A 57671-nucleotide genomic window follows, 5' to 3' on the forward strand; every position below is an offset into this window, starting at 1 on the left:
GGCAGATTAATATAAAATGCCCAGCGCCAAGACATTTGATCTACAAAGAAACCACCAATAATTGGTCCGATCGCTGGTGCTACAGCAATTGGAAGTACAATAAATCGAGAAATTTTTGGTCTTTCCTCTGGTGAAAATGTTCGGAATAACATCGCCATCCCGACTGGTGTTAAAAGTCCGCCACCAGCACCTTGAATGATACGAAAAATGTTTAATGAAGTAATATCATTAGCAATTCCACATAGTGCAGATGCAATTGTAAAAACGAAAAGGGCAGTTAAAAATACTTTTTTCGTACCAAAGCGATCTCCTAACCAACCAGAAATCGGAAGGAAAATAGCTAAGCTAACTAAATACCCAACATTTACAGTCCCCATTGCAGATGGGGGCACTTGCAGTTCTTTGCTTATCGTTTGCAGTGCTACATTTACAATCGTTGCATCCATCGCAGCCATAAACATCGCTGTTATATAAACGATGCTTACAACTACTTTTGGATTTATTTTTACTTTCATTATTGTTTTCCTACTAATATTTTTTCGCTAATTTGATTTTTTTTCGGCTCTAAATCATTCCAGTTAACTTCAACGTATTCTAAGCAAACTTGTCTGCTAGCTTCTTCATGTACGACATTCCATCCAATTGGTACATCGAGAAAGGCAGGCCAGAGAGAATACTGGCCCTCCTCATTCATTAATACTTTATATGTGTAATTATCATTTTCAAATGGATTCGTCATACTTTACTTACCCCTTTCTTATTCTGCAAATATTTCGCTAGCACTTGTCCAATTTCTGTAAGTGGACCTGGCTGACATAAATCTTTATGTCTACAATCAATGTCATGCTGCACGATTTCCCCGTCTAAATAATTTAGCCACGTATTTGGAGAAATAGGATCAAACCAGTCTGGTATAACAGTAGATCTAAAGAATAAAATATCCCCGTTATAAACTTTTGGCACGTATTTCCCTAACAACCCTACTGAATTTACATATGTTTCTTTCAAGTTCAAAATAGTCTCTTCCTCAAGACTTGCTAATGCACTTCCATCTTTGCGAAGTATTGCAACCGCACTTTCCATAGTAAGTGGTTTACCATCCATGTTATCTGGATCATATCCACCTAAAGCAAGTAATGCGATTAACGCTTCTTCTTCAGTAGGTGCTTCCGTATTCGGTAAGAAGTGACCAGGATACGAATCCAGCATAACGAGTAATTCTACTTCTTCCCCTTCATTTTGAAGTTGTGCCGCCATAGCATGAACAACATTTCCTCCAAGCGACCATCCGAGTAAACGATATGGTCCGTGAGGCTGTATTTCACGAACGTGTTTTAAATAATCCGCCGCCATCTCCTCTAAGCTTTTTGGAAGTTCTTCATTTTCAGCGATACCACGTGCTTGTACACCATAGATTGGATAATCTGTTCCTAAAGATTTCATAAGTCCTGCATAGCACCAACTTAATCCACCTGCTGGATGTACACAAAATAGTGGTAATTGATCTCCGCTTGCTCGTAATGGAAGCAACACATCAAGTGCACTTTGACCATTCCCCATTTCAAGTCTTTCAGCAAGCCCTGCAACAGTAGGTGCTGCAAATAAAGTTCCGATATTTAGTTCAACTCCAAGTGCCTCTTTAATGCGACTCATCAGCTGCACTGCAAGAAGTGAATGACCACCAAGATCAAAGAATCCATCATCAATTCCAATTTGAGACACACTTAAAACTTCTGTAAACAAGTCACATAACATTTCTTCTTGCGGTGTTCTCGGTCCGCGGCTAGAAGATGATGCAATAAATTCTGGAGCTGGCAATGCCTTTCTATCTAATTTACCGTTTGGAGTTAAAGGTAACTCATTTACTACTACAAAAGCGTATGGAACCATATAATCTGGCAAACTACCTCCAGCATACTGACGCATTTCATTCGTATCGATCGTTTCATTATTTGATGCGACGATATAAGAAACTAATCGTTTATCCCCTGGTTGATCTTCCCGTACAATAACAGCTACTTGTTCAACTTTAGGATGTTTCATTATTACCGCTTCTATTTCCCCTAATTCAATTCGGAATCCACGAATTTTAATTTGATGATCTGCACGTCCTATATAATCTAACGTCCCATCTTGACGCCAGCGCGCTAGGTCTCCTGTACGATACATTCTTGTACCTGGCTTACCAAATGGATCTGCGATAAAACGTTCAGCAGTTAATCCTGCTCTTCCTAAATATCCACGAGCGAGCCCTGCACCTGCAACATATATTTCTCCAACTACTCCAGGTGGCATCGGTTGTAAATAGTTATCTAATACGTATACTTTAAGATCCGGTATACTGCACCCGATTAAACTATTTGCTCGTAAAGATACGATACTTTCATCTAATTCAATATAACTAACATGTACCGTCGTCTCCGTTATTCCGTACATATTAATAAGCTTCGGTGCGTTATAAGGATGACGACTATACCAATCTTCTAATCGACTTAGTTCAAGTGCTTCTCCGCCAAAAACAACATATCGTAAAGATAATTTTTGACCAACCTCTTCATTTTCACGATCTGCTTGCATCAATTGATAGAACGCTGATGGAGTTTGGTTTAAAACAGTAACCTTTTCCTTAACAAGAAGCTGTAAAAATTCTTTCGGCGAGCGACTTACAGTATGTGGTACTACAACTAAACGCCCTCCATATAATAAAGGTCCCCAAATTTCCCAAACCGAGAAATCAAAAGCGTATGAATGGAACATCGTCCACACATCGTCTGCGTCAAATTGGAACCAATGATCAGTTGCTCCTAAAAGTCTTACTACATTTTGATGAGGTATCATAACCCCTTTCGGTCTACCTGTTGAGCCTGACGTATAAATAACGTAAGCAATATGTGAAGGAGATAACGGCTTCATGCGCTCCATTTCATCTATATTGTCTTCACTATATTTCTCAATTTCTTCTATTACGTTCACATCATCAACTAAAATCTTTAGTGCTTCATCACATTCAAGTTCCACATCTGAATTTGTTAAAACACATGATGGTTTCGCATCGTGTAGCATAAATGAGATACGATCTGACGGATAATCCGGATCTAACGGAAGGTATCCCGCACCAGCTTTAAGAACAGCAAGTAAGCTTACAACCATATTTAAAGATCTCGGCATCGCTAAAGCAACAAGTTGATCAGGACCGATTCCTTTCGCTATTAACAAACGAGCTATTTTATTCGCTTTTCTATTTAACTCTTCATAAGTTAGCTTTTCATCTTCAAAGACGACAGCAATAGAATTTTGATTTACATGAGCCTGCTTTTCAAATAATTGTGGCAATGTCATTTCAGGTACAATTTGAAAACCACCATTCCACTTTTCTAAAACTGTATTTCGCTCTGCTAAAGTTAATATTTCTAATCTACCAATTGATTGATCCGGATGTTTCTCTGCATCATCTAATAATAGAATGAATCGTTCTATTAGTTTTTGAACCGTTTCACGTTTATATAAATCGGTACTAAACTCTAACAATCCGTGCAAGCCGTTTGGAGTACCATCAACTCTGTTACTCTCGCTAATTTCAAATGTTAAATCAAATTTTGCAGAACCAACACTTTGAATTTCAAGGCTCGCTTCTAAATCCGGTACATTAAACGTTGCTTCTGGCGTATTTTGGAAAGCTAACATAACTTGAAACAGCGGATGACTATTTCGAGTTCGTACTGGGTTTAACACTTCAACAAGTCGTTCAAATGGAACATCTTGATTTTCATAAGCTTCAAGGTTTACCTGTTTCACTCTATTTAATAATTCTTTAAAACTTGGATCGCCTGATGTATTTGTGCGTAACACTAATGTATTTACAAATAAACCAACTATATCCGTGAGTACATCGTCGTTTCTTCCAGCAATCGGACTACCTAATGGTATATCAGTTCCAGCACCTAATCTTGTAAATAAGGCACTTAGTCCTGCTTGCAACACCATAAACAAACTAACTCCATTTTTACGAGCGAGCTCCACTAACCTACTATGCATACCTTCATCTAAATGAAAATGAATTGTTTCCCCGCGATAACTAGTTTCAATTGGGCGCTGGTAATCTGTAGGTAACTCCATTTGATCTGGTAAACCTTTTAACTCTTCTTTCCAAAAATCTAATTGTGTTGAAATAATACTGTCTGGTTTTGTTTCATCACCTAATAGCTGTTGTTGCCATAGTGAATAATCTGCGTATTGAACTGGAAGGGTTTCTAGTTGAACACTATCACCTTGACATCGTGCTTTATAAGCCGCTGTAAAGTCTCTCGTTAACGCTTGTAATGACCATCCATCTCCTACAATATGATGCAAAAGAATTAGTAAAACATGTTCGTTTTCACTCACTTTAAAAAGTTGCAAACGAATTGCTGGTTCGATATCAAGATTAAAGCTATATCTTACAGCTTCAGACAGTGTACTTTCTAATTCATCCTTACATGTATTTGTTATAATCATTTTTAAATTCAATTTATCCATTTCTAGAATTCTTTGATATGAACTGCCAAGTGAATTCGGGAAAATCGTTCTAAGTGTTTCATGTTTCTCAACTACATCATAAAAGGCACCTTGCAGTGCTTCCTCATTCAATTTTCCAGACATACGAATGACTAACGGAATATTATAAGTAGGACTTGGACCTTCTAAACAATTTAAGAACCATAACCTGCGCTGTGCAAATGAAAGTGGAACTTCATTTGGCCTACTTACTTTCTTAATAGCTGGTCTTGCGCTTTTTGCACGATCCAACTGGTTCGCTAATTCAGCAACAGTTGGTGATTCAAATAGCTTTCCGATTCCTAATTCTACACTTAACGTTTCACGAATTCTTGCCATTAAACGAGATGCAAGAAGCGAATGGCCACCCATTTCAAAGAAATTATCATCTATACTAATTCGCGAAACACCAAGTACTTCTGCAAATAAATCACATAATATTTCTTCTTTCGGATTTCTAGCAACTCTCTCATTGTTCATTCCATTAAAATCAGGAGCAGGTAATTTTTTTCTATCAACCTTACCATTTGGCGTTAATGGTAATTCTTCTAGCACAACAAATGCTGATGGTACCATATAATTCGCTAAACTTTCTGAAACATAAGAGCGAATTTCTGAAAGATGAATCATTTCCTTCTCTTCGGCAACGATATACGCAATGATTCGTTTATCATTTGGACGATCTTCTCGTACCATTACCACTGCTTGTTGTATATTTTCATGTTGTTGTAAAACCGTTTCAATTTCAGCTAATTCAATTCGGAAACCACGAATTTTAATTTGATGATCTGCACGACTAATGTACTCTAGCACACCATCGTTACGCCATTTCACAAAATCACCTGTGCGATACATACGTGCTCCTGGTTCTCCATAAGGATTTGCAACAAACCGTTCAGCTGTTAACTCCGGTTTTCCTAAATATCCGTTCGCAAGCCCTTCCCCCGCAATATATAATTCACCAATAACTCCAGGTGGAACTGGTTGTAACCCTGCATCTAACACATACACTTCAGTATTCCAAATTGGCTTTCCAATAGGAGGTATACCACTTTCACTTTCATCAATGTTCATGTAAGTAGACCAAATTGTCGTTTCAGTTGGTCCATATAAGTTTGTTATAGAGCAACCTAATTCTTTTAATTTATTTGCTAAATGTGCTGGAAGTGCTTCACCACCAACGAGCACGTTTAACCCTCGTAACCTCTCTGGATATTCAGTTACTAACGCTTGCCAGAGCGTCGGTGTAGCTTGCATAATTGTCGCTCTTCCTTCTTGTAACAATGTCGTTAACGCAGAAGGCTCTTGGATTACCTCTTTTTGTGCAATTGTTAAACTTGCACCACTAATAAGAGGTAAATAAATTTCTAGAGCAGAAATATCAAACGCAAACGTTGTAACTGCTAATAAATGATCGTTTTCATTTAATGAAAACGTATGTTGCATAGCCAATAAGAAGTTACTTAAACCTTTCATAGAAACAATTACACCTTTTGGATTTCCTGTTGATCCTGAAGTGTAAATTGTATACGCTGGGTTTAAAAGTGATTCATTATTTTTAAATGATATATTCATATAAGAATATGTTTTTAACGCTATTTTCGTTTCTTCGCTATCTAATACGATTTTTTTAATATCATTTTCTATAACTAAATTAGATGAAACAGATGAATGTGTTATGATACAAACCGGATTTGCATCATTTACTATATAAGTAATTCGCTCGGCTGGGTATTCTGGATCTATCGGTAAATACGCTGCACCCGTCTTTAGAACTGCTAGCATACTAACTACCATTTCTATTGATCTTGGAAATACTAAGGCTACAAACTGATTTACTTCTATTCCTTCTTCTAATAAATAGTGTGCTAGTTCATTCGCTCGTTCATTTAGCTCTTTATACGTAAGTTTTATCCCGTTACAAGTAACTGCTATTTTATTTGGATTTTTTTGTACTTGTTTTTCAAATAATATAGGTAGATTAATTAGCTCTTCAGCTTTCTTCGTTTCATTCCATTCCAATAAAACTTTATGATTTTCTTCAGGAAGAGTAATGTTTATTTTTCCAATCGGCTCGTCTTTGTGATAATTATTTATCACTAATTCTAATAGATTCATAAATCTTTCTTTATGCAATGCTAGTTCCGTATCGCTATATACTTCCGGATTCGCATCAAAATGAATCATTAACTTATTTTCATCGAAGCGCTTATATACATTAATCGATAAGTCATCGACAGGTCCTGCTGATAAATTATGTGTAATACCACGATTTCCAGCAAAGTTAAGCCCGTAATCAAAAGGCATAACATTCACTAACGGACCAAACAACCTTTGATTTTCACCTAGTAGCTTTAAGTCTCTTCTTAATTCCTCATGACGGTATTTATGATGACGACGTACGTCTCGAATTTCTTTAGAAACTTGCTGTATTAATTCCGCAAGAGTTATATTTGGAGTTACAGTGAGACGAAGTGGAACTAAATTCATTACCATGCTTGGTGTATGAATAGATACAGAACCAAGACGCCCCATCATCGGTAAACCTAAAACAATATCATTTGCACCTGTTAATTTATGCATGTAAATACTCGTTACGGCTACAACAAATTCGGGCCAACTCGTTAACGAAATATTAATATCTTCTAGTAAAGTTTTCGTACTAGCATTTGATAAATAAGCAGTTTCCCGTAAAAATCCATTTGATGTTCTCGGCGCTCGTTCTGCTAAACTTATAACTTCCGGTTCATCTGCAAACTTTTCTAGCCAAAAAGTACGATCTTCCTGAAATTGTTTAGATTCACGATACCCATTATCTTCTTGTACAATTTTTGCAAGAGAGCCAAATGGCTTTTCATTCTTGTTTGTTTCTTCTATAAGTGATGTATACTCCTTCGCTACCTTTTGGCTAAGAAGTGAAAATCCATAGCCATCCATCACAATGTGATGGATGCGCTGATACCAAAAGAAACGATTATTTTCAATTTGAATAAGTGCTTCAGTAAATAATTTATCCTCTGTTAAATCCACAGGCATAGATAAATCATTTTTCATCCATACTTTAGCAGCTTCTTCAGGATTTCCCTCTTTACGAACGTCAATAAAATGCATATGAAACTTTGACGATTCCTCAATAACTTGCCATGGGCCAATTTCATCCTCTTCGAAACGAACATGAAGTGCTTCTGCTTCTGTTATAACTTTACATACAGCTAACTCGAAAATTTCTTGATTAATATTTCCGTTTATTTCTATATATTCCCCAGTATTATAAATCGGATTAAGCGGATCTAATTGTTGCGCAAACCACATACCAGACTGCGCAGATGATAACGAATGACGAATCTTTTGACTATTAGGCATTCTTTACTACCCCTTTATTATGTAGTCTATTTGTTACAGCACTTGTGCTGCTTGTGAAGATAGTAAGCGGTACCAATCATCAACAGTTGGACGTTCTGCTAAATCTGCAAACGTGATTTCTTTCCCTTCGCGGCGCCACTTCTCTACTAAACTCATAATTCTGACCGAATCGAGTCCTCTATTTAATAAATCTTCATCAACTTCAATACTCTCTACAGACTCACGAAGTAGTTGTGCAACTAGTTCATGGACTTCCTGTAAAGTGATTCCTTCACTCTCATCACCCTTTAAACTTTGTAAATCTTTTAATAGTAAGTTTGTTGATGTCGTTACTGCACATCTATTAGATGCATACTGCAATGCTTGTTTATGATGCTCTAGTGAAAAATCAGCAACTGCATCTGCTACAAAAAATGGCTCTATACCATCCATAAATGCTTCACAAGCTGTTAAAAGGCAGCCAATATGTGCATAAATACCGCAAATAATAAGTTGATCTCTTCCCTGCTCATTTAAAATTTCTAATAGATTCGTCTTTTTAAATGCACTATATCTCCATTTGGTTAGGAATATATCATCCTCATCTGGAGTAAGCTCATCGACAATTTTCTTTTTATCTGGTCCAGCAGGAATACCGTCACCCCAAAAATCTTGTAATAACCCTCGTTGTTCTAACGTTTGTCCACCAGGTTGTGCTGTATAAACAACTGGTATACCAAGTTCCTTACATCTTTCTCTTATCACCTTAATATTTGAAATGAGTTCTACTTTTGGCGATTCTTTATCGCTATATGCATCAAGAAAATATTCTTGCATGTCATGAATTAAAAGAACTGCACGTTTCGGATTTGGCGTCCAATTCACTTTATTTTTTGGTAGTTCTGATTCAATTGGCATTTTGTATACTGAAATAGATGGGATAGCCATCTAATCACTTCCTTCCGATTTTTATTATTGTTTTACTGTAATAAGTTTTTCAGCAATGACTTTACGTAATTCTTTTTTGCTTACTTTTCCAACACCTGTTTGTGGGAATGATTCAATAAATTCAATTCGATCTGGAATCTTATAAGCTGCTATACCACGTTCTCTTAAGAACATTTTTAATTCGTTTGCAGTTAGGACTTGTCCACGAGCGATAACAAAAGCGCAAGTGCGTTCTCCTAAATAATCGTCAGGCATAGATACAATTGCTACATCATGTACTGCATCATGTGCTAATAGATGATTTTCAACTTCTTCCGCAGCAACCTTCTCACCACCACGGTTAATTTGATCTTTATCTCTTCCTTCTACAATGATGTAACCTTGTTCATTTACTTTCACAAGATCACCTGTGCGATAAAACCCATCCTTTGTAAATGATCTTGCATTATGCTCTTTCGCTTTATAATAGCCACGAATTGTATATGGCCCTCTTGTTAATAAACTTCCTACTTCACCGGGTTTTACATCGTTATCATTTTCATCAACAACCCTTACTTCATCGAATGTAGACATCGGTCTACCTTGCGTATGAATAATGATTTCTTCAGGATCATTTAATCTTGTGTAATTTACTAACCCTTCTGCCATACCGAACACTTGCTGTAACGTACATCCAAATGTAGGGCGAATACGCTTCGCAACTTCGGCACTAAATTTCGCACCTCCTACTTGAATAACTTGCAGGCTCGATAAATCGTCGTTACGGGAAGATGCTGCATCAAGCCAAATCATTGCTAATGGTGGAACGAGAGCGGTAATCGTCACTTTTTCTTTTTCTATAAGAGCAAATGACTCATCTGGACTACCTCCAGTTGCCAATACTACTTTTCCACCCGCATAGAAAGTTCCAAATGTTCCTGGAGAACTCATCGGGTAATTGTGTGCTACTGGAAGAACTGCCATATAGACGCTTTCTGCATTTAAATTACAAATGTCAGCGCTAACACGTAAACTATAAATATAGTCATCATGTGTTCTAGGAATTAATTTAGAAAGTCCTGTCGTCCCTCCTGATAATTGGAGAAACGCAACATCACTTGGCTGAACTTCTGGTAATGGAACGGAATCTATATACAGACCACTTATGTTCACAAACTCTTCTTCTTCTCCCACTACAATTACATGTTGTAAAGTTGGCACTTTCACTTTTACTTCTCTTGCTAGTTTTCGATAATCAAAGCCGAGAGCCTTATCTGAAATAACGTAAGCACTCGCCTCACCAAACTCGCAAAAATAACTAATTTCACTACTGCGATGAGAAGGTAGTGCAAAAACAGGAAGTGCTCCAATGCGAAATAGCGCAAAGCATATTTCGAAAAACTCTATAATATTAGGTAACTGGATTACAACTCGGTCCTCTTTCTTTATTCCTAAATTCAGTAAACCTGAAGCTAAGCGATCTACCTTTTTATCAAGTTCACTATACGTTATATGCGTATTACTACTTACAACCGCAATTTGATCCCCATATTTTTCAGCGCGTTCTTTTAACATCGAACCAAATGTTTCTCCAAGCCAACACCCTTCTTCTCGATAGCGATTGGCAAATTCTTTTGGCCATTCCGTATAACCTATTAACATTCTTTCTTCCCCCTATTTTTCATTCAGCGAATTATCTCTTAACCCTAAAGCCTTCAACATTGTTTGGAACTTAGCTGATGTTTCTGCTAACTCATCTTCTGGGTTTGACTCAGCAACAACTCCAGCGCCTGCATATAAGCGAAGTGTATTTTCTTGCACTTCAGCACATCGAATTGTAACAATCCATTCACCATCTCCATTTAAATCGCTCCACCCTAACATTCCTGTAAAGAATTCACGGTCAAATGGCTCAATTTTTTGAATAGCTTCTCTTGCTTCTTCCATTGGAGTTCCGCAAACTGCTGGCGTTGGATGAAGGGCAATTGCTAATTCTAAAGAAGAAGTATTGGGATCTTTAAGTTCACCTTTCACTTCTGTAGACAAATGCCACATTGCTTCACTATGTATAACTGATGGCTTTTCTGGAACGTGTAATGTATGACAATACGGACGAAGTACTGTGGCAACCGCTTCAACTACTACCGCATGTTCATGTAAATCTTTTGGAGAAGAAAGTAATTCCTCTGCTCTTCTTTTATCTTCAACTGGATCGTCACTTCGTGGTCTTGAACCAGCTAATGGATTAGAAACGACTTGCATACCACTACGTGAAACAAGCAATTCAGGGCTTGCTCCAATTAATGTCTTACTTTTTTCTTTTTCATCTTTCGGTAAATTAACTGCAAATGTGTAGCCGTGCTTATTATGTTCTGCTAACTCACGAAGAAGCTTTTGTTTATCAATTACCTCGGAAGACTTAACATCCAACGACCTAGATAGAACGATTTTCTTTAAATCTCCGTCCTGAATTTTTGCTATTCCTTGCTTCACACCATCCATATAAACTTCAGGAGCTGGAACCGGTGTCATTTCAAATATCATTTTCTCATTTCGTTTTATCTCATCTGTTGTCTCTAACTGTAAACGCTCAGTAATTCTACTATGTTCTGGTACGATAAGTTGAACTTCTTTTCTACGATCAAATGGCAAAGCACCAACAACGATAGGATTCGGATTTCCGGCTTGTTTTGCATTACTTAATACCGCTTGTACAAGTTCTGGAAAACTTTCAATTTCACGATGTTTTACTGTAGTAAACTCTCCTTCTGTCAATATTGTTCGAGTTGGTGAAGAGAAAAAGAACGAAGATTCAGTCTTATAATCTTCTAATAATTTTTCTGACAGTTCCTTTACGGCTGTAAGTTCATTCATAGTACTAAAACCTCCTGAATTTTTTATTAAACTCCTAATGTAGCTCCGCCATCGACACATAAATTGTGCATTGTAATATGACTCGCTTTATCTGAAGCTAAAAACAATACTGCTTCAGCAATTTCTGAAGGTTGTGCAATTTTTTGTAACGGTATACCGAGTCTATATGTATTTTGAGAACCAGCAACTATATTTTCAGCTCCATTCTCATCAGCCCATAGTAATCTTTGCATTTCAGTTTCAGTAGAACCTGGAGAAACTAAGTTACAACGAATATTGTATGCTGCGAGCTCTAATCCTAAACACTTCATGAACATCGTCGTTGCAGCTTTTGATGCAGCATACGCAGCCATCTCCATTCTAGGAGTATTTGCCGCATTTGAACCAACTGTAACAATTGCCCCTGACTTTCTTAATATCATATGTTTACTTACTGCTCGAGACATATAGAAAACGCCTGTAGTATTTACAGAGAATGTTTTATTCCACTCTTCGTCACTTAAAGAGTGAATCGCTCCCATACGTAAAACCCCTGCAACATTTATTAATATATCTATTGGTGCTATGTCATTTTCAATTCGTTTTACTACATCTTCAACAGCAGTGCTATCACTCACATCTAAATGAAATGTCTTAATACGTGTTTCATATGATGCATAATGATTTAATATCATATTTAGACCTTCTTCATTTTGATCAACCGCAATAACTGTAGCTCCTCTTTCTAAAAACATTTCTGCTACAACACTACCTATACCTTGCGCTGCACCTGTTACTAAAACGGTTTTCCCATCAAATTCCCCTAGGCTCATTTCCTCTATCCTTCCATATAAAAATTAATCAAGTTTAACAATATGATTGATAACGATTTTCATTATCACTAATGTTGTTAAAAATAATACACTTACTAAACTAATTGGTCAAGTGTACTTTTCATCAAAACGAAATCAATTGATAATGATTTTCATTTCCTCTATCTACATTTAAATGATAATGTTTCTCAATGTACTTGTCAATCTTTTTTTATTTTTCAGATAAAACATTTTTACGTTTCTATGCCAGACTGCATCTATAAGCATTAAAACGTACTTTAAATAAAAATTTAATCCATAATTCCTTATCATCTTTTTTGTAATTGAAAAAGAGAACCTGTAGATTTCTTCACCTACAATACTTTATCAAAAATTCAAGTTTTTCTTTTCTCAATATTTTTCTGAAAATATTTTATTTTACATCTTGCATTTCTCAATAAATATCCTATATATAATCTAAGATTTTCATATATTATGCGTGACTCAATAATATTCCAATATAATCCAATCGGGTGTTTTAATGACTCTTTTATCAGTAAATTCCCGTAAATCATAAAGACTGGTTAGAGAAAAACTATTAAAATTAGTTCATAAAGAAAAAAGCACCCTATTTAATAGGGTACTTTTTAGTTACAGTAGTGTACTAGAATATTTAAACACTTATGCTACGCTGCTATATTCTTCTTCTTTTTCTTTTTTCTGCTTAGGCACTTGGATTAAAAGTGCGATAATAAATGACACGACACATAATACGCCGATCACCATGAAAGTTGGTTTGAACCCACCTAGAACTGCACCGATAAAGGAACCTGCAAGCGCTCCAAATCCAAAGCCTTGATACACAATTCCGTAGTTTTTACTATGATTTTTCATACCGAAGAAATCACCAACAATAGCTGGGAAAATAGTGATATTTCCACCAAAGCAAAACGCTACACTTGCTACACAGACGAAGTAGATACCATAATTTAAATCTACGAAACTTAGAACCAAGACTGAAGTCGCCATAGCAACAAAAGTACCAGTAACGATTTTTAAGCGGCCGATTTTATCTGATAAAGGTCCTAGAATAATACGACCTAATGTATTGAAAATTGCAACCATAGCGACAGCATTAGCTGCTGTTGCTGCACTAAGCCCTACAAGTTGAACACCGATGTCTTTTACCATACCAATTAAGTATAAGCCACTCATACATGATGTAAATAACATAATAAATAACAAGTATACTTCTTTTGTGCCTAGCATTTCTTTTGTTGTATATTCCTGAGTTTTTGTTGCATGAACTGTACCTTGTTCAGAAGCTTGATGGATCAAACAAGCACCAATTACTATCATAGCTGTAACAATTAAACCCCAGTATATAAACGCTTGCGATACACCAACTGAATCAATCAACATTGCGTTTATGTATTTAAATATTAGGCTACCTGTACCATATGCAGAGACAGATATACCGGCGATTAAACCTTTACGCTCTGGAAACCACTTTATTAAATTGGATAGCGAAGTGATATATGCTGTACCATCTGCGTAACCTACTACAACTCCTGCTAGTACATAAAGCATTAATAATGAGGAAGCTTGTGAACTAAGTATTAATCCAATTCCTAATGCTAGTCCAGCTATCATAATAAGTTTACGAAGTCCCCATTTTTCTTGCAATTTACTCGCAAACAAAGTTGAAAACGCTAAAGAAAGGCTAGTAATTGAGAAAGTTATAGCAACAGCGTTAAGACTCCAACCGTATTTACTCACTAAGGGCTGATTGAATAAACTCCATGTATATATCGTTCCAAGCCCCATTTGTACTATGACTGTGCCAAGGACAACAAGCCATGGATTAACCGATGATTTCTTCATACCATCTCTCCTCCTCTTTCTATTTCAATGCTATTCGCTAAATATGCTTTTTTCATTTTCATTTTCGCCACCTCATTTGATTTAACAACTTCATTGTATAGGGTATTACCCGTCATGTAAGCACTTACAAGACGGAGCGTCAAATATATGGAATCAGTTACAGAAAACGAAGGGTGAAATGCAAAAAACTACTTGTTAAATACGTAGTAGTTTTTATAATGTTTTACATCAATACGACTTATGTGTGTTTTCATATCCTCTTTTATACAAAGTTATGCGCCCTGTTACACCATGGCTGGACTTCAAAATTTTGATTATCCTATACAAACAAAAAAACACCATATTCTTTTTAACTCTCCAGCTTTATAACATGTTGCGTCTGTATTTCTTGATACAAATCATTTAATAGTCTTGTAATCTGGCTTCTCATTACAATGCTTGTAATCAAAAATTCCATCATTTATACATTTCTACTTCCGCATATCTTGTTTTCCTAACAAAACATACAGAATTACAACGTTTTTTTACAATTTTCTACATAAAAATAGAAAATATATAATTCATTTACATAATGTTGCACTTTAATTTTTATTAAACAACAAATATTTTATTGATAAATAAAAACTAAACATTCACTAATATATCTATACGTGGTTTAATATATATAATAAACAAACATTTCTGACTTTTATGAGGAGGTACTATGAAAGCAAACGTAGGGGATACTATACTATTTCAACGAAATAACTTAAAGATCACAGCATCTGTACTAAAACTATACACTGAATCGGTCTTAGTTGAAGTTACAGATGTAAGCGGTGGTACTTTTGAATTTGACCGAACAATTGTAAATCATAAAAACTATAAAATTTTAAATGCAAATAAATAAAACAATACAAAATAGCCCCCGCTTAACAGCGGAGGCTATTTTGTATAATAACACTTCATTAATTTACATATCCTAAAACATTAACAATCTTACTTGCTTTTAAATTATTAATGTAATAATAAATTTCTAATCCTCTTCTCTCTGCTTTTAGCACTTTACCTTTCATTTTTGATAAATGCTGTGAAACAGTCGATTGCGGAATGTTTAATATTTCTGTTAATTGCGTTACATTACAAGTTTTACGGACACTTAATTCATTTACAATTTGTAAACGTATTGGATGCGCCATAATTTTTAAAATATCTACATCTTCTTCAGTAACTAAAGTTTTTTTTATCTCGCTCGTATATGTTGTCATAAGACATTCCCCTTTTATATTGATTCCTTTTTCTTTAGATCCATTTCTAAAGAAAACCACAATACCCAATATGCAACTCAGACCCTTATATAGAAATAATAGGATTTTATTTCATTAAAAACAGAAATGTTATTTATTTTATTTATTTGGTACATATACATAATACAATTTCAATATGTGCTGCATGTGAAGTTAGCATAAATTTATGGTGAAGATTCTTCATTCATTTATACATAAACTGATAGGACTTCTTCGTAGTTCATTTATTATTTCGATTGGCTTATTGTCTTTTATATAGATGCGAGGTATCCTTCTACTTAACATACAAGTAATCTCATAATTAATTGTACTTAATATATCTGCAACGCAATCTACACTTATTGATTCCTCGCCTTGATTACCATAAAAGACCACTTCATCCCCAACATGTATTGGCATGATTTTTGTTACGTCCAACATTAACTGGTCCATACAAATACGTCCTATAATAGGAACTTTCATACCCTTTATTAATACAAACCCTTTATTCGAGAGTTGTCTACTGACACCATCCGCATATCCAACCGGTATCGTCGCAATCCATTCTTCTCCTGTCGCTGTATATGTTGCTCCATAGCCAACCCCATTTCCTTTTTTTACTTTTTTGATATGCGCAACTTTTGATTTAAATGTCAGGATAGGCTGTAACGAAATAGCTTCTTGATTGACATCTGCAGATGGATAGAGACCGTATAACGCGATTCCAAGGCGGACCATATTTCCTTTTGTTTCTCTCATATCAATTGTAGCAGCACTATTATTGGCATGAATCCATGGAATAACAATTTGTAACTCTTCTGCTTTGCTTACGGCTTTTTGAAATACCTCTTGTTGCATGAGAGTATACATTTTATCCCTTTCATCTGCACAAGCGAAGTGCGTGTACATTCCTTCAACCTGAATATATTTTGTACACTTTAATGTTTGTAAAAACAATGTGACTTCATTAAGTTGTAAACCGAGTCGGCTCATTCCAGTGTCAATTTTAATATGGATGTACGCATTCTTTTCCATTTGTGAAGCAACCGCTTCTATAGCATGCAAATCCTCAATTGTATATACTGTCATGCTTAAATCATACGTAATTGCATCTACTATCGCTTCATACGGTGTGTATCCAAAGATTAATATTGGTACAGTTATACCAGCTTCTCTAAGTTCAATTCCTTCATCTACAAACGCAAGTGACTTGTGCCTGCCTCTATTACCGCCTTCGCAATCGGAACTGCCCCGTGTCCATAGGCATTCGCTTTTACAACTGTCATAATCGCTGTACCAAATGGAATAGCTTGTTTGTACTGTTGGAAATTACGTTGCAGTGCATTTAAATCAACTTCAATAATAGTATGTCTACCGTAGTTAACGTTCATAATTTATTTACCTCCTATATTAAGCTATCAAAAATGCTCTTCCTGAAGAGCCAAGTTCATGAATCCGTAAAAGTCATTAGTATTCAAACGAAAATCCGTCGGTTATTATTTTTTTAGTATTCCTTCAGTTATTTTTACCTCGTAGCCTTCCGTGAGCTAAAATCGTTAAAAATCACATTCACTCTCACCCTCATATTTTTACATATCTTCACCTATCCAAAAAGGTACACACATTATGTATTTTTACAGTCTAGTGGTATGGTGGAGAGGTATAGATATACCTCTTTGTAATACAATTGCTTTTCGAAGTAATACTATATGAGTAATAAATATATCTACTGTATAAAAATATTCCTAAGATGACGTCATGTCCTACAACTATATAATTTAACAATTCATTTTTAAGGTAATTTTAATGTATATTAACCATTTGAATATAGTAATATATAGTTTGTTAATTGATAATTAGGAGGCTGTTTTAAAGTGAATTACAAAAAGGGTATTTTAGTTGGTCTTATATGTGTATTTGTATTTTCATTAAGTGGTTGTAATTTTATCGATGGGTTTAAAAGCGGATTTGCTTCTAAAACGGAAAAGGTAGAAAACCAGGAGGAAAAATAAATCCGTACAAAAAAGACGACATTTTATATGTCGTCTTTTTTGTTTCAACTTTAAAGTGAACTCTCATTATTACTTTATTGCACCAAAGCCCGTCAGTCATTCCTTAGTTCAAAACCAGTAAAATCTTACAATGTTTTCCATAATGATAAAGCATAAATCCAGTTTGGATCCCCATTTCCTTGGTAATTTTGGACAGCTTCATACACTTTCCCTTCGTGTACGACTCTATCTCCCTTTTTATATGCCTTTTTTGAATTCCACGCTTCGTATGAAGCGCTTTCAGTTTTTGTGGTAACTGTGAATACATCGCTTTGTATTGATTCATTACCAGCTACATCAACAGCTTTCACCGCATATTTATATGTAGTATTAGCAAGCAAATTTTTGTCCATATGAGAAGTAGTGTTGGATGTTCCAATTTTTTTCATTACGCCTGATATTTCTCTGTAAATATCGTAATGGTCTACACCGTCATTATCGTCAGACGGACTCCACATCAGATCAACACTTGATGCTGTCGTTCCCATGCTGTGTAATCCTTTTGGCTGTGTAGGTGCTTCTGTATCAAGAGTCGCTACTGATGTTTTCACTTTAACTGCCGTACTTTCTTTCGATACATTTCCAGCTGCGTCAATCGCTTTTACAGTATAAGAGTATTCAGTACTTGGTTGTAATTGTTTATCAATAAAATGAGTGCCTGGTACTGTGTCAATAATCTCTCCATTGCGTAGGACCTGATAACCTTTTACCCCTACATTATCCGTAGAAGCGTTCCATGCTAGTTCTACACTATTTGCTGTAACTTTTGTTGCCTCAAGCCCATTTGGATTACTTGGTGCTTCTGTGTCTGGTTTTTCATTATTGACTAGATTTACATCAATTACATTATAGAATGCATTTGCTGTATCAGCTACATCCCATACCGCTAAAATAACATGGTATCCACTACGATTAGTAGGCACGTTAATTTTGTGATTTAAATTGTTTGAAGCTGCAGAACCATCATGTTGTACAGTTCCAATTGGCTCAAAGTCAACTCTTGTTAGCGGTTTATTTGGATTCCAATTCTTTTTCGTAATGTAGTAATGCCATTGGCTAGTTAAGTGAGGAGCTGTATATTTCCATGTAAACGTATTCTCTCCACCAGTTATCGTATTTTTAAACCAACGATCTGTTGTTTGTTGATCTAGAATACCACCAAATTTACCACCTGCAGAAGCTATTTGTCCATCAACTGGGCCACCTTGTGGAAATCCTTTTGGAGCTTCTAAACTTTGTGGTTCATACATAACACTTCCGCAGTTCATGTTCAGTGCGCCGTAAGTTGGGCTACATAAAGCAGAACGACTTCCAGGTTTTTCAACAAAACCGTGTGCATATGCATTTTGAGGAATGAGAGTCGTGCCTATGATTCCAGCCGTTAATGCAACGGCTCCCAGGCTTTTCTTGTTCATCTTCATATTTAGTAGGTGTTTTAAAATTCGATTATTCATGTTCGTATCCCCTTCTTGTTATACTTCGTAGTATGATGAGGGCTTTGATGCAAAAGAATAACAATAAAGACACTTGTTTTGGGGAGTGCGTAAGAAACGCACACTTAATAATGAACGAATGTTTCATTCATTATTATTAAATATTTAACTTTACGGATATATCATGACATATAAACTACTGAAACTTGTGCAGAAGTTGTGCAGAAACGTTGAACTTAATCCTAACACTAGCTAAATATTAAATTCACTTAGATGCTTATACATACAACTTCTTCATTTTTAACACATGGTAGGCGTTTGTATATACTATTACAAAACATATTTTTATTAAGGGGGATTTTATATGCCTACGCCGTCACAAGAACAAGTTGAAGAAGCTCGTGAAACGTATGTCAGTCGTATTATTTTAGTTGGTGGATCAGCTTTATTTTTAACAGGTGGTGTTATATCGGCAATTTCAGCCTTTAAAAGTTATAACCGTTTGGCAAATACGCCACCTTCTTCAAATGATTCATAATTGCATCGTTCATTCCTTTATATAATACAAATGCCGCCTCTACTATAGAGACGGCTTTATATAAAAACATTATTAAATTCATTTGAACTTTATTGAAAAAACGTTATACCGATTTGATACAATGTTCAAAATAATGATAGATACTTTCAATTTGACAAGCTTATTTCACCACAAACCGCGTCTGACTACACCCATCCTTCTGCTTCGTTACCTCTAATACAGCTGGCATTGCGTTTTTCAGTTCTTGAACGTGTGAAATTACACCGATAAAGCGACCTGATTTTTGCAAGTCGATTAGGGCGTCAACTGCTTTCGTTAATGACTCTTCATCTAATGAGCCGAATCCTTCATCAATAAACATCGTTTCGATGGAAATACCACCCTCATACGCTTGAATTACATCTGCCATTCCAAGTGCTAAGCAAAGTGATGCGTTAAATTTTTCACCGCCAGATAATGTTTTTACATCTCGGGTTTGACCTGTATATGCATCGTATACATCTAAGCCTAATCCACTTTGTCGATTCCTCTTTTCAACTCGTTCGCTTCGTTTTAAATAAAATTGTCCATTTGATAATTTACGTAGTCGTTCGTTCGCAATTTGAACAATTTGTTCTAAATACTCAATTAAGATGTAGCGTTCAAAGGATATACGACTATCGTTATCCCCTTTCATTACTTCATATAAATCAACAAGCTCTTGGAATGCTTTTTCTTCCTCATGAATTTGTTCATCAATTCGTTTAATATTTTCATGTAAATCCGTAATATATGATACGGCATTTTGAGCACGTTGTCGTTTTTCTTTAATAATATCAAGGTGAATTTCCAATTCTTTCACTTGCTCATCTAATGAAGAAATGTCCATATACTCTTTATCTTTTAATTCTGCCTTTAATTCTTCAATTTGTTTTGTAAGTACTTCTAGAGATGAGTAATAACTTTGGATTTCTTGTTGTAGCTTATCCATCTCAGCATCATTTAATTTGGATTCTGTATATGTTAATTGATCTGTAAATCCGCTTTGTTCTAGCTCTTTCATAAAGCGTGTGAAAGTCTCTTCTTTCTTCTCTTTTGCACTATTAAATTGATTAGAAGCATTATCATGTTCTGCTTGAATACGTATATTTTCATTTTGCCAATGTTGATACGCCTCTTGTACTTTCTCCCATTCATCTTCCATTAACCTAAGTTGTTGCAGAGCTTGGTCAAACTGTACTTTCCAAGCTTGTACCGTTTGCAAGCTTTCCGGAATATTTTGCTTATCATGTTCATATGACGTACGAAGCTGCATACACTCCATTTCAGTACGGTGCTGCACAGTTTCTACTTCACGCTTTTGTTTCTGGAGTTCTTCTACTTTTTCTTCTACGCTTTTTATATTCACAGCAATTTGCTTACGCGTTTCTTCACTTGCTTTTAACGCATTAACTTCTGCTGCTAATTGCTTTCCTTTTTGAACGAGCGCACTATATGTTTCTACTAATTCTTCTGAGCGATAGCCTCGCTTTAGCACTTCTTCTATCACTTGTTCATATTGAACTCGATAGAAATTCCACTTTTCTTCTAATTGAACATGTGATTTTTCCGCAACGTTTTTCTTTTCTCTTAGCCCATTTAACTCTTTTTCATCAATGGCATTACTTTGCTCTGTAGCTTTTTTCGGGTGATCCATACTACCACATACTGGACAAGATTCACCATCATGTAAATGAAGAGCTAATATACCAGCTTGCTCACTTAACCAGCGGCGTTCCATATCTTCATACGCACTAACTGCCAGTTGCATCTTATGAAATGCAATTTCTTTTTCTTGCTCGTATTTTTGTTTTTCTTGCCATACATCATATGCCTGCTTTAATACTTTTGCATCTTCTCGCATATTCGTTAGTTCTTCTACTTTAGCTACATATTGTTCAAGCGCTACTTCTAATTGCTGTAATTCGCCAGACATTCTTTGTTTTTCATTTGTATGCGCTTCTAGTTGTTCATCTAACTTTTGCATACCTTCTTTTAATTTCCCTATTTGAATTTCAGCATTTTGCAAATTCAACTTTTTCTCAGCTAATGATGCAATAATTGGTTGTAACTCTTCTAGTCTTTGAACTTGTTTTTTAGCATTTTCTCGCTCAGATGCCTTATTCTTTAATGCTTCAAATTTCTCCTGAGCAAGTGCAAAACTGTTCATTATATGTTCTTTTTTTGCGATTATCTGTTTTAACAAACTTTCAGACTGCTGTTCATATTGCATCGCTTCCTCATACCATTGCTCAAATGGTAATAATCGCTTCGCTTGTTCCGCATGTTTAAAAGATTTTTCTTTCATTTCGATTACGGCACGATTTTCTTGTAAAGTACTGTACTTCTCATTCTTTTGTTCTAAATCTTTGAATTTCTCATTTACAGCTTTTGCTGCATGAAAACGTGCCTCTGCTTCTTTTAATTGTTTCGTTTTGTCATTTTGTTCTAAGTGTAATTGCTCAACCTCTGCATTGTACCAAATTGTTTCTTGTTCTAATGCCTCTACTACTTGATGTGTATTTACATGCTCTTGCTCCACTAATGTCTCTAATAATGCTCCATCACGTATTGGTAATTTAAATACATTACGGAAATATAGCTCACGTTCTTTTTGTTTTTCTTGTAAGACGTCTTTCCATTGTTTACGCTTTTGATCTAATAACTCACGCATTAATTTATAACGATCTGTTTTAAAAATGCGGCGTAGTATTTCTTCTTTATTTTCCGTTTCAGATGTTAATAATTTTCGGAACTCTCCTTGCGGTAACATGACAATTTGGCTAAATTGATGTTTACTTAATCCAATTAAATCTTCAACTTTTTTATTTACATCTGTTACATGAAAACGATCGACACATGGAACTTTTTCCTCATCAATTACTTCATATAATTCGACTGCATGTCCTGTAATTGTTTTATTTCCTTGTTTTTTATGGCCCAGTTGTCGTTTAATTTCATAAATTTTCCCTTTTAATTGAAAAGTTAATTCCACACTTGTATAAACATCATCATCAGCAAATTGGCTACGAAGCATGTTTGTATCACTACGCTCTTCTCCACTAGCCTCTCCATATAATACATAACAAATCGCATCAAAAATCGTTGTCTTTCCAGCTCCTGTATTTCCAGAAATAGCGAAAATACGATGTTCACCAAGATCTTTAAAATCGATTACTTCTCTCTGTTTATATGGACCAAATGCGGTCATTATAAGCTGAATCGGTTTCATCCTCGCTCACCTTCCCGTTCTTGCACTGTTTGCAAAACATCTAAAAATAGACGTTCTTTCTCTTCTGATAAATCTAGCCCTTTCATTTCTTTATAAAATGCTTTTAAAAGAGATAAATCATCCGTTTTATGCCTTGAAACAGTTACTTCATTTTCATCTGTGAACTCTCGTCTTTGAATAGATCTTTCAACATGCATTGCATTTGGGTATACAGAACGTATTTTTTCCATTGGCTGCAAGACAGGATTTTCATCTAATAATTTCACAAATACATAATCTTCATTTACTGGATGAAGTAATAAATCGTCTATTTTCGCTTCTACTGTACGCATTTTACGACGCGGTGTAAATAAACGTTTTTCAATTGTTGTTTCACCTTTTTCATCCAGTTCCACAATATAATATCCTTTTTTATGCTTTTCTTCAGAAATAGAATATGCAAGTGGCGAACCTGAATAACGAATTGTCTCATTACGTACAAAATGTGCTTGATGTAAATGGCCAAGCGCCGTGTAATGGAACTTATCAAAATAATGGCTATTTACATATTCAGCACCACCAATTGAAAGTGGGCGTTCCGCATCACTCGTATTTTCCTCTGCCTCTCCTGAAGAAGTTACAAATGCATGTCCTACAAATATGTGTCTCGCTTCTTTATCCATCGTTTCAGAGAGTTCGTTCATAAAAATACGCATCGCATCATCATGAGAACGAACATCTTCATTTTTCAATATATGTCTAACAATACTTGGGTCTGCATACGGAACGAGATGGAATTGAACCTCTCCGTATTCATCATTTAAAACAACAGGATTGTATGGAAACTGGAATTGTCCAACAATATGTAATCCTTGTTTTTTCATTAAATTACTACCAAAATGTATGCGGTCCGGACTATCATGGTTTCCTGCAACTGCGATTACTGGTGTTTGTAAATCAATAACTATCTTTTGTAATACATCATTTAATAAGTCTACTGCTTCTGTAGGTGGAATTGCTCGGTCATATAAATCTCCTGCAATAATTACAGCATCCGGTTTTTCCTCTTCAACAGCTTGTACAAACTGATCTAACACAATTTTTTGATCTTCAGTCATATATACACCATGAACAAGCTTACCTAAATGCCAATCCGCTGTATGAAAAAACTTCATATTACCCTTCTCCTTTTAGTTTACTGATTGTAGTGAAACAAGCTGATATTTTAGTGTAGTTTTTCCGTTCTCCCATTCTAACTTTTGGACAATTGCACTACCGATTCTTTCTTCGTTTGATTTATATAAAGGTAATACTTCTTGAATAGTAAATAGATGATAACCATCTAAGATTAATTGAAATAAATTATCTTCTATATGTAATCTTACTTCTTTTTCATTTGAAATAATTTTTGTGTGCATCTCAAATTTCATGCTAGATACAACCCCTTTTTTCTAATCTCTACATTTTAATAGTATAGTGGTCATGCAAGATTGACAAGTAAATACACCGCGATGTACATACTTTTTTAATTATAAATATTTTATGTTTTTTTATATAAAATACGGTATGTGAAATTATCAATCTACAAAAATAAAAATGCCATTCAGGCATCCTTATTTTTGTAAGTACTCTTTCATAACGTAGTACAATACAGTTATTAACACAATCGCTACAAAAAACGCGAATACGACCACAACATACCCATCTTTATTTAGTAAAAAACATATGGAAATAGATATTATAAAAATCGGAAACACGAGACGTACCTTATCCTTCACTTCTTCTGTCGTATCTGTATGATGAAAATACTGTGTAATTCCTACCATAAGAGATGACAAAATAATAACCGACAATAGTAAAGGTCCTGGCATTCCGATCTCTCCTTTCTCTATTTCTAATTATATACAAACCCCACGCTCTTTAAAAGTTAGATAATTCAGCCTTTTAATCTTTTCTACATCCACTCTTTAATGTATTGTTACGCCACGTATACTAACTCAATTTAAGTTATACATATAATAGCGCCTTCAACACGACGTTTTCAAATAATAGCACTTACAGTAATGTTGTAATATTCCTCTTCATTCTCTGGAATCCTGCAAATATAACTCGTCAAAATATGCGATAAATAATAACATTAAGTACCTAATTTAGACAAAAATTATAGAGGACATTTCAGCATGTATCAAGAAATAAGAATAAGAAGATAAGTAAGGGAGGATTTATAATGACTGAACACGTTTTATTTTCTGTTAGCGAAAACGGCGTTGCATCAATTACTTTAAACCGTCCAAAAGCACTCAATTCTTTATCCTATGACATGTTACAGCCAATTGGGCAAAAACTTAAAGAATGGGAGCAAGATGAGCGTATTGAACTCATCGTTTTAAAAGGAGCTGGGACGAAAGGTTTTTGTGCAGGTGGTGATATTAAAACGCTATACGAAGCACGTTCTAACGAAGTTGCATTACAACATGCAGAGCAGTTTTTTGAAGAAGAATATGAAATTGATACATTTATTTATCAATACAAAAAACCAATTATCGCTTGTTTAGATGGAATCGTAATGGGCGGTGGTGTCGGTCTGACAAATGGAGCTACGTATCGAATTGTAACAGAGCGTACGAAGTGGGCAATGCCTGAAATGAACATCGGTTTCTTCCCTGATGTCGGTGCTGCTTATTTCTTAAATAAAGCGCCTGGATATACTGGCCGATATGTTGCTTTAACAGCATCCATTTTAAAAGCTCCTGATGTATTATACATTAACGCTGCTGATTACTTTATGACATCAGATTCATTACCCAATTTCCTTACCGCACTTGAAAATGTAAATTGGCAAAAAGAAGATGTACATACTCATTTAAAAGAAGTTATTCGTACATTTGCAACTGCTCCAAACTTAGATGGCAATCTTTCTTCTTCAGTAGAAGAAATTAATTCGCATTTTGCATTCGATACAATTGAGGGAATCATTCAATCGTTAGAGAAAGATCAAAGTCCATTTGCCCAAACAACGAAAGAAAAGCTAGTATCCAAATCCCCTGTTTCATTAAAGGTAACATTAAAACAGTTTATTGATGGCCAAGAAAAGTCAGTTGAAGAATGTTTCGCGACAGATCTTATACTCGCTAAAAACTTCATGCGACATGAAGATTTCTTTGAAGGAGTACGCTCCGTTGTAGTTGATAAAGACCAAAATCCAAATTATAAATATAAACAATTAAGTGATGTTTCAGAAGAAGATGTAAATCGATTCTTTAACTTACTTAACGCTTAAACAAAGAGGCCATATATTGTAGCACACTCTCAGCTACTCTATATGGCCTCTTCTTTTTAGTTAAATAATTTTAAATATAATTTAATTTTATTTAACTAAAATGTATGTTAAACTAACGTTAATCGAATTTTCTAAAAACAACAAAGGAAGGCGGATAACATTATGGAAAATTTTTTTCTGTTTATTATTATGTCTATATGTCTTATTATTCTACCCGGTCCTGATACAGCAATGGCTACGAAAAACACATTGATTGCCGGCAAAATCGGCGGCATAAAAACTGTTTTTGGTACCTGTGTTGCGCTTTTAATTCACACTTTAGCTGCTGTAATTGGTCTTTCAGCACTTATTGTAAAGTCTGCTCTTTTATTTTCTATTTTTAAATATGTTGGTGCTGTATATTTAGTCTATATTGGTATTAAAGCCCTTTTAGCAGTAAAAAACACAGAAGACTTAAATACAAATGACGTTCCAATAAATAATGACAATAAACATACTTCTTGCTTTCGCCAAGGTTTTCTTACAAATTTACTAAACCCTAAGATTGCAGTCTTCTTTTTAACTTTTTTACCACAGTTTTTAAATCCAAATCATAATACATTTATACAACTTCTCGTTATGGGACTTACTTATCTCGTTTTAACAGTCATTTGGTTTGCTTTTTATATATTTTTAATTGATAAAATTAGCGCTTTTATGAAAAAGCCGAAGACACAGCGTTATATTCAAGGGATTACAGGAATCGTCTTAATTGGATTTGGTATTAAATTGGCCTTTGAAAGAAATAGTTAACACAATACAAACGAAAATACACTACTCCATTATGAGTAGTGTATTTTCGTTTGTATTATTTTTATAATGAGTGGGAATGCACCCCACTCATTATCATTTCACTTTATTAAAACCAGCGCTCAGTTACAACTTTTTTACGTGTATAAAATTGAACGCCATCCGTACCATTTGTACCAAGATCTCCAAAGAATGAAGCTTTGTTTCCTGCAAATGCGAAGAATGCCATTGGTGCTGGAACATTAACGTTTACACCAATCATACCAGCATCAATATTGTCTCGGAATGTTTGTGCATGTTTTCCATTTGATGTATAAATAACAGCACCATTCGCAAATTTCGATTGATTTGTCAGCTTAATACCTTCTTCTAAATCTTTTACTCTTACAATACTTAATACCGGAGCGAAAATTTCATCTTGCCAAATTTTCATCTCTTGATTTACACCATCAAAGATTGTTGCACCAACAAAGTAACCTTCTCCAACTTCTTCATTGATTTTACGGCCATCTACTAGTAAAGTCGCTCCATCTGCTACACCACTATTAATATAGCCTAAAACACGTTCTTTATGAGATTCACGGATTAATGGTCCAACATAATTATCTTCGTTGAAACCGTCACCTACTTTTAACTTCTTCGTTTCTGCTACTAATACATCAATGAATTCATCAGCAATTTCATCAACTACTGCTACTACTGAACATGCCATGCAGCGCTCTCCACTACTTGCGAACGCAGACCCAATTACACCTTGTACCGTTTTCTCAAGGTTGCAATCTGGCATAACAACCGCATGGTTTTTCGCACCTGCTAACGCTTGTACGCGTTTACCATTTTTTGTACCAGTTTCATATACGTAGCGTGCCACTGGCTCAGAGCCAACAAACGAAACTGCTTGAATATCTTTATTTTCTAAAATACTATTTACAACATCTTTTCCGCCTTGTACTAAATTTAATACCCCTTTTGGAAAACCAGCTTCATAGAATAACTCTACAAGTCGCTCAGCTAAAAGTGGAGTTCTTTCAGATGTTTTTAATACGAATGTATTACCGCAAGCAATTGCAAGTGGGAACATCCATAATGGAATCATCATCGGGAAGTTAAACGGCGTAATACCAGCAACAACTCCGATTGGGTAGCGCCAAATCGACCCATCAATTCCGTTAGCAATATTCGGAAGGGCTTGTCCCATCATTAAATTTGGTGCTGATGTTGCAAGTTCTACCGCTTCAATACCACGCTGTACTTCACCAGTTGCATCCGTTAGCGTTTTACCGTTTTCTAGCGTAATGATTTTTGCAAGCTCATCTTTATTTTCTTGTAACAGTTGTAGATATTTATATAGTTGTCTTGAACGATTTGGAACTGGCACTTTAGACCATGTTTTATATGCCGCTTTTGCCGCTTCTACAGCTTTTTCAACATCTTCTTTTGGAGAAAGTGGAACGTAAGCGATGATTTTTCCAGTTGCCGGATTCGGAACCGCTTCTACTTCAGTACCAGTAGATTCTACCCATTCGCCATTAATATGATTTTTCACTCGTTTAATTTCAGTTGTAATCATTATATTCTCTCCTTTTTTATCATGGTTTTTATAAGTGCACTATTTTTGATTAGAAATTAATTGTTCGCTAACTTTCTTATATAAAGCAGCCATATCGTTTTCACCATATCCTGCCTCACTCGCTTCTTCATATACGTTTAATAGCATCTCACTTACTGGTAAGTGAAGTTCACTTTCTTTAGCTAACTCTACCGCAAATCCTAAATCTTTCTTTAATAAATTTACAGTAAAGCCCGGCTCATAATTTTCTGATGCAATGAAACTTTTATAATTACGCTCATAAATTCTACTTTGACCGTAACTTACATTTAAAATATCAAACATTTTATCTAAATCCATATTGTTCTTTTTCGCTAATGTTAAAGCTTCACTCACACCAGCTGTATAAAAACCAATTAATAGATTGTTAATTAATTTAACAGTTGTACCGCTATCAATCTGCTCACTAACATGGAAAACATTCGCTCCAAGTACTTCCATGACAGATTCAGTTTTCTCATATACTTCTTTCGATCCACCAACCATAAACGTTAATGTACGGTTTTCTGCACCAATTACCCCACCGCTAACAGGTGCTGCTAAAAAGTCTACTTTCTTTTCCTTCGCCGATTCCTCTAATTGTTTGTTTAATTGTGGAGATACTGTACTTGTATCAATTAAAGCTACATTCGAGTGGCTATTTTCAAATAATCCTTCTTCCCCAAAATATACCGCTTCCACAGCACGAGGTGAAGGCAAACTTGTAAAAATCACATCGCATGTCTCTGCTAATTTTGAGATTGATAGGCCGATAATTCCTCCTTCTTTTTCAAAGGAAGCTTCCGCCTCTTTATTCAAATCCACTCCATATACTGTGTAGCCCGATTTAACTAAATTTTTAGACATTGGAAGACCCATGTTACCTAAACCGATAAAACCAATCTTTTTCATATCGCTTTCCTCCTATTTACACAATATATTTCCCGCGATTTATAATAACTTTCGCAATGTCTCTCTTTTTCGTAAATAAGTTCGAGTATAAAGGCACTAATAATTGACGGATTTCAGCTAATATTTCTTGTCTATTTTGTTCTTCTGTGACAGCTGCTGAAAGAATGGAAATCGCTGCTTCTTCTACTTTACGATATCCTTCTTCACAAATAACATCTGTTATCATTTGCTTCGTACGCTCTTTTTCCTCACCATTTTTACTAACTGCTTTCCTCGTACGTAAAAATGCTGATTCCATGACGTACACGTCCGTCAACATATTTGATAATACACGTGAATATTCTTGCTCCTGATCAATTTTTAAGTCCGGAGTTTTAGAGAGCGTTTTCAAAGATTGTTTCAACAATTTTTTCGATAATAAAATGTAACGGTGGTTTCTTTCTACATTTGATATATCACTTTCTACTACATGATCTTCAATTTGCTCAAATTGTTTCATTAACATTTTAGCAACTGTTAATCTATTAATTTCGTTCGTTCCTTCAAAAATACGGCTAATTCTAGCATCACGATATAAACGTTCTACTTCGTATTCTTGCATATAACCGTATCCACCATGAATTTGTACAGCCTCATCTACAATATTGCTAAGTGTTTCAGAAGCATTTACTTTATTCAGTGCACATTCAATTGCAAATTGGGACATTTTTTTCATAAGATCTTCATCACTCTCATGAATTGCTTCATCAATTACACCCGCTGTACGGTAAGCTGCACTTTCTGCTCCATATGTAGAAATAATCATATTGGCAATTTTCTCTTGAATCATCGTAAAATCTACTAATTCTGTTTGGAACTGCTTTCGTTCCTTTCCATATTGAACCGACAAACCGATTGCTTGTTTTGCTGTTCCAATATTTCCAAAAGCAAGTTTTAGTCTAGCGAAGTTAAGAATATTAAGAGCTACGTGATGCCCTTTCCCAACTTCCCCTAAAATATTTTCAGCAGGGATAACAACATCTTCTAAAATAAGCGTCGCCGTTGAAGAACCTTTAATCCCCATCTTCTTTTCTTCTAATCCTATTGATACACCTTCACATGTTCTTTCGACAATAAACGCTGTCATTCCTTTATTTGTCTTCGCAAAAACAACGTATACATCTGCCATATGAGCATTTGTAATCCACTGCTTCTCACCATTCAACTTCCAAGCTGTACCATCTTCATTTAATATTGCGCTCGTTTTTGCACTTAATGCATCAGAACCGGCATTTGGCTCAGTTAAAGCATAAGCACCAATCCATTCTCCTGATGCGATTTTCGGCAAATACTTTTCTTTTTGTTCTTTCGTTCCGTAATATATGTAAGGCAATGTACCGACACCGGCGTGTATATTAAAAGAAACGCTAAATGCACCAGCGTATCCCATTTTTTCTGCTACAAGACCTGAGACAGCCTTTCCTAACTCGAACCCGCCATACTCTTCTGGTACCTCAATGCCTAATAATCCAAGTTCCCCAGCTTTCTCAAATAATTGACGAGAAGCTTTATAGTTATGTTGTTCAATGTTCTCAATTTGCGGAACAATTTCTTGCTTAACGAATTGTTCTGTCGTTTTTGCAATTAAATCTTCATCCCCTGAAAAATCTTCAGGTGTAAAGAAAGTATTGTTCACATCTTTATTGAGTGAAAAAAATTCATCCCATGGTAACTTTGTTTTCTCCATCTGAATCCCCCTATCATTTCGGCCTTCATTGCTTTTTGTATATGCTCGTCTACGATGAGTGGAATATCTTACTATTGAAAACAGAAGGCGATGATTTTTCACATCAAGCAGTTCGTTTTGCCAAAGATGTATTCTCATCGCCTAAGTCCTTCAACCTATTGATCTTCAGATAGTACTGTTTTTGCAATTCCAGTATCTAAGTCTTCAAAGTCATGATATGAAATTGTTTCATATAGCTCGCTTCTCGTTTGCATATTAGAAAGTGCATCTTTTTGAGAACCTGTCTCTTTAATTAGCGTAAACACATTCTCATATGCTTTTGCAGCAACACGAAGTGAAGTTACAGGATAAATTACCATTTGGAAGCCCATATTCGCAAATTCCTCTGCACTATAATATGGTGTTTTCCCGAACTCAGTCATATTTGCTAGTAAAGGTGCATTCACTTTGCTAGTAAATAAACGGAATTCTTCCTCCGATTGAAGCGCTTCTGGGAAAATTGCGTCTGCACCTGCTTTAACATATGCGTTCGCTCTTTCAATCGCTGCATCTAATCCTTCCACGCCGCGAGCATCTGTGCGTGCTACAATGTATAAGCTTGGCGCAACTTCTTTAATCGCTTTAATTTTTTGAACTAATTCTTCTGTAGTAACAAGTTTCTTACCATTTAAATGTCCACATTTCTTTGGTAATTGCTGATCTTCAATTTGAACAGCCGCTACTTTCGCTTCTACCATTTCTACAGCTGTTCTCGCTACGTTTAGTACTCCGCCAAATCCTGTATCAATGTCAACAAGGACTGGTAAATCTGTAGCTCTTACTAGATCTCTTGCTCTCTCTGCTACTTCAGTAGACGTCACGATTCCTAAATCTGGTAGCCCTTTACTTGCAGTATAAGCAGCTCCCGATAAATAAAGAGCTGAAAAACCTGTATTTTTCGCAACAAGAGCCGCCATTGCATCATGAGCACCTGGAATTTGCAAAATTTCATTTGCTTCTACTAAAGATCGGAAGCCATTTGCAAGCTCCTCTTGTGTTGACTGTTTATTCACAACCCAAGCCATTCTAAATTCCCCCTATTATTAAATTAAGAATAGATCTACAAATTCGTTTACATTCATATTTTCTAGTTTTTCTTCATTTAAACAAACTTCATGAATTTGTTCTTGTTGCTTACTAGAATAATGACCTGCCATATTTGCAGTGAATTTTCGAACAACTTTTGGAATCGCTTCGTCTCTACGGAAACGGTGTCCAAGTGGGTATTCACATTCCACATTTTCTGTTACAGTACCATCTTTAAAATGAACTTGAACAGCGTTGGCGATTGAGCGCTTGTTCGGGTCAAGGTAATCTAAACTGTACTGTTTGTTTTCAACAACAACCATCTTATTACGTAATTCATCTACACGTGGATCATTCGCTACTACATCCTCATAATCATCCGCAACGATATCGCCTTTTAATAAACCGATTGCCGTAATGTATTGTAGGCAGTGATCGCGATCAGCTGGGTTATTTAATGGACCTTCTTTATCGATAATACGAATTGCTGACTCATGAGTTGTAATTGTAATACGATCAATTTCATCTAATCTTTCTTTAAGTTCCGGATGTAATTTCACTGCACATTCTGCAGCTGTTTGTGCATGGAATTCTGCTGGGAATGACACTTTGAATAATACATTTTCCATTACATAAGATTCTAGCGGTCTTGCTAATTTTAATTCTTGCTTGTTAAATAACACATCTTGGAATCCCCATCCTGGTGCAGATAATGCCGTTGGGTAACCCATTTCACCTTTTAATGCAGTCATTGCAAGATGAACACCGCGGCTCGTCGCATCTCCTGCTGCCCATGATTTACGTGAACCAGTATTTGGAGCATGACGATATGTACGAAGACTAGAATTATCAATCCACGCATGTGATAATGCATTAAAGATTTCTTCACGCGTTCCGCCAAGCATTTTCGCAACTACTGCAGTTGTTGCTACTTTTACGTATAATACATGGTCAAGACCAACACGGTTTAAGCTGTTTTCTAAAGCAAGTACACCTTGAATTTCATGTGCTTTAATCATCATTTCTAGTACTTCACGTACTTTTAATGGTTCTTTTCCTTCTGAAATACGAACACGGCTAATATAATCTGCTACTGCTAAAATTCCGCCTAAGTTATCAGATGGATGTCCCCATTCTGCTGCAAGCCAAGTATCGTTATAGTCTAACCAACGGATCATACATCCGATATTAAATGCGCCTTTTACTGGATCAAGTACATATGACGTACCTGGTACGCGTGTACCATTTGGCACGATTGTTCCTGGTACAACTGGTCCTAATAATTTTGTACACTCTGGATATTGTAGCGCTAAAATTCCGCATCCAAGTGTATCAAGTAATACGTAGCGAGCAGTGCTGAATGCTTCTGCACTTGTAACCTCTTTATTTAATACATAATCCGTAATTTCTTCTAATAATGCATCTTTTTGTTTAATTTCATTTGTTTTAATCATGCTATTCTTCCCTTTCTGTCGAAAATTCGTTATTATTAATGATGGGTGTCGGTCAAACACCCATCTGGCGGGCGGCGCTAACAACTCCCCAGTTGTTTTTATTTACTAAATGCATGTCGCTCGCCAATATAATTTACACGTGGACGGAACAAACGATTGTTCGCATGTTGCTCAATTACGTGTGCACATAACCCTACTGTTCTAGAACTAAAGAAGATTGGTGTGTACAGTTGAATTGGAATACCAAGCATCCAATATACTGGAGCAGCATAGTAATCAAGATTCGGATAAATACCTTTTTCCTTCTCCATAATCTTCTCTCCAGCTTCACACATTTCATATAGTGTATAATCGCCTTTTACATCACAAAGCTGTTTTAAAGCTTCCTTCATCATAAGTGCTCTTGGATCTATCTTCTTCATATATACGCGATGTCCAAAGCCCATAATTTTTTCTTTGTTATAAAGTTTCTTCTGTAATAGTTCTTCAAATTTCTCAACATTTCCAGCTTCTAAAAGCATGTACATAACCGCTTCATTTGCACCACCATGTAAACTTCCTTTTAAAGATGCAACTGCACCTGTTAGAGCGCCGTATAAATCCGATTGTGTTGATGCAATTACGCGAGCTGTAAATGTAGAGTTTGGCATTTCATGTTCACTATATAAAACAAGGGAACGATCAAAGATCTTTTCCTCAAGTTCAGTTGGTTTTTTACCAGTTAACATATAGAAGAAATTCGCACTATATGACAATTCCTGAAGGGGCTGAATTGGCTCCTCGTTATTTAAAATATGATAGCTATTCGCTACGATATTTGGCACTTTACTTAAAAGCTTGTACCCTCGACTTTTATTCACTTCTAACGAGCGGTTTTCGATATCACTATCGTAACCAGCTAATGCAGACACACCTGTACGTAACCCATCCATAGGATGCGTTTCTTTAGGCAATGCCTTTAGCACATTAAATACACCTTCTGGCACTGCGTATTCTTCTTTTAATTTCTTTTCAATTGTTGCTTTTTCATCCTCATTCGGTAGCTGTTCTTCTAATAAAAGATGCACAATGTCTACATACTCTTTTGTTTTTGAGAGTTCGATTAAATCATACCCTTGAATTACAATTTCACCTTTTACTGTGTCAAGAAACGAAATTTTCGTCTCCGCTGCTACTACACCATCTAATCCCGGGGAAAATTTTTCTTCAGCTTTCATCATTATTTCCTCCAATCCTAATAGATCTTCGTGCACATAACTGTAAGCCTTTACAATACTGTGAAACTACATTTCTATTTCAATGTATCAGAGTTTTTAGAAGATTTCAATTTATTTTATAATGATAAGTCTCCTATACTTTTACCGATGTAATAATACAATTTTTCAAAAATAACTTTCATCTTTTATAAAGAAAGGACAGACATCCTTTTCCAATTTTCTAAAACGAAATATAACAATTGTCCATATAATCCCACTAAATAAACCTTTAATCTCTTTTTCTTTAACAAATATAAAAAAACAAGCTGCATTCATGCACAGCTCGTTTTTTATATTATTTATTTCATATTCCCATAAATATAATTCTTATATAAAATTTATTTATTTTTAATAAAATTATTATTTTACATAATTAAATTGAATTTTTTTCGTTCCTTTACGATAGCTGACAACTAAATCATAGTTTTGAAAGTACCAAAGGTTATCAAAATCTATAAAAATAAAATACCGTCTTTCTCAACTGACACTATTTCCCGAAATGGTTTCTCAGAAACAATTCCTAAAGAATATCCTGGATGAATTGCGCTATTTCCTCCGTACCTTACAATAAAGTGAAACTTTAATCAGTGTGGGGGGGCATCCCCCACTGATTATTAGCCCACACCAATTGGGCGTTTACGGGCAGCAGGGCTCCCGCCGAATTTTGAGATGGGAGTCTTACTGCCCACAAATAGCGGGATAAATCAAATCGATTCATCATACTTTATACGCAATTCTTCCTTAAACCATCGTAGAGCATCATGTTCAATTGAAATTTTCACCTTCGCTCTTCCTGTTTACGCAAAATCCTTTTTGCCTAATCGTTGTTTTACAAAAACGACGAAAAGAATTAAAGCTATTAATCCAGAAATTGCACTACCAACAAATAAAATACGGTAACCAAACATTTGTGAAACAACTCCAAGTAAAATCGCACCTAATCCAATCCCTAAATCAAATGCGGTAAAGAATGAAGCGTTAGCAACTCCTCTTTTACTAGGATCAACAATTGTCAGCATCGCTGCTTGTAAAGCGGGCTGTGCTGAACCGAATCCAACACCATATAATGCCGCCGCAATCATTACACCTATCAAACCATTTGAAATCGTTAGTACAACTATCGCTAAAATAGTAATACATAATGTTGGCAGTATGATAAAAACTTCTCCATACTTATCTAATAGTTTTCCTGAAATAGGTCGTACAATTGTTAAAGCAATTGCATATACAAGAAAGAATGTCCCAGGATTCACATCAATTGATGACGCGAATAACGGTAAAAATGTTGTTATTCCTCCATATGCAAATGATAAAAAGAAAACAACAACCGTTATTGATAAAACGGATTTTTCAAACAGCTGAATTTTCCCTTTTTCTTTTTGCGGCGTGAATGGCATTTTCGTTATTAACGATAATACGACTGCCATAAAAGATAAAAGAGTTGCTAACAAGAATAGACCATGAAATGAATAATTTTGTACAACCCATAATCCAATCATCGGGCCAATTGCCATCGCGATTGTCATCGCCATGCCATACCAGCCCATCCCTTCACCACGACGTGAATCTGGAATAATATCAGTTATCGCTGTTCCAACTGCTGTTGTAGAAACAGCCCACGTCACTCCGTGAATAACGCGTAAAACAGCTAAAAGGACAATAGTCGATGCTAAATTATACGAATACATCGTTATCCCAAAAAATATGAGTCCGAAAATAATAAAAGATCTTCTACCATATTGATCTAACATACCTCCAATAATCGGTCGTATTACAACTGCCGCTATTGTAAACATTCCCATCATCAGTCCAACTTGCGATTCATTTCCACCAATCTCTTTAATAAAGAGCGGAAGCGTTGGAACAAGTAAATAAAACCCCGTAAATAAAAATAACATCGCGATAGTCATTTGTATAAATGATTTCGTCCATAATCGTTCCATTAAAATCCCTCCATAAACACGTAAAATATTACAATCAACACATCAATTGTATATTTTTCATGTTCCCTTGCCCTCCGCTAATAGACGTATCTTTTCATAATAAATGGTCTACCATCAATTTAAGTTGGTCTTACGACTTTATGCCTATGTTTTAAGCAAAAAACCTATATATGTACCTTTATATGTTTTAGAAGAATATACTATTTTATTATTAAACTTAGGAGTGATCGTTTTCATGTGGGTATCACCAAGAATAACCGCCGTTGTCCCATCAGCTCCCTCAATACATGTTCCTGCCGTTCATACAGCTAGTTCTGATGTTGGTATCGAACTTCCTGCCGCTTGGCAACATTATCAATCGACTGACCAAGTCACCCCTTCATTTTGGCATCATGGTACACACCCTAGTAGTAGTACTACTTTTTATAGCCCTAGTTATCCAATACCACCAACTCAAATTTTTTATCATTTCCCATCAATTTACTTTCAAAATTTCTATGGTACTTTTAACATTTAAAAATAATATTAACCTTTATAATATAAAAAGCACCAAAGGAACCGTTTTATCGGTACCTTTGGTGCTTTTATATACATTACTTATTGTCCATTATTGGCAGGGACTTCTCCTGTGTTCCCGCCAGTAGTTGGTGGCGTTGTTGCTGGTGGCGTTGGAGTTGTATTCCCTTGGCCTCCTCCACCGTTAGTCGGTGGGGTAGTATTTCCTTGATCCCCACCGTTGTTCGGTGGCGTTGTATTCCCTTGGCCTCCACCATTGTTCGGTGGTGTTGTATTTCCTTGGCCTCCACCATTGTTCGGTGGTGTTGTATTTCCTTGGCCTCCACCATTGTTCGGTGGTGTTGTATTTCCTTGGCCATTTCCATTATTTTGTTCATTTTGCTTATTTAATTCATCTTGTTTCTTTTGCTCTTCTTGCTTCTTAAGCTCTTCTTGTTTCTTAAGTTCATCTTGTTTCTTTTGCTCTTCTTGTTTCTTAAGTTCTTCCTGTTTCTTTAATTCCTCTTGATTTTTCTCTTCTTCAGTTTTTTGCTGTTGATCTTGTTTTGGTTGTTCCGTTGTATCCGGTACGCTCGTATTTGGAGATGAATCACGTTTTTCACCTTTTATACGTAACTCACTACCTTCTTGAATAACACTACTTGGCATTTTAAAGCGTGATTTATCTGTAGCCATCTCGCTCATCATTTCTTTAAAGATCAACTGTGCAATTTTCGTATTTTTACTACTAATATACTCGTCTTTACCATCTTTCATATATCCAGTCCATACTGCCATCGTATATTGCGGTGTATATCCTGCAAACCAACTATCACGAGTTGCACTTTCTGGAATTCCATATTGTGCTAGTTGTTTTGAAGAATAGTTAGTTGTACCTGTTTTACCAGCTACATCTAAAGAGGCCACATTTGCCGATGTACCAGTACCTGATGTAACTACAGAACGAAGCATATCAGTAATCATATATGCTGTAGAATCCGCCATAACTGATTTTGGTTTTTGTCCAAAACTTTGTGACTTGCCGTCTGGATAAACTACTTTCTTAACAAAATGCGGCTTCGTATACTTACCGTCATTCCCAAATGCCGCATAAGCACCTGCAATTTCAGTTGGTGACGCTTCATTTGTACCGATCGCTGTTGATTCTGTCGGTGCTACATTAAATGTAATACCTAATTTCTCAGAGAACTCTTTCGATTTACTAATACCTACCTCTTTAGCTGTTTTAATAGCTGGGATATTACGTGACTTTGTTAGTGCTTCACGCATTGAGATTGGCCCTAAATGACTTCTATCTGCATTTCTAACTTCTTGGCCAGTTGAATACTTAAATGGAGAGTCATCAATTTGATGATAAGTAGCCCATTTTAAATATTCAATTGCAGGAGCGTAATCAAAAATTGGTTTCATCGTTGAACCAGCTGCACGATCTAATTCAATCGCCATATTATGCCCTTTAAATACTGCTTTATTTTCACCGCGCCCACTACCTATAGCGCGAACTTCTCCAGTTTTCGTATCCATAAATGTGAAAGCACCTTGGAATTTATCATTTGGATAATTAATAATATTTGTATTCAAAATATTATCAGCTAATTTCTGTGCTTTTGGATCCAACGTTGTATAAATTTCTAAACCATCAGATCCAATATTAACATCTGGTATTTCCTTTTCTACTTCTTTCACTACTGCATCCATAAATGCAGTATATGGCATCGCTTGTAGTTCAGCTGCACTCTTAATATTTTTATCCACTGGTACTTTCGATGCTTCTTCCATTTCTGCCTTTGTAATATAACCATGTCTATTCATTAAGTTTAGTACAGTATTTCTTCTTTCTGTTGCCCTTTGAACATTTTCTTTTTTCGTTGGGTCATAGTTATTCGGTGCTTTTGGTAAGCCAGCTAGCATCGCAACTTCTGGTAATGTTAAATCTTTCAATTCTTTACCGTAGTAGTTTTGTGCTGCTGTTGCGATTCCATATGAACGGTTTCCTAAATTAATTTTATTTAAATACATCTCTAATATTTCATGTTTTGAATATTGTTGTTCTAGCTTATACGCTAAATATATTTCCTGAACCTTACGTTTTGACGTTTTTTCCATCGATAAGAAGTAGTTTTTAATAACTTGCTGCGTTATTGTACTTCCACCTTGTGAACCGTAATCTCCTTTAAGACTAACTAAAACTGCACGTGCAGTACCCTTAAAGTCTACTCCACTATGCTCATAAAAACGTGCATCTTCTGTCGCTAAAAATGCATTTTCTACCAATTTAGGGATTTGATCATACGTAACATTCGTCCGCTTTTCTTTCCCATATTCATATACCAAATTCCCGTCTTTATCATAAATTTTTGAGGATAACGGATTAACAAGTTTTGCTTTCTCAAGTTTTGGTGCATCCTTAATCATTACGAAAAAGGTAGCAACCCCTGCCACTAAACCTACAATACCAAGTAGTAAACAACTGATTAAAAATTTACGAAAAAACGATGTTTTACCTTTTGGTTTTGTTTTTTTAGAAGCTGGCTGTTTTTTCTTTTGAACTTGTCGTCGCTCCTCTCGAGAACGATAATTTTCTGACATGTTACTTTCTCCTGCCTTTCAATTCTCCCGTTGATTTACTTGAAAATATTGAGGTCACTTTCCCAAATACATTTAATCAAGAAAGTATATTGACCTGGAGCATTCAATATTTTCCCAATTCACAGATTATACATTTTAGAATACTTCTTATACAAACTATTTTCACTTCTATTTTTTCTAATAATACTGCCCCTTAAAGCATAGAATGTAAGAAGTGAATTTTTAATACCTCGTATAAATAATATACCTTTTTTTCAAATGGTCAATATTTTCTTATTTATAAATCAAAGGTGAAATAAAAATAGCACAACGATATGTACTTCGTGTGAACTTCCTTATAATTACGTATAACAAACATTTAATATATTGCATATAAGTATAATACTCCTTTAATTATTAGGATTTCAACACGACAATCCCCTTCTCTACAAGAAACCATCTAAAATGAAAAATAAGGAGTTGCGTAATGATGAAGCTATCTCCCGTTATTTCAAAAAAATTAGTTGCTGTTGGCTATAATCCTTTTTCTATGATTTTACGTATTCAACTAAAGAATGGTATGTATGATTTCTTTAATGTGCCAGAAAGCATTTACACCGGTTTATTAAACGCACACTCTAAAAGTTATTATCATAATACTTATATTAAAAATTCTTACCGCTATACTAAAATTTAAACTTGATTGGCATACAAAAAAGAAAGGCGAATCAAATCCCCTTTCTTTTTTGTATGCCAATCGCAATTTACCTTCTATTTCTTTTATTAATTTCATCATACGCCTGAACTTGTTTTTTAAGTCGCCTGTCGGCTTTTTTATCATGTACGACAAGAACTGCGTGTATCGCTCCTGGAACCCAAAAAATTAAGGTTAAAATGAAATTAATAATCGCTTGAAACGGCTTTCCGCAAAATAAAACAGCTACCGGCGGAAGTAAAATTGCTAATAAGTACATCATGTCTGAAAAACTCCTTAATTTTTATTTTTCGATTCTTCCCCATCCATCTCCTACACTATCAAACCTATGAAATCATGTTATTTCTAAAAGCGTATATAAGAACTCATCATTACAAAAATCACATATAATAGTATAACTAAATGAGGAACCTCTCACTAACGTTAACAAGCTATTTTCACCTGTTCGTTTATATGTATATTCTACGCCTATATGAAAAAGCCTACAAAAACAATTAACACATCCATCTTGTCCTACTTCTAAAATTGAAATACTCCAAACTTCATTGAAATGAGTATTTCATCACCTTTTCTTCGATTCCAATCGTTGTTCCTCTACTATTTCGGTTAATCCAATTGCTGAAATTACAGTACCTATTGCTTGTATCCAAATACCTATTAGCCCTATTATACGTTGATCTTCTTTATCTATATTACTGTCTTCTTTTCCCTTTTCTTCTTTTGGTATATTTTTAATACCTTCATATGCTTGTAATCCCGCACCTAAACTTTGCATTGAATTCCCTAATACGATAATCCACTGTATTCCATTTATCTCATTCAATGCTACTTCTACTCCTAAAAAAGCGCCAATTGATTGCAAACTATTTCCAGTAATTATAAGGAAATCATTTTCTTTCATTTGTTCATTGAGATTAAAATACGTTCCTATTACATTTGAAATATTACCTAAAGCTAATAACTCAATCCCCGTTTTCGCTAGCGCTTTATTTTTATTATCTATAGTTACCTCTTGCTTCTCACATTTATCTTCATCTTTCGCATCATTAGTTGCTATAATTTGTAATATATATCCGAGAGCTTGTAATGAACTCCCTACAATAACGAGATCCGACTCAATCTTTTCTTCCCCTGCAAACCCTCTAGTTGTTCCAATTGCTGCTATAAGATTTCCTCCTACTTGAAACCAGGCACCTGTCAATTCTAAATCGCGTAGGTTCATTTCCCATCACCTATATTTAAATTTTCTAGTACATTCAAAACAAACAAATATCACCTTTAATTCATTATTCTATTTTTCATATGTAATTTTGTGCATCACATAATGTACTAATAATACAAAAGAGCACCTTTCAGGCGCCCTTTTTGACAAGGATTTTCTCAATGAATGTATAATTTGCAAATGCTTCCTACATACTTCAATATATGCTTGTCCTTCAGAACTGTGAATATAACATTTAATACTTATCTGAAGATTAAATGCATACTGGACATGTCAATGACTCACCGTTTTTATCTATTGATATATTTAATATATAATGAATTGCTTTATGTGACCACATTTCAGGTGTAGGAGATTCTTTTACATATTGAGGTGCACATGAGTGAAGCATTGGAGTGCTAATACTTCCACCTGGATCTAAAGCAACTACTGCCATACCATTTGGCAGTTCCATTGCCATTGACTGCGTGATACCTTCAACAGCAAACTTCGAAGCACAATATGGCGCAAGTTCAGCCTCGCCTTCTCTTCCCCAACTAGAGCTCATATTAATAATAATTCCTTCTTTCCTAGCTATCATCGCCGGGACGAACGCCCTAATAACATTTACTACCCCGTTCACATTTACACTCATTACACTTTCAAATTCTTGAGCCGGAACTTTCCATAGCGGTGCACTTTGATTAACAATCGATGCATTATTTATTAACATATCGGGAGCCCTATACCTATTAATAATACGACTTGCCCATTTACTAACTTGGTGATGATTTGAAACATCAATTATTTGAAAATCATGTGAAGCACCGTAATATTTATTAAGCTCTTCAATTTTATTTTTTGAGCGTCCACACCCTGCTATTTTCCATCCCAATTCATGAAACCTATCAACCATTGCACGTCCTAACCCTTGCGTTACTCCAGTAATAATTACAAGTTTCCCAATGTCGTTTCGCTCCAACTTCATCTCCTCCTTTCCATTAATATTACTCTTTTTATTCTTATTCAACATCTCACTTAAGTATCAATTCATTTCATACTTTAGAAGTATTTTTGATATTACATATTACAAACAAAAAGAGTAACCATCATAGTTACTCTTTTTGTTTGTATCGTTATTATTTTTAAATTGTATCTTCTATTCCCTACATTTCTCACATCGATAAATATAGGTTACACCTTAATGAAAGTATATTTATGTTTACGGTTCGATTTATCCAAATACTTTTCAATCCAATTTTTCAACTTAACAGAGCCCACCTCTATCAATAAATTTCCACCTAGTCCTATAACATACTTTTATTTAGATTCTCAATCTCATTTTGCAACTTTTTAAATTGCTCAAAATGCATTGTTATAGATTGAATACTATTCCTTTCAACATTTTTCTTTACTAATAAAACGCCTGTATCGTGAAAAATCGCTTCAAGTTCTTTCCTTATAGATACTTTCGTAATATATGCGGTTTTAATTGCCGATAAAATTGCTATTTCATTAAACTTTAATTTTATTTCATTAGGACAAAATGCTTTTTCGATCAATGTAACATCATTACTATAAATAAAAGCAACAAGTTTACTTGATTCTGCATCTGTTAAATCCACTGTTTTTATAACATTATCCATGACATTTTGCCTCCTTTAATTCTATATATATTAATTATACAAATTTATTCTTTTAAAATTCAACTCTTCGTTAATTTTAACATACTTTTTGCTCGATTGATTAAACAAAGCTTCAAACATTTTTCTATTCCGGAATATTTGTCAAATGAACCAATTAGGCTATACCTTCATATAGTAATGCAAACAATTACTTATAAAGTAGGTGAAAATTATGCCCTCAGTTGTAGGGAATTTAGTTGTACAAAATAGTAACGGATCTTTCAACTTAGGTGATTTCTACAACGTTTCTCCAAAAGAGAATACGAAAGCTTATAACGGATCTGGTGCATCTAACGTTGGTTTCGTAGTGAACACTTTTAGTGGGGTTAGCGCGACTAATACATTTGATTCTGATCTAGCAGATCAAAACCAAGTTGGTACGGCCTAACCAGATCTGTAATCATCTTTGTATAACATTTTTAAATTTGTCTATACTATACTCAGGCTGATACACAGCTATCGTCGATTTTTTGAGTGCCAATCTTTTTCTCCCTTTCCCTGGGACTAAGCAGCTAGCTTGCATCTAGCTGCTTTTTCATTTAGTTCTTCACCTCTTCAAAAAACTAGGATTTTACAGGCAGCCTGACTCACAGCCGAATTTTGAGGTGTAAATCTAACTGCCCGCAAATAGCTGGATAAATTAAAGAAGCTAAACTTCAAAATTCAGCTTCTTTTAAGTTACATCAATTATGTCCCTTGCAGCAAATATATATGTTTTATAAAATGCATCTGTACATTTTACAATTTGTTGAATTGGATTTATATGAACCACTGTCATATAACTCGTAAGTATGTATCCTTCTTCAAAATAGGTCACTAACATCTCTTTTTCAGACAATAATGAAGTTAATAATTTGTCTGAAATGCTTTCTTTCGCTTCATTCGTTATTAGCGGCCTTTGGACTTTTAATTTCTCTCCAATAATTTTTCTCATACTTAATAATTGTTCCGACATTACTGTAAATGGAACCCACTCTCTTCCTTTTTCCTGTATCTTTACATAATTCATTTTCTTTACTCCTCAATTTTCTACATCTATCCATTCAGAAATTTCACTTCTAAATACACTTTATCCATCTCTTATTTAATATGTAGCGTAACTTTCCAATTCAAAACTATTTATGAATTTGTAGGAATCTCCATCCCAAAAGAACATTTGTTCTAATTATACACGAACGAACGTTCTTTCGGAAGTGCAACGTGTAAATTTTTCAAACAAAATGCAACTTTAATCTATGAAATTTATTCATATCTTTAAATTATGTCCTCTATTCAATTTCTAAGAAAATATATTTAGTTTATATTTAACAAAATTAATTAACTAAAACATTATCATTTCAACATTTTGCGAAGTAATTACTTATTCCTTTTTATTTACACCAAAATTTTCTATTGTAATTCTTAATATTTAAATGTAATATTGTATTGTCTTACTATCTATTTATAACTCACACACTAACGCGAAAAGGGAACTCTATATGAGTTCCCTTTTCTATTGAAAACAAAAAAACAGAAATATAGCATTATGCTAAATCTCTGTTTTTCTTCTAAACCTTATTTCTCATCTAAGAATTTAAATGTATCTTTAAATTCTTTATCTGTTACTTTAATATCTGCTTCTTTCAATAGATCATTGATTACTTGTTGTTTCCATTTACCTGTAGCATCTTGCAGTCTTTGTTGTTCTAAATCTTTTCGAATCGTATCTTTTACTTCATCAAATGGTTTCAATTCTTTTTTATCCGTCACTTTTATTATATGATAACCATAAGATGTTTTTATTGGCTCACTTACTTGTCCTGCATCTAATTTATACGCAGCTTCCTCAAACTCTTTCACAGTTTGACCAGGAGCAAAACCAGCGATTTCTCCGCCCTGTTCCTTTGAACCAGTATCTTCCGAATACTGTTTCGCTAAAGCAGTAAAATCTTCACCATTATTTATTTTCTCTTTTACTTCTTTCGCAGTTTTTTCATCTTTCACTAAAATGTGACTTACCTTCATTTCAGGTTTATGGTTATCTTTCACATCTTTATCTGTGACAGTCGCTCTAATCGCTTTCTCAAGTGCAATTTCTGGCTTCATTCTCTCTTTTAATTCATCTTCATTCTTTAATCCTACTTGCTCTAAAGCCACTTTAAACTTGTCACCCATTTGTTCCTTCGCTGCTTCTACTTGTTTTTTAGCTTCTTCATCTGAAACTTTATATTTATCTAGCAATGCCTTATTTAACATCATTTGAGATAAAGTACTTTTTCCATATGTTTGCCTTAATTCTTTACTTAACTCTTTCTCTGTCACGTTTCCTACTTTTGATGTTGCAACATTTTCTGAGGAACCACACGCAGACAATGTTAGCGCCACACATGCAATAATAGTTCCCATAAATAGCTTTTTCTTTTTCAATTCAAATACCTCACTTTGATAAATGTATATTAGGAACTATACAGCGCTATTGTGAAATCAATGTGTTTTCTGCAAGTATTTCTCTTCATGCCAGAGACAAGCTTTATTAAATAAAAAAGCCGGCATAAAGCCGACTTTTTAACATCATTTAATCTGCACATGTTCTTCTTTGATCCATTTGTTCCCACCTATATCTATATATCCATCTTGACGATTCCAAATACGATAAGGGACCTTCCCATCGACCGCACCTGTATCATTCCCGTTTGGCCCATCGTACGTTCTAATTTCATATCCAGGTGTATACTTTGAATATGCATAAAACCATTGTACATTAAAATGTTCTAACTTAGCCCACTGTTGTTCACCACCTAAACAAATCATATCTTTTTCGCCACCTCCCCAATAACCTTTATAGATTAAATATGGGATTTTTTTCGTAAATCTTCCTATAAATTGCGGATTCGCAGGATTTTCATATAAATTAATTCCGTATCCATCATCATATTTTGAAACTGCAATACCAATTCCATTTGGTTGCTTACTGTCTCCAATACTAGATTGATTTGTTTGATTTGAACCTATAAACCAAGAAAGATTTTTATTCCCAATTAATTGATTCAAATCACATTTTCCAATACCAGGAACATTTCCTGAATCAGTATATTGCCAAATATCACAAGGATATGCTGGTTTATTCCCTCCATAACGAGGAATCCAAATAAAATCAGCATCAATATTGCGAGCTCCAAATGATACATACGTGTGATGTCCTATATATAAACCAATTTTTTTTGCACCTAATCGGCGTAATTCATCAATAAATGCTTGAGTCCCGCCTTGCATATCTACCATTGTTTGAACTTCTACATCTGCCACCCAAAATTTAGCGTTTTTATCGCCACGATTCCAAAAATCTTGCGCTTCTTTTTTTGCATCTGAAATAGATATAAAACGGCAAAATGCATAATTCCCAAATGGGATACTACGTTTCTTCATTTCTTTCACATAACCTTGATACATAAAATCGACCGTATTCGAACCATCTTGAACTCTAGCAATAACTAAATCTAGCTGAGACGCTGCAATATCCCAATTAATATTTCCATTCCATTTCGAAATATCTACAATATAACCCATTACTAATCAACTCCTTTTTATTATCTTATTCAAAGCTTGTATTATTGTTAGACTCATATGCCTAATACAAACTCTCCATAAAATAAATAAATATAATCTCATCATTTTTTCAAAATATACAACCTATCTAGAATATTTTTCTTTAAATTAAATAGACAAATTTAACTTTCTTACTATAAATATCGGGATAAAACTATAAATAGTGTGCATACTATATGTAAGCTATTTTAGCTTATACTCATAACTGACCTCCAATATTTTTCAATCTCCCTGTAAAAAGGCAGCTAAAAAAGCTGCCTTTTTACAATTTATTATATAGAGACAAGTTAATTACCGCTTATTCCCTCATATTCGTCTGTTTTTAAGCTTTTTATAAACATGATATATATTTTTTCACAACACTATTTGGATACGTAATAGAAATTACATCAACTCATACAGTATATGTAATAATCAACTACAATAAAAATTACATATTATATTAATATGTCTTCCTAATTAAAAGGAAATAAACATATAACCTCTGTTATGTAAGGAGTTTATTTAATGAAAAAAATCCCTATCGTATTCAAAGTTCCTCCGAATTCAAAGCTAAAAGTTACATTCTATGGTCCTTGTAACGAAGTAATTACAAATGTATCTTTAATTAATCAACTACTCACCCCTACCTGCCAAACTGTATCTCAATATCCAGAATTCAAGAAATATATAACTGAAGTCCGATCATTATCAAATTGTTAAGCGTATAATTTTATGATTTATCATTTCGAACAGTACGATAACAAAATAGTAAAAAGAGCCGCATCTTTCAAAAGAAACGGCTCTTTTTCATTTCACAAAAACATGACTTCACTAAAAAACTAAAATAACTCATTAATTGATATTCTGTTGATATTTTGTTGATATTTTACACATATTAATGAAATGCGCATATATTATCGTATGGAGATTCTCCACTCATAAAACCTATCTTTTTTTGAGCATACTTTATTTGTATGCTCCTTTTTTATTCTTTACTTAACGGCTTACCCTGTTAATATTTCCAAATATCATCTGAACGAACATTGAATATTTCAATTTTTTCTTATTATGTGCTATGAATATAAGTTTAATAATTTATCTGTAGCTACATTTTCAGTATCACTTAAATCGACAAAATAATGAAGTTGCCACAATTGACTCTTCTTAGCTTGATTACTAATAGGTTTATCCCAAATAGGGTAAACCCTCATAGCCATTTTCCCTTTTTGATTTTGAGTTTTTAATATTTTTTCTTTTAGAAGAATCTCTTTTGGAAAAATAAATTGTCCTAGTTTATTATCCGCCATACAAGTGATAACTAAAAGGTTAGGAGCTGAATCATAAGAAAATGCCTGATTGCTCATGGAGGCATTCTTCTCCCAAAAAGAAACAAATTGTCCAATCTTATTAGGCGTAATTTTTGATACCCTAAATCGGATGCTTCTATTATTTAGCTGCAATACCCCTCCTGCATATTCTGAATTTTGCTTTTCTTCTTTTCGCTTAGTAATTAATAGATTATTAGGTTTGTAAATCATTTCATCTAGTTTTTCAATTATATTACTAAAATTTGTCATGTAAACGCACCTTTTTTATTTTCCAGTATACCAAGAACATTCGTTCTTGTATATTAAACTTAAACAAATGTTGGCTTTGAATAGTCTTTCAAAGATTATTTTATCTACTCCATCCATAACTTCAAATTTACTTTTATAGTATTTATTACATTACTCTTCCAATTCCTTGTATTCTTCATTATTTCATTAATATATTAATAAAAAACGAGGTACATATTACATGAATCCATCCAAAATTGACTTCGGCTCCATAGAGCAACCTTTATTCCTATTAATTTTATATCTTATCGCAATTCTTTTAACACTCGGCATTACATTTAGTATATGTCATTCCCTTTTACTAAATTTAAATGCACCGAGATGGGTAGCAAAACTGTTAGCTATCGTATTAACTCTAGGTGTTGCTTATCAAGTGTATATGAACTTATTTTAATATATTACCAATTTAACACCTTTAACTAAAAGGCCCTACCATAAGGTAGAGCCTTTTTTAAAAAAATAGTCCATAAATCACAAACATGTCTTTTATTTTATTGGAGATGGGAATCTTGCAGCCTCAAAATGAGAACCGTCTTCTGTACTACTAATAACCCCATCTATACTACTTTGTGCAAAAATCTCGACAATATCACCTGCATGTAATTGAAGTATTGTTGAAACACTTACGACATTACCGAAATTTATTGGACCAAAAAAGTCGTTATCTATAGCAATTGCCGCATTTCCATTCACTCGAACTTCTACACGCGCTCTATAATTTAAATTTGTATCGTTCGGAAAGAAACCAATCGTCCCAATTACGGAATAAACTCCTCTAGTCTTCGGAGTAAAATCTGATGTTGCTGGGTTATATTCGTTCGCTAAATCAAATTGTTCATTTTGAAATAATACTTTAACAAAAGTATTAGCTGGAAGGTTTTGATTAACTGTATTTACAGCTCTAAAAGCAGATGCTCTTACAAGGTTATTCTCCTTATGATCGCAAGAACAGTCATCACATCTTTTACCGCACTTATTATAATAATCACTTCTTTTTTTACAGCAATCATGATTTTTCTTTTGGTAACTCTCACAATTCTTACAGTAGTAATAACAAGACATATATAGTGCTCCTTTCTAATCTACTACTGCATAATATGTATGCTAGACTTGGAAAGTTTGGACAGGTTATTGCGATTACAAAAATAAAAATGCTCCACCATAAGGCAGAGCGAAGAGAAAGTATAACTTTTAAAAACAAAGCACTCATGTAATATTCTGGTTAAATCAGTAATACAAATTATCTAGTTTCATCAACTCGGATTTTCAGAAAAAACTCCTCTGTACGATTTTATTATTATTGAATAGATTATATTGTTAAGTGAGATATGCAATATGTCATATTTTATTATTTCGATATTCCTTTATTATCGTTTAGTTGTAAACATTCTCTTTAAAACACTTTAAAATCAACAATTACTCTATAACAAATACTTTTTCATCCTTTAGAATTACCTGCAAGCATTATATTTAAATATTATTATTGCGAATTATTGACCTGTACAAACGTATAATTTTTGTGTATTCTATGGACAAGGAGTAAGGTAAGAGTTACTCTTTGCCTTTTTTCATAAACTAAATCGGTAAGATCCCCTAACTAGTAAGCTTTCTTTACCTAAACATCATGCATTTCTTTTTGCATACACCGCTACTCTTCTTCGACTGTTTCGTTTACAATCATCAGACACTATTTAACAGTACATAGTTCATTTATCCAGCACTTTCAAAACAGCTTGTACACCGTTAAAATACTTCATGCACTACAAATAAATTATCCGTTCTTGTACAGGGTGAGTATAAATTTTGGAATGTCCTGATATTAAATTACTTACAAGGTTTCATACCACTTATACTTTTGGAGACGGGAATCTTGCAGCTTCAAAATGCGTACTATCTTCTACATTACTAATAACTCCAGCTACGCTACTTTGTGCAAAAATCTCGACTAAATCCCCTGCACTCAATTGAATTATGGATGAAACAGCTACAACATTAGCAAAGTTTATTGGACCAAAAAAATCATTATCTATTTCATAGACACCATTTATCAAACACTCCATGTTTCTTCACCCCTTGAATATTTTTTAAATAAAAATACATACTATTTTCAAGCCGTCGTATCCACGGCTAGTACTTCTTTCTTTTGTTACAGTAGTAAGCAGGCAGGTTCTTCAACTATCTGCTTTCTCTGTATATTTTTTTAGATATCGAAAATACTACCTACAAGCTGTTTGAACTAGCAGCTTCACTCTTCTTGTAATGGGAAAGCAATTTATCACAATTAGCTAACTCATTCAACTCACAGGCAGACAACCAAAATTGTTGTCTGCTTTTTGTATGGAATTTTTCATTTTGCATATACTACTTTTGAGCCTGTTTACCAACGCAAGCCATTTTGGTGTTTTGAATTCCGACTAAGCTTTTATGTTGCACAGATTATTACATCTTTGACAACACTGGTTAAAAGCGCGTTTTCTGGTTATTCGTAGTTCTAGTCCAGAATAATTTTCCTCCTATAAAGGACAGCAGGTACGACTGCTCGTCCTTTTTTATTGCCCCAAATACTTTTGTAACAATTCCAACGCTTCATTAATACTCCCATTTAAATCATCAAGTTCAGCATCTTCTGGGCACTCCTGCAAAATCACTACCGCTCGACTTATGACATCTTGTAACTTTTCGATATCGATAGAAGTTGTAATAATTCCCTCTTGTTCTTGCGGATCAGCTTTGCCGTAGCCATTGTGCATGGACATCGGGTTTTCTAGCATCTAGCTCACCTCCTTAAAAAATGCAGGATTTTCCTTTCCATTATCGAATTAGTAATGTTTGAAAAGGGGGTGTAATATGGCAGAAATTAAAGTAGGACTTACACAATTTTTAGACTTCACACTGAAAAGTAGTGCAGCTAAAACAAACTTTGTAAAAAATCTAAAATCTCAACCGGAATACCAACCAGCTTTTGATTACTGGAAACAATTACGAGACACTGTTATTAAATTTCATCAAAACGAACTACCTTTTGAATGTTTCGAAACATTAGTGCAAACGGTTGATCAGAAGAAAAAGCAAAACTACATTGATGTCATAAAACAGTACAAAAAATTTATTAAAAACAAAGACGTCTCTTGGTTCGATCCAGGTAAATCACATTGGATATCAGATGATTTAATCGTCCGCTCATCACCTGAACTCGGTTTGCTCATTAATGATGAGCCGCATCTTATCAAACTGTTTTTCAAAGGAAAAAAAGAGCGAATTGATAAATACAACATCAACTCAACGCTGACATTATTAAACGAATCGACATTTTCAAATGAACATAACGATGTGAATTATACGGTTCTTAACATCCAAAAGAACAGAATGTATACGAATAACTCTATTAATAATGATCATTTAATAGCGCTTGAATCAGAAGCTAACCAGCTTTGTTATATATGGAATAAGATGTAAAGAGTACTATTCATCTCTTTCAATACCTTTTCCATGCATAATTTGGGCACAATTTTCACAGATCCTATCAGTTTCGTTTAATTGAAGCTCACCTTCTTGTTCCTCACGAACAATGCAGGGTGGGCGTTTTTTCGAAAATAGTTTCTTTAACCATTTCCGCATCCTAACTCACCTCCTCCGAAAGAGTGATATAATGAGCTCTCTCCACTAAATCAGCGTTAACCCCCTGGTTTTTTAACCGATGAAGAAGATCTTCGTTTTTTAGAACATGCAAAAGAAAACCGTTATTATATCGCTTATCTTCTTGCTATTACATGTGGAATGCGTAAAGGTGAAATCTTAGGTCTACAATGGAAAGAGATTGCTGATTTTACCTGACATTACTTTAATGGCACTAAATGACCATCTGCAAAAAATCTCTGAGGAAAAAGAGCGATATGATGAAAGCTATAATGACTACGATTTGGTCTGCCGTTTCAGAAGTTTGACACAGCTCTGGAAAAAGCTTATAAAGAAAAGTGAGGTTCCCGATATTCGGTTCCATGATCTGAGGATTATGTTAAAGCAAGGTATACATCCGAAGATTGTGAGTGAACGATTAGGACATAAAAGAGTAGGCAATCACATTGGAAACCTACTCACATGTTGTACCAGGACTTCAGGAAACTGCGGTGGATCAATTTGCAAACGAATTATTCGGAAAGAAAAACTTTTGTTAGAAGTTTTCGTTTCTAGGCAAAAACACCGCCTAAATAACCCCAAATATTATAAGTGAAAAAGGAGCAACAAAAACATGAAAGAAATCAAAGCTGAACAAGAATTCAAAGACATCATCGCAAGCGAGGAGCCAGTAGTTGTTAAGTTCTTTACTACATGGTGCCCAGATTGCGTGCGTATGGACAACTTTATCGGAGATGTAATGGAAGAGTTCAATAAGTTTGAATGGTATTCTATTAATAAAGATGAGTTACCAAGTATTGCTGAAGAGTATCAAGTAATGGGTATTCCAAGCCTACTTGTATATCAAAATGGCGAAAAGTTAGGTCACTTACATAGTGCAAATGCAAAAACGGAAGAGCAAGTTACTGAGTTTTTAGAAGCATACTAAGAAACGAAAAACCTCTGAAAAATCATCAGAGGTTTTTTTCGTTTTCAAATTGTTCTTTGCCTTTGTCTCTTTCTGGAAAGTGAATATTATAATGCTTTCTCCTCTTCTTATTGAAGAATTTTGTTATCATTTCTTATATATTACTCACACGAGGAATTACAAAGAGTCATTTTGCGAAAAATATATATGAAAAAAATTTTGAGAATCATTATTCTCGCCCTCTTTCCATTTGCCATAATCATCATTAATTGTTTAATAAATTTCCACTTTGTACTTTTCAACATATTTTTCCTTAACGAAACTTTGTTATCCCCTTCTTAAAAAGCTATAAAACGTCAACAATGTTTGTATAGACCCACACGAGTTTCGTTTGATACTCTATGTATAGAAAGAAATTCCTTGTAGAAAGGCGAGTGATTAAAATGGATTCTCTTTCTCATAAAGAAGCTGATAAAGGTGCTATTGTCAGCATTATAGCCTACATATTTTTATCCTCTATGAAAATCATCATCAGTTATATTACCCTCTCTAGCGCATTACGTGCTGACGGTTTGAATAACTTAACGGATATTGGTGCTTCTTTAGCAATATTAATTGGCCTGAAAATTTCTCGTAAGCCTCGTGACCCAGATCATCCATATGGGCATTCGCGTGCAGAACAAATCGCATCACTTGTTGCTTCCTTTATTATGGCAACGGTCGGATTAGAAGTTGTTATTAGTGCAATTCAATCGTTTTTCAATCCGAAACAAGCAGCACCTAATGTACTTGCTGCATGGGTGGCTTTATTTTCTGCTGTCGTTATGTACGGTGTATACAAGTATACGAAAAAGATTGCAATGCGAACAAAAAGTAAATCATTAGAGGCTGCTGCAAAAGATAATTTATCAGATGCTCTTGTAAGTATTGGTACAGTAGTAGGTATAGTCGGAGCACAGTTCCAAATGCCTATTTTGGACCCTATTGCTGCTTTACTTGTCGGTCTTATTATTTGTAAGACCGCGTGGGAAATTTTCGTAGAAGCTTCTCATATGCTAACGGATGGAATTGATCCTGAAAAAATGGATGAATACGCTGATGCTATAGGGCATATTTCAGGTGTAGAACATATTGTAGATATTCGTGCTCGTATGTATGGGAACCAAACGTATGTGGATATTACAATTGAAGTAGATGCTCGAATGGATGTTAGCGAAAGCCATTGTATTACTGACAATATTGAAGATATGCTTCGAAAAAAATTCGGAATTTACCATGCTCATATTCATGTGGAGCCCATGCAAAAAGAACCTATTATGACATAGGTTCTTTTTTAATGAACGCCTTATGAAATATAATACATAAAACGAGCCAGCTACCGCCCGCTGCCCATCCGGCTAATATGTCAGATGGATAGTGCACGCCAAGATAAATTCGGCTAACTGAAATAGATAATACAACGAAGCTTGCTATAAAAATAATCAGCAACTTTTTATGCAATGAAATACGATCTTCTGTAATTGTGACGTATGCAATAAATCCTAAAAAAGCAGTAGCATTCATCGTATGACCGCTCGGAAAGCTATATCCAGTTGCTGTAACAAGCTGCGTCACATCAGGTCGTGCTCGTTCATACCATAGTTTGAGCATACTGTTCAAATAACGTGATCCGTAATAATTAATTGTTAGAAGTAATGCACTTAATATTTTTTTTCTAAGAAGAAAATACATTACAAGTATAATGAGTAACGGGAAATATATTCTTTTTGAACCGATAAAGGACACCCAAGTAAAATAGGTTGTCAAATACTCGTTTCGGAAACTTTGAATAAAGTGTGCGACTACATTATCAAATTTTTCAATACAAGCGGTATGATACGAAAGTGATAGTGCGACAAAACAAATGAGTAGTGTACAACTTAACAAGTATAAATGTCGATATCGTTTCACATACATAACCTCACTATGCAAAAAAATGGAGCGGTTGTTTTAGTTTTCCTCTCCATTTCTTTTTTATGCATAGTTTATTAAAAAATATTATTGTTAATTTTTTGCTGCATCGTTGGAATATCTTCATTTGTTACTGTAAAGCGAATAACCTTCTCATCAAGATCAAGCGCTTCTGCGAATAAACCAGCCAATCCACGTGATTTTCTATCTACTTCCATAATAATTTCTAATCGGTCGTGGGCACTTGGCAAAATTAATAATTCTAATTCATCTAATTTCCCATAATACTCTCCGGAGACTGGAATAAACTCAAATTCTTGCGCGAATGGAACTTGCTTACGTAATCGATACGGTAATTCTTCGCATTCTACATGACGCGCTTTAAAACCTAATTGATTTACACTATTTAATACACTGTTCAATAGTGCATTCGGCAACACTTGAATATAATCACGGTCACTTGGATCAATACTACGTTTAATATCAAGGCCTGTATGAACCCAAACCGTTTTCATTCCAAGTGTTAGTGGTACTTCAATTGGCATTAAAAACGAAAATGGAATTTCCACTTTTTCATTTGGCTCTACAGAAAATGGATCTGTTAAACGAACTCGCTCCAAATCATACGTTGCCGTTACTTTTTTATCATCCACTTCTCTTACATATGACGTCGACAATGTTAAGTAAATGCTTTCAATTTCTTGGTTAACTGAACCTCCAGTTATATGAACCTTCCCTACTATCTCTTCTCCAACTATATACTCATCTTTTTCAAGAACAGTATCTACTTTTGCACTACCAATACCAACGCTTGCTAAAAACTTTTGAAACATGGAGTCTCCATCCTTTCTAAAGCGTAAGCTACATCTTTTTTCAAATCTTGTACATTTTCATAGTATGGCGCTTTCATTTGTAACATTCGCATTAGCATGTCGCGATTATATTCTTCCAGCACTAACTCTTCATACCAAGGTTTTTCCTTTTTTTCAGTCGATTCATAACTAGCATACAATAAAAATAATACGAAATGACCGAGCGCATAAAAATCGCTACGAAAGTGAACTTCTCGCATCAAAGCTTGTTCACCTTCATAAGTTATAGCACGCTCATCACCCTCACCTTTCAATTTAGCCAATCCAAAATCAATAATACTAATCTGATTTTCTTTCATTAATATGTTTGGAATACGTAAATCTCGGTGAATGATACCTTTACTATGAAAATACGAAACAATTCCTAGTACTTCATATAAAATTCCAAAAACTTCACGTTCATCATATACTTGGCCATCTAAGAAAATACAATCTTCGAAATTTTTTCCCGGCATATACTCCATCACAAAAAAGTTCTTTTTCTCCCATATGAAATGATCATGTAGGTTAGGAATTGACGCATGATTTAATGTTTGTAAAATCACTTTCTCTTGCTCAAATGATTTTCTACCAGACTCATATCTTTGTTTACTTTGCCTTAATTGTTTTAAGACTTTATATTTATTTATTTGTAAATCATTAACGACATATGTAACCCCATAACTGCCCATTCCAATTACTGATTCAATCTTATAACGCTCTGCAACGATTGTATTTTTTCGCAGTGGTCTATCAAATAAAGCTAGTATACGACGCCATTTCATCAGCTACTTGAAAAGAAGCTACGGCTTTTACGTTTTCTTTTATAATGCTGATGCCCATAACCAGATGAACGTCGTTTATTATCGCTACTTGAATACGAGCGCCCTCTATGACGATAATCACTACTCGAATACGAACGATGTTTTTTCTTTCCTAATAAAGAATCAATAATTTTTTTGAACATCCCTTCACCTCTTGTATAAAATTTTCTCTTAATTATACCAACAATTCTTGTCTATATTTGTGACAAGTTTGTAAAGAGTAAAAAACGACGAGTTAAGCCCGCCGTTACTTTCAATCTTCCTCTTCATCAAAAACTTCATCAATCATGCATTTCTCTAATAAATACTCAAATGTAATATCTGCCAGATCCTCAATTTCTTCTCTTTTTGGAACGTACCCTCTTTCAATTAGTCGCTCATAAAAAAACTCCGCAATCTCTTCCGTGTCAATTACGACTTCAATTTCCTTCATGAGCATCACTCCTTTATTTCTGTTTTATGAAAAAATCTCAAAATTATGTATATGAGATTAGAAAAATAGTTTTTCTTTTTTTATAAGTCATATCATGTAGGCAAAGGGCATACGATGTTAGTACAAGCTATCCAAAGGGGGAAATAATAATGGAATATCAATACGAAGTAGAGCAAACAAAAGAAGAGTTCATGCATGAAGATCAATGGGCAGACTCTCTTATTAAATGGCTTTTTATTTTTTTAATAATTGTAGGCATACCTTATACTGCATATGTTGTTGTTCAATTTATTCTCTCTTTCTAGTTAACTATTTTTTCTCT

53 protein-coding genes and 4 pseudogenes (2 of these 57 only partly in view) are annotated in these 57671 nt (G+C 34.7%); 15 read left to right on the top strand and 42 right to left on the bottom strand.

Annotation, left to right across the window (positions count from 1 at the left end):
* The 8 genes from MKX77_RS12600 to MKX77_RS12635 form a co-directional block, all read right to left on the bottom strand.
* Positions 1 to 515, bottom strand: the 5' portion of a protein-coding gene (locus MKX77_RS12600) for an MDR family MFS transporter (RefSeq protein ID WP_341306827.1). 928 nt of this gene lie to the left of the window's left edge; 515 of the gene's 1443 nt are visible here — the first part of the coding sequence; its start codon is at positions 513 to 515; its stop codon lies off the left edge, out of view.
* Positions 515 to 739: an MbtH family protein gene (locus tag MKX77_RS12605; protein ID WP_000184075.1), complete on the bottom strand. Its 225-nt coding sequence runs from the start codon at positions 737 to 739 to the stop codon at positions 515 to 517. The genes MKX77_RS12600 and MKX77_RS12605 overlap by 1 nt, the downstream gene beginning before the upstream one ends.
* Positions 736 to 7896, bottom strand: a complete 7161-nt coding sequence (locus MKX77_RS12610) for an amino acid adenylation domain-containing protein (RefSeq protein ID WP_341306828.1) — start codon at positions 7894 to 7896, stop codon at positions 736 to 738. The genes MKX77_RS12605 and MKX77_RS12610 overlap by 4 nt, the downstream gene beginning before the upstream one ends.
* Positions 7897 to 7929: 33 nt before the next feature.
* Positions 7930 to 8823, bottom strand: coding sequence for an isochorismatase family protein (locus MKX77_RS12615; RefSeq protein ID WP_341306829.1), 894 nt, complete (start codon positions 8821 to 8823; stop codon positions 7930 to 7932).
* Between the two features lie 24 nt (positions 8824 to 8847).
* Positions 8848 to 10464: a (2,3-dihydroxybenzoyl)adenylate synthase gene (locus MKX77_RS12620; RefSeq protein WP_341306830.1), complete on the bottom strand. Its 1617-nt coding sequence runs from the start codon at positions 10462 to 10464 to the stop codon at positions 8848 to 8850.
* Positions 10465 to 10476: 12 nt separating this feature from the next.
* Positions 10477 to 11676 carry an isochorismate synthase DhbC gene (dhbC, locus tag MKX77_RS12625; protein WP_341306831.1) on the bottom strand — a complete coding sequence of 400 codons (1200 nt, stop codon included), beginning with the start codon at positions 11674 to 11676 and terminating at the stop codon, positions 10477 to 10479.
* Between the two features lie 26 nt (positions 11677 to 11702).
* The gene (dhbA, locus tag MKX77_RS12630) at positions 11703 to 12488 is read right to left on the bottom strand and encodes a 2,3-dihydro-2,3-dihydroxybenzoate dehydrogenase (RefSeq protein WP_341306832.1); all 786 of its coding nucleotides are present in this window, start codon (positions 12486 to 12488) and stop codon (positions 11703 to 11705) included.
* A gap of 660 nt (positions 12489 to 13148) precedes the next feature.
* Positions 13149 to 14351: an L-lactate MFS transporter gene (locus MKX77_RS12635; RefSeq protein ID WP_215556277.1), complete on the bottom strand. Its 1203-nt coding sequence runs from the start codon at positions 14349 to 14351 to the stop codon at positions 13149 to 13151.
* 703 nt (positions 14352 to 15054) lie between these two features.
* Here MKX77_RS12635 and MKX77_RS12640 point away from each other — a divergent pair.
* Positions 15055 to 15240: a YkvS family protein gene (locus MKX77_RS12640; protein WP_002012762.1), complete on the top strand. Its 186-nt coding sequence runs from the start codon at positions 15055 to 15057 to the stop codon at positions 15238 to 15240.
* 58 nt (positions 15241 to 15298) lie between these two features.
* On the opposite strand, the gene MKX77_RS12645 is transcribed toward MKX77_RS12640, so the two are convergent.
* Together MKX77_RS12645 and alr are read right to left on the bottom strand one after the other, a co-directional pair.
* Complete coding sequence (locus MKX77_RS12645) at positions 15299 to 15598, bottom strand: ArsR/SmtB family transcription factor (RefSeq protein ID WP_033717890.1); 300 nt, start codon at positions 15596 to 15598, stop codon at positions 15299 to 15301.
* A 219-nt stretch (positions 15599 to 15817) separates the two neighbouring features.
* A pseudogene (gene alr, locus MKX77_RS12650) lies at positions 15818 to 17007 on the bottom strand (alanine racemase).
* Between the two features lie 483 nt (positions 17008 to 17490).
* Here alr and MKX77_RS12655 point away from each other — a divergent pair.
* On the top strand, positions 17491 to 17628 hold the full coding sequence (locus MKX77_RS12655) for a hypothetical protein (protein WP_002012757.1): 138 nt from the start codon (positions 17491 to 17493) through the stop codon (positions 17626 to 17628).
* Positions 17629 to 17753: 125 nt separating this feature from the next.
* Here MKX77_RS12655 and MKX77_RS12660 read toward each other — a convergent pair whose 3' ends face one another.
* Positions 17754 to 19121 (bottom strand): lytic polysaccharide monooxygenase, encoded by a 1368-nt coding sequence (locus MKX77_RS12660; protein ID WP_341306833.1) that lies wholly within the window; start codon positions 19119 to 19121, stop codon positions 17754 to 17756.
* 343 nt (positions 19122 to 19464) lie between these two features.
* Between MKX77_RS12660 and MKX77_RS12665 the strand changes: the two genes are divergently transcribed.
* A complete protein-coding gene (locus tag MKX77_RS12665; RefSeq protein WP_002157923.1) occupies positions 19465 to 19638 on the top strand; it encodes a hypothetical protein in 174 nt (57 codons plus the stop codon).
* Between the two features lie 160 nt (positions 19639 to 19798).
* On the opposite strand, the gene MKX77_RS12670 is transcribed toward MKX77_RS12665, so the two are convergent.
* The 4 genes from MKX77_RS12670 to MKX77_RS12685 all read right to left on the bottom strand — a co-directional run bounded on the left by MKX77_RS12670 (position 19799) and on the right by MKX77_RS12685 (position 24738).
* A complete protein-coding gene (locus tag MKX77_RS12670) occupies positions 19799 to 22888 on the bottom strand; it encodes an SMC family ATPase (RefSeq protein ID WP_341306834.1) in 3090 nt (1029 codons plus the stop codon).
* On the bottom strand, positions 22885 to 24042 hold the full coding sequence (locus tag MKX77_RS12675) for an exonuclease SbcCD subunit D (protein WP_341306835.1): 1158 nt from the start codon (positions 24040 to 24042) through the stop codon (positions 22885 to 22887). Before MKX77_RS12675 ends, MKX77_RS12670 begins: the two co-directional genes overlap by 4 nt.
* 15 nt (positions 24043 to 24057) lie before the next feature.
* Entirely contained in the window at positions 24058 to 24297 is a 240-nt protein-coding gene (locus MKX77_RS12680) for a DUF2584 family protein (RefSeq protein ID WP_341306836.1), read from the bottom strand.
* Positions 24298 to 24480: 183 nt separating this feature from the next.
* Positions 24481 to 24738, bottom strand: a complete 258-nt coding sequence (locus tag MKX77_RS12685) for a hypothetical protein (protein WP_212936975.1) — start codon at positions 24736 to 24738, stop codon at positions 24481 to 24483.
* A 356-nt stretch (positions 24739 to 25094) separates the two neighbouring features.
* Between MKX77_RS12685 and MKX77_RS12690 the strand changes: the two genes are divergently transcribed.
* Positions 25095 to 26147 (top strand): enoyl-CoA hydratase/isomerase family protein, encoded by a 1053-nt coding sequence (locus MKX77_RS12690; protein WP_341306837.1) that lies wholly within the window; start codon positions 25095 to 25097, stop codon positions 26145 to 26147.
* A 159-nt stretch (positions 26148 to 26306) separates the two neighbouring features.
* Positions 26307 to 26939 carry a LysE family translocator gene (locus tag MKX77_RS12695; RefSeq protein WP_341307962.1) on the top strand — a complete coding sequence of 211 codons (633 nt, stop codon included), beginning with the start codon at positions 26307 to 26309 and terminating at the stop codon, positions 26937 to 26939.
* Between the two features lie 106 nt (positions 26940 to 27045).
* Here MKX77_RS12695 and MKX77_RS12700 read toward each other — a convergent pair whose 3' ends face one another.
* From MKX77_RS12700 to MKX77_RS12740, 8 genes and pseudogenes are all read right to left on the bottom strand, one after another.
* Positions 27046 to 28506: a CoA-acylating methylmalonate-semialdehyde dehydrogenase gene (locus tag MKX77_RS12700; protein WP_341306838.1), complete on the bottom strand. Its 1461-nt coding sequence runs from the start codon at positions 28504 to 28506 to the stop codon at positions 27046 to 27048.
* Between the two features lie 39 nt (positions 28507 to 28545).
* Positions 28546 to 29436, bottom strand: coding sequence for an NAD(P)-dependent oxidoreductase (locus MKX77_RS12705; RefSeq protein WP_016104779.1), 891 nt, complete (start codon positions 29434 to 29436; stop codon positions 28546 to 28548).
* A 16-nt stretch (positions 29437 to 29452) separates the two neighbouring features.
* A complete protein-coding gene (locus tag MKX77_RS12710; protein WP_341306839.1) occupies positions 29453 to 31162 on the bottom strand; it encodes an acyl-CoA dehydrogenase family protein in 1710 nt (569 codons plus the stop codon).
* A 155-nt stretch (positions 31163 to 31317) separates the two neighbouring features.
* Entirely contained in the window at positions 31318 to 32226 is a 909-nt protein-coding gene (gene prpB / locus MKX77_RS12715) for a methylisocitrate lyase (protein WP_215556267.1), read from the bottom strand.
* Positions 32227 to 32244: 18 nt separating this feature from the next.
* Entirely contained in the window at positions 32245 to 33681 is a 1437-nt protein-coding gene (gene prpD / locus MKX77_RS12720; RefSeq protein WP_002065268.1) for a 2-methylcitrate dehydratase, read from the bottom strand.
* A 98-nt stretch (positions 33682 to 33779) separates the two neighbouring features.
* Positions 33780 to 34901, bottom strand: a complete 1122-nt coding sequence (mmgD, locus tag MKX77_RS12725) for a citrate synthase (protein ID WP_341306840.1) — start codon at positions 34899 to 34901, stop codon at positions 33780 to 33782.
* 396 nt (positions 34902 to 35297) lie between these two features.
* Positions 35298 to 35509 (bottom strand): annotated as a pseudogene (locus MKX77_RS12730) (HesB/YadR/YfhF family protein); the annotation flags it as partial.
* A 225-nt stretch (positions 35510 to 35734) separates the two neighbouring features.
* Positions 35735 to 36880 carry an MFS transporter gene (locus tag MKX77_RS12740; protein ID WP_341306841.1) on the bottom strand — a complete coding sequence of 382 codons (1146 nt, stop codon included), beginning with the start codon at positions 36878 to 36880 and terminating at the stop codon, positions 35735 to 35737.
* A gap of 235 nt (positions 36881 to 37115) precedes the next feature.
* On the opposite strand from MKX77_RS12740, the gene MKX77_RS12745 reads away from it, so the two are divergent.
* Positions 37116 to 37397, top strand: a complete 282-nt coding sequence (locus MKX77_RS12745) for a hypothetical protein (RefSeq protein WP_088005002.1) — start codon at positions 37116 to 37118, stop codon at positions 37395 to 37397.
* An 80-nt stretch (positions 37398 to 37477) separates the two neighbouring features.
* On the opposite strand, the gene MKX77_RS12750 is transcribed toward MKX77_RS12745, so the two are convergent.
* Positions 37478 to 39985, bottom strand: a complete 2508-nt coding sequence (locus MKX77_RS12750) for a transglycosylase domain-containing protein (RefSeq protein ID WP_341306842.1) — start codon at positions 39983 to 39985, stop codon at positions 37478 to 37480.
* A 466-nt stretch (positions 39986 to 40451) separates the two neighbouring features.
* Between MKX77_RS12750 and MKX77_RS12755 the strand changes: the two genes are divergently transcribed.
* Positions 40452 to 40661, top strand: a complete 210-nt coding sequence (locus MKX77_RS12755) for a KTSC domain-containing protein (RefSeq protein WP_002085762.1) — start codon at positions 40452 to 40454, stop codon at positions 40659 to 40661.
* A gap of 67 nt (positions 40662 to 40728) precedes the next feature.
* Here MKX77_RS12755 and MKX77_RS12760 read toward each other — a convergent pair whose 3' ends face one another.
* The 4 genes from MKX77_RS12760 to MKX77_RS12775 all read right to left on the bottom strand — a co-directional run bounded on the left by MKX77_RS12760 (position 40729) and on the right by MKX77_RS12775 (position 43526).
* The gene (locus MKX77_RS12760) at positions 40729 to 40941 is read right to left on the bottom strand and encodes a YqaE/Pmp3 family membrane protein (RefSeq protein ID WP_002085763.1); all 213 of its coding nucleotides are present in this window, start codon (positions 40939 to 40941) and stop codon (positions 40729 to 40731) included.
* A 300-nt stretch (positions 40942 to 41241) separates the two neighbouring features.
* Entirely contained in the window at positions 41242 to 41901 is a 660-nt protein-coding gene (locus MKX77_RS12765) for a DUF6944 family repetitive protein (protein ID WP_002035373.1), read from the bottom strand.
* A 253-nt stretch (positions 41902 to 42154) separates the two neighbouring features.
* Entirely contained in the window at positions 42155 to 42862 is a 708-nt protein-coding gene (locus tag MKX77_RS12770) for an SDR family oxidoreductase (protein WP_002165872.1), read from the bottom strand.
* 325 nt (positions 42863 to 43187) lie between these two features.
* Positions 43188 to 43526, bottom strand: a complete 339-nt coding sequence (locus tag MKX77_RS12775) for a hypothetical protein (protein ID WP_341306843.1) — start codon at positions 43524 to 43526, stop codon at positions 43188 to 43190.
* 211 nt (positions 43527 to 43737) lie between these two features.
* Here MKX77_RS12775 and gerPF point away from each other — a divergent pair, with 211 nt between their 5' ends.
* Positions 43738 to 43953 carry a spore germination protein GerPF gene (gene gerPF / locus MKX77_RS12780; protein WP_001141569.1) on the top strand — a complete coding sequence of 72 codons (216 nt, stop codon included), beginning with the start codon at positions 43738 to 43740 and terminating at the stop codon, positions 43951 to 43953.
* Between the two features lie 285 nt (positions 43954 to 44238).
* On the opposite strand, the gene MKX77_RS12785 is transcribed toward gerPF, so the two are convergent.
* The 3 genes from MKX77_RS12785 to MKX77_RS12795 all read right to left on the bottom strand — a co-directional run bounded on the left by MKX77_RS12785 (position 44239) and on the right by MKX77_RS12795 (position 47111).
* Positions 44239 to 44574: a YolD-like family protein gene (locus tag MKX77_RS12785; protein WP_063219583.1), complete on the bottom strand. Its 336-nt coding sequence runs from the start codon at positions 44572 to 44574 to the stop codon at positions 44239 to 44241.
* A 545-nt stretch (positions 44575 to 45119) separates the two neighbouring features.
* Complete coding sequence (locus MKX77_RS12790; protein ID WP_002031835.1) at positions 45120 to 45971, bottom strand: peptidylprolyl isomerase PrsA; 852 nt, start codon at positions 45969 to 45971, stop codon at positions 45120 to 45122.
* Positions 45972 to 46115: 144 nt separating this feature from the next.
* Positions 46116 to 47111, bottom strand: coding sequence for a glycoside hydrolase family 25 protein (locus tag MKX77_RS12795; protein WP_341306844.1), 996 nt, complete (start codon positions 47109 to 47111; stop codon positions 46116 to 46118).
* Between the two features lie 546 nt (positions 47112 to 47657).
* Between MKX77_RS12795 and MKX77_RS12800 the strand changes: the two genes are divergently transcribed.
* Entirely contained in the window at positions 47658 to 47852 is a 195-nt protein-coding gene (locus MKX77_RS12800; protein WP_341306845.1) for a hypothetical protein, read from the top strand.
* A gap of 353 nt (positions 47853 to 48205) precedes the next feature.
* On the opposite strand, the gene MKX77_RS12805 is transcribed toward MKX77_RS12800, so the two are convergent.
* The gene (locus tag MKX77_RS12805) at positions 48206 to 48709 is read right to left on the bottom strand and encodes a MepB family protein (protein WP_341306846.1); all 504 of its coding nucleotides are present in this window, start codon (positions 48707 to 48709) and stop codon (positions 48206 to 48208) included.
* A gap of 220 nt (positions 48710 to 48929) precedes the next feature.
* On the opposite strand from MKX77_RS12805, the gene MKX77_RS12810 reads away from it, so the two are divergent.
* Positions 48930 to 49142 carry a hypothetical protein gene (locus MKX77_RS12810; RefSeq protein ID WP_341306847.1) on the top strand — a complete coding sequence of 71 codons (213 nt, stop codon included), beginning with the start codon at positions 48930 to 48932 and terminating at the stop codon, positions 49140 to 49142.
* 92 nt (positions 49143 to 49234) lie between these two features.
* Here the strand turns inward: MKX77_RS12810 and MKX77_RS12815 are convergent, their stop codons facing one another.
* The 3 genes and pseudogenes from MKX77_RS12815 to MKX77_RS12825 all read right to left on the bottom strand — a co-directional run bounded on the left by MKX77_RS12815 (position 49235) and on the right by MKX77_RS12825 (position 51519).
* Positions 49235 to 49810 (bottom strand): C1q-like domain-containing protein, encoded by a 576-nt coding sequence (locus tag MKX77_RS12815; RefSeq protein ID WP_002127263.1) that lies wholly within the window; start codon positions 49808 to 49810, stop codon positions 49235 to 49237.
* A gap of 785 nt (positions 49811 to 50595) precedes the next feature.
* Positions 50596 to 50781: pseudogene (locus tag MKX77_RS12820) on the bottom strand (hypothetical protein); the annotation flags it as partial.
* A 516-nt stretch (positions 50782 to 51297) separates the two neighbouring features.
* The gene (locus tag MKX77_RS12825) at positions 51298 to 51519 is read right to left on the bottom strand and encodes a hypothetical protein (RefSeq protein WP_002085775.1); all 222 of its coding nucleotides are present in this window, start codon (positions 51517 to 51519) and stop codon (positions 51298 to 51300) included.
* Positions 51520 to 51595: 76 nt separating this feature from the next.
* Here MKX77_RS12825 and MKX77_RS12830 point away from each other — a divergent pair, with 76 nt between their 5' ends.
* Positions 51596 to 52204, top strand: a complete 609-nt coding sequence (locus MKX77_RS12830; RefSeq protein WP_002012636.1) for a hypothetical protein — start codon at positions 51596 to 51598, stop codon at positions 52202 to 52204.
* Positions 52205 to 52210: 6 nt separating this feature from the next.
* Here the strand turns inward: MKX77_RS12830 and MKX77_RS12835 are convergent, their stop codons facing one another.
* The gene (locus MKX77_RS12835; RefSeq protein ID WP_002065248.1) at positions 52211 to 52366 is read right to left on the bottom strand and encodes a hypothetical protein; all 156 of its coding nucleotides are present in this window, start codon (positions 52364 to 52366) and stop codon (positions 52211 to 52213) included.
* 199 nt (positions 52367 to 52565) lie between these two features.
* On the opposite strand from MKX77_RS12835, the pseudogene MKX77_RS12840 reads away from it, so the two are divergent.
* The 3 genes and pseudogenes from MKX77_RS12840 to MKX77_RS12850 all read left to right on the top strand — a co-directional run bounded on the left by MKX77_RS12840 (position 52566) and on the right by MKX77_RS12850 (position 54616).
* Positions 52566 to 52923 (top strand): annotated as a pseudogene (locus MKX77_RS12840) (tyrosine-type recombinase/integrase).
* 74 nt (positions 52924 to 52997) lie between these two features.
* Entirely contained in the window at positions 52998 to 53312 is a 315-nt protein-coding gene (locus tag MKX77_RS12845) for a thioredoxin family protein (RefSeq protein WP_341306848.1), read from the top strand.
* Between the two features lie 422 nt (positions 53313 to 53734).
* Positions 53735 to 54616, top strand: a complete 882-nt coding sequence (locus MKX77_RS12850; protein WP_002085782.1) for a cation diffusion facilitator family transporter — start codon at positions 53735 to 53737, stop codon at positions 54614 to 54616.
* Here the strand turns inward: MKX77_RS12850 and MKX77_RS12855 are convergent.
* From MKX77_RS12855 to MKX77_RS12875, 5 genes are all read right to left on the bottom strand, one after another.
* Positions 54606 to 55241, bottom strand: a complete 636-nt coding sequence (locus MKX77_RS12855) for a phosphatase PAP2 family protein (protein ID WP_002127255.1) — start codon at positions 55239 to 55241, stop codon at positions 54606 to 54608. The genes MKX77_RS12850 and MKX77_RS12855 overlap by 11 nt on opposite strands.
* A gap of 77 nt (positions 55242 to 55318) precedes the next feature.
* The gene (locus MKX77_RS12860; RefSeq protein ID WP_044441857.1) at positions 55319 to 56074 is read right to left on the bottom strand and encodes a sporulation protein; all 756 of its coding nucleotides are present in this window, start codon (positions 56072 to 56074) and stop codon (positions 55319 to 55321) included.
* Positions 56056 to 56877, bottom strand: coding sequence for a serine/threonine protein kinase (locus MKX77_RS12865; RefSeq protein ID WP_341306849.1), 822 nt, complete (start codon positions 56875 to 56877; stop codon positions 56056 to 56058). The genes MKX77_RS12860 and MKX77_RS12865 overlap by 19 nt, the downstream gene beginning before the upstream one ends.
* Positions 56877 to 57059 carry a hypothetical protein gene (locus MKX77_RS12870; protein WP_002141661.1) on the bottom strand — a complete coding sequence of 61 codons (183 nt, stop codon included), beginning with the start codon at positions 57057 to 57059 and terminating at the stop codon, positions 56877 to 56879. The genes MKX77_RS12865 and MKX77_RS12870 overlap by 1 nt, the downstream gene beginning before the upstream one ends.
* A 110-nt stretch (positions 57060 to 57169) precedes the next feature.
* A complete protein-coding gene (locus tag MKX77_RS12875; protein ID WP_002012644.1) occupies positions 57170 to 57349 on the bottom strand; it encodes a YozD family protein in 180 nt (59 codons plus the stop codon).
* A 149-nt stretch (positions 57350 to 57498) separates the two neighbouring features.
* Here MKX77_RS12875 and MKX77_RS12880 point away from each other — a divergent pair, with 149 nt between their 5' ends.
* A complete protein-coding gene (locus tag MKX77_RS12880) occupies positions 57499 to 57654 on the top strand; it encodes a DUF3930 family protein (RefSeq protein WP_002018281.1) in 156 nt (51 codons plus the stop codon).
* 4 nt (positions 57655 to 57658) lie between these two features.
* Here MKX77_RS12880 and MKX77_RS12885 read toward each other — a convergent pair whose 3' ends face one another.
* Positions 57659 to 57671, bottom strand: the 3' portion of a protein-coding gene (locus MKX77_RS12885; protein WP_002012647.1) for a hypothetical protein. It continues 650 nt past the right edge of the window; only the last 13 of its 663 coding nucleotides appear in the window; its start codon lies beyond the right edge, outside the window; its stop codon occupies positions 57659 to 57661.

The sequence above is a fragment of the Bacillus sp. FSL R9-9410 genome, from assembly GCF_038050385.1.
Taxonomy (GTDB): domain Bacteria; phylum Bacillota; class Bacilli; order Bacillales; family Bacillaceae_G; genus Bacillus_A; species Bacillus_A cereus_U.

What these genes read in the sequence shown, in the direction of transcription:
- dhbC (WP_341306831.1), bottom strand. Translation starts at nt 11,676, where the DNA reads ATGAATGAACTTACAGCCGTAAAGGAACTGTCAGAAAAATTATTAGAA.
- MKX77_RS12845 (WP_341306848.1), top strand. Translation starts at nt 52,998, where the DNA reads ATGAAAGAAATCAAAGCTGAACAAGAATTCAAAGACATCATCGCAAGC.
- MKX77_RS12675 (WP_341306835.1), bottom strand. Translation starts at nt 24,042, where the DNA reads ATGAAGTTTTTTCATACAGCGGATTGGCATTTAGGTAAGCTTGTTCAT.
- MKX77_RS12825 (WP_002085775.1), bottom strand. Translation starts at nt 51,519, where the DNA reads ATGCTAGAAAACCCGATGTCCATGCACAATGGCTACGGCAAAGCTGAT.
- MKX77_RS12870 (WP_002141661.1), bottom strand. Translation starts at nt 57,059, where the DNA reads ATGTTCAAAAAAATTATTGATTCTTTATTAGGAAAGAAAAAACATCGT.
- dhbA (WP_341306832.1), bottom strand. Translation starts at nt 12,488, where the DNA reads ATGAGCCTAGGGGAATTTGATGGGAAAACCGTTTTAGTAACAGGTGCA.
- MKX77_RS12810 (WP_341306847.1), top strand. Translation starts at nt 48,930, where the DNA reads ATGAATCCATCCAAAATTGACTTCGGCTCCATAGAGCAACCTTTATTC.
- MKX77_RS12850 (WP_002085782.1), top strand. Translation starts at nt 53,735, where the DNA reads ATGGATTCTCTTTCTCATAAAGAAGCTGATAAAGGTGCTATTGTCAGC.
- MKX77_RS12660 (WP_341306833.1), bottom strand. Translation starts at nt 19,121, where the DNA reads ATGAATAATCGAATTTTAAAACACCTACTAAATATGAAGATGAACAAG.
- MKX77_RS12740 (WP_341306841.1), bottom strand. Translation starts at nt 36,880, where the DNA reads ATGGAACGATTATGGACGAAATCATTTATACAAATGACTATCGCGATG.
- MKX77_RS12795 (WP_341306844.1), bottom strand. Translation starts at nt 47,111, where the DNA reads ATGGGTTATATTGTAGATATTTCGAAATGGAATGGAAATATTAATTGG.
- MKX77_RS12805 (WP_341306846.1), bottom strand. Translation starts at nt 48,709, where the DNA reads ATGACAAATTTTAGTAATATAATTGAAAAACTAGATGAAATGATTTAC.
- MKX77_RS12830 (WP_002012636.1), top strand. Translation starts at nt 51,596, where the DNA reads ATGGCAGAAATTAAAGTAGGACTTACACAATTTTTAGACTTCACACTG.
- MKX77_RS12775 (WP_341306843.1), bottom strand. Translation starts at nt 43,526, where the DNA reads ATGGATAATGTTATAAAAACAGTGGATTTAACAGATGCAGAATCAAGT.
- MKX77_RS12760 (WP_002085763.1), bottom strand. Translation starts at nt 40,941, where the DNA reads ATGATGTACTTATTAGCAATTTTACTTCCGCCGGTAGCTGTTTTATTT.
- MKX77_RS12665 (WP_002157923.1), top strand. Translation starts at nt 19,465, where the DNA reads ATGCCTACGCCGTCACAAGAACAAGTTGAAGAAGCTCGTGAAACGTAT.
- MKX77_RS12765 (WP_002035373.1), bottom strand. Translation starts at nt 41,901, where the DNA reads ATGAACCTACGCGATTTAGAATTGACAGGTGCCTGGTTTCAAGTAGGA.
- MKX77_RS12710 (WP_341306839.1), bottom strand. Translation starts at nt 31,162, where the DNA reads ATGGAGAAAACAAAGTTACCATGGGATGAATTTTTTTCACTCAATAAA.
- MKX77_RS12640 (WP_002012762.1), top strand. Translation starts at nt 15,055, where the DNA reads ATGAAAGCAAACGTAGGGGATACTATACTATTTCAACGAAATAACTTA.
- MKX77_RS12880 (WP_002018281.1), top strand. Translation starts at nt 57,499, where the DNA reads ATGGAATATCAATACGAAGTAGAGCAAACAAAAGAAGAGTTCATGCAT.
- MKX77_RS12785 (WP_063219583.1), bottom strand. Translation starts at nt 44,574, where the DNA reads ATGAATTATGTAAAGATACAGGAAAAAGGAAGAGAGTGGGTTCCATTT.
- MKX77_RS12610 (WP_341306828.1), bottom strand. Translation starts at nt 7,896, where the DNA reads ATGCCTAATAGTCAAAAGATTCGTCATTCGTTATCATCTGCGCAGTCT.
- prpD (WP_002065268.1), bottom strand. Translation starts at nt 33,681, where the DNA reads ATGATTAAAACAAATGAAATTAAACAAAAAGATGCATTATTAGAAGAA.
- MKX77_RS12860 (WP_044441857.1), bottom strand. Translation starts at nt 56,074, where the DNA reads ATGTTTCAAAAGTTTTTAGCAAGCGTTGGTATTGGTAGTGCAAAAGTA.
- MKX77_RS12690 (WP_341306837.1), top strand. Translation starts at nt 25,095, where the DNA reads ATGACTGAACACGTTTTATTTTCTGTTAGCGAAAACGGCGTTGCATCA.
- MKX77_RS12700 (WP_341306838.1), bottom strand. Translation starts at nt 28,506, where the DNA reads ATGATTACAACTGAAATTAAACGAGTGAAAAATCATATTAATGGCGAA.
- MKX77_RS12800 (WP_341306845.1), top strand. Translation starts at nt 47,658, where the DNA reads ATGAAAAAAATCCCTATCGTATTCAAAGTTCCTCCGAATTCAAAGCTA.
- MKX77_RS12645 (WP_033717890.1), bottom strand. Translation starts at nt 15,598, where the DNA reads ATGACAACATATACGAGCGAGATAAAAAAAACTTTAGTTACTGAAGAA.
- mmgD (WP_341306840.1), bottom strand. Translation starts at nt 34,901, where the DNA reads ATGATGAAAGCTGAAGAAAAATTTTCCCCGGGATTAGATGGTGTAGTA.
- MKX77_RS12875 (WP_002012644.1), bottom strand. Translation starts at nt 57,349, where the DNA reads ATGAAGGAAATTGAAGTCGTAATTGACACGGAAGAGATTGCGGAGTTT.
- MKX77_RS12680 (WP_341306836.1), bottom strand. Translation starts at nt 24,297, where the DNA reads ATGAAATTTGAGATGCACACAAAAATTATTTCAAATGAAAAAGAAGTA.
- MKX77_RS12815 (WP_002127263.1), bottom strand. Translation starts at nt 49,810, where the DNA reads ATGTCTTGTTATTACTACTGTAAGAATTGTGAGAGTTACCAAAAGAAA.
- MKX77_RS12755 (WP_002085762.1), top strand. Translation starts at nt 40,452, where the DNA reads ATGATGAAGCTATCTCCCGTTATTTCAAAAAAATTAGTTGCTGTTGGC.
- MKX77_RS12835 (WP_002065248.1), bottom strand. Translation starts at nt 52,366, where the DNA reads ATGCGGAAATGGTTAAAGAAACTATTTTCGAAAAAACGCCCACCCTGC.
- MKX77_RS12615 (WP_341306829.1), bottom strand. Translation starts at nt 8,823, where the DNA reads ATGGCTATCCCATCTATTTCAGTATACAAAATGCCAATTGAATCAGAA.
- MKX77_RS12705 (WP_016104779.1), bottom strand. Translation starts at nt 29,436, where the DNA reads ATGAAAAAGATTGGTTTTATCGGTTTAGGTAACATGGGTCTTCCAATG.
- MKX77_RS12605 (WP_000184075.1), bottom strand. Translation starts at nt 739, where the DNA reads ATGACGAATCCATTTGAAAATGATAATTACACATATAAAGTATTAATG.
- MKX77_RS12670 (WP_341306834.1), bottom strand. Translation starts at nt 22,888, where the DNA reads ATGAAACCGATTCAGCTTATAATGACCGCATTTGGTCCATATAAACAG.
- MKX77_RS12635 (WP_215556277.1), bottom strand. Translation starts at nt 14,351, where the DNA reads ATGAAGAAATCATCGGTTAATCCATGGCTTGTTGTCCTTGGCACAGTC.
- MKX77_RS12750 (WP_341306842.1), bottom strand. Translation starts at nt 39,985, where the DNA reads ATGTCAGAAAATTATCGTTCTCGAGAGGAGCGACGACAAGTTCAAAAG.
- MKX77_RS12685 (WP_212936975.1), bottom strand. Translation starts at nt 24,738, where the DNA reads ATGCCAGGACCTTTACTATTGTCGGTTATTATTTTGTCATCTCTTATG.
- gerPF (WP_001141569.1), top strand. Translation starts at nt 43,738, where the DNA reads ATGCCCTCAGTTGTAGGGAATTTAGTTGTACAAAATAGTAACGGATCT.
- MKX77_RS12745 (WP_088005002.1), top strand. Translation starts at nt 37,116, where the DNA reads ATGTGGGTATCACCAAGAATAACCGCCGTTGTCCCATCAGCTCCCTCA.
- MKX77_RS12865 (WP_341306849.1), bottom strand. Translation starts at nt 56,877, where the DNA reads ATGAAATGGCGTCGTATACTAGCTTTATTTGATAGACCACTGCGAAAA.
- prpB (WP_215556267.1), bottom strand. Translation starts at nt 32,226, where the DNA reads ATGGCTTGGGTTGTGAATAAACAGTCAACACAAGAGGAGCTTGCAAAT.
- MKX77_RS12620 (WP_341306830.1), bottom strand. Translation starts at nt 10,464, where the DNA reads ATGTTAATAGGTTATACGGAATGGCCAAAAGAATTTGCCAATCGCTAT.